This is a genomic window from Pseudoalteromonas sp. C2R02, from assembly GCF_018860845.1.
GTDB lineage: Bacteria > Pseudomonadota > Gammaproteobacteria > Enterobacterales > Alteromonadaceae > Pseudoalteromonas.
The window spans coordinates 1-57,671 of sequence record NZ_JAHKQC010000034.1; the positions used below are offsets into that span (position 1 = coordinate 1).

Genomic DNA, 57,671 nt, shown 5'->3' on the forward strand with positions numbered 1-57,671 from the left:
TTAGCTGCGAATTTTTTAACATATCTAAATTCAAATCAGCTTTTTCTAATAATAGTTCGCAATTTAAATCTTTGTTTTTTGCAGCTTTAATTAAAGTAGTAACAAAATGAATTGAAATTGAATGATGTACTAAACTCACAGTAATGCCTATTTATTCTTCGAATATGTCCGTGGATCACATTTTTAAAGCTAAATTCACGGTGATTATTATCAAATTTTAAATAACTTGTCCGAAAATATCAATTAATGCGCTTGTTTTGTTATTGTTTGTCGCTTGGATGCAAGGTTAAATAACCTTAATAAAGCGACGTGTGCTTAAAAAATTAAAGGGAAACTTCATGAGTGAGTATAACCATCCATATAAAGATGTAGATTTTGTAATAAAAGAGATTGTTGAATTTGACGCTTTTTGCGAAAACGCAGGACTTGAAGATATTAATAGCGAATTTGCATCTGTCATATTAAATGAAGCAGCTAAACTTGGTTCAGAAGTGATAGCACCATTAAATACAACAGGCGATAGTCAAGGTGCCACTTTAACAGACAATAAAGTACTACAAGCAGATGGCTTTAATGAAGCGTATCAGCAATATATGGAAAATGGTTGGTCATCGCTTACCGCTGAAGAAGAATATGGTGGTCAGAATTTACCTAATTTATTTGGTACAGCCATAAACGAAGTATGGCAAAGTGCTAATTTAGCCTTTTCTCTTTGCCCGATGCTAACGCAAGGCGCAATTTCAGCCATAAAACATCATGGTAGTAATAGTTTAAAACAAACTTGGTTGCCTAATATGATAAGCGGCCAATGGACTGGCACCATGAACTTAACAGAGCCAGATGCGGGCACTGACTTAGCCGCTATTAAAACAAAAGCCGTTCCAAATGATGATCATTACCTTATTTCAGGCCAAAAGATATTTATTACTTGGGGCGATCATCAAATGACCGAAAATGTTGTGCATTTAGTCTTAGCACGACTACCTGATGCTCCCGCTGGCGTAAAAGGTATTTCTCTATTTGTCGTGCCTAAGTTTTTATTAGATGACCAGGGTAATACGACTAGTCAGCTTAATGATGTTCATTGTACTGCACTTGAACATAAATTGGGTATACATGCGAGCCCTACGTGTTCTATGAGTTTTGGTGATAATGATGGCGCGGTAGGTTATATAGTAGGTGAACCACATAAAGGTTTATCATATATGTTTACTATGATGAACCATGCAAGACAAGATGTTGGCCTACAAGGGTTAGCTGTTTCTGAGCGTTCATATCAACAAGCATTAGAGTACGCTAAAGAGCGTTTACAAGGTACCAATAAAGATGGAAGTCGTTTTTCTATCATTAAATTTCCTGATGTGCGCCGCATGTTAATGCAAATGAAAGCGAGCATAGAAGCGATGCGCGCACTTGCTTATGTTGCTAGTAATGAAACTGATAAATCACGATATGCAAAAACGACTGAAGAAAAAGTAAAACATTTTTCACGTGTAGAACTTTATACACCAATTGTAAAAGGCTGGTTGACCGAATTAGCGCAAGAAGTGACTTATCTTGGTACTCAAATTCATGGTGGTATGGGTTTTATCGAAGAAACAGGTTCTGCGCAACATTATAGAGATGCCAGAATATTAACCATTTATGAAGGCACAACAGGCATTCAAGCGCTAGATTTAGTGGGCCGTAAAACCTTATTTGATCAAGGTGAGCAATTAGCACAATTACTATCTGATATAAAACAAACAAGCAAAGATTTACAACACTATCCAGAGTTGGATAAGTTAGCTTTATCGCTAGACAATGCTGTAAAAACTGGGCAGCAAGCTAAAAACTGGTTATTAGATAATGCGCAAACAGATAAGTCTGCTGCTGGCTCTATCAGTGTGAACTTTATGATGATGTTTGGTTATATTTCTGGTGCGTGGATGATGGCAAAGGCGGCAATAAAATCACAAAAAAAATTAAATTCAGCCCAAGGTGATCAGCAATTCTTTAAAGCGAAATTAGTGACAGTTCAATTTTACTTTGATCACTTACTACCGCGTATTCATACAAACATGGCATGTATTCAAGCAGGCAGCAACAGCATCATGTCATTACCTGAAGACCAATTTTAAAATTTAAGAATAAGAGAATAAAATGAAAATATTAGTCACAGTAAAACGCGTTATAGACTATAACGTTAAGGCACGTGTTAAAGCGGATAACAGCGATGTTGATTTAGCAAATACAAAAATGGCACTAAACCCATTCTGTGAAATTGCAGTAGAAGAGGCGATTCGATTAAAAGAATCAGGTGCAGCTACAGAAGTTATTGTCGTGTCGATAGGTCCTAAAGCATGTCAGGAGCAAATTCGTACGTCACTTGCATTAGGTGCCGATCGCGGTATTCAAATTGAAACTGATTCAATGCCAGAATCATTAAATGTAGCAAAGTTGCTTGCAAAAGTGGTTGAAGCTGAACAACCAGGCTTGATCATTATGGGTAAACAAGCCATTGATAGTGATAATAATCAAACGGGTCAAATGCTAGGTGCATTATTAGATATGCCGCAAGGCACATTTGCATCTAAAGTTGCGCTTGTTGGCGATAAAGTACATGTAACCCGTGAAGTTGATGGCGGCTTACAAACTGTTGCGCTCAATATGCCTGCAATAGTGACAACCGATTTACGTTTAAACGAACCGCGTTATGCTTCTTTACCTAATATTATGAAAGCGAAACGTAAACCACTTGCCGTGCAAACCCCCGCTGATTTAGGTATTGAACTAAAAAACCATACAAAGCTCTTAAAAGTTGAAGCACCAACTGAGCGCCAAGCAGGTATTAAAGTAAACAGCATAGAAGAATTAATTGAAAAACTACAAAATGAAGCGAAGGTGATCTAATGGCTATTTTAATTATTGCAGAACATGATAACGCGGTATTAAAAGCGGCAACTTTAAATACGATCACAGCAGCATCTCAAATGGGTGAGGAATGTCATTTACTTGTTGCTGGTAAAAGCTGTCGTGTTGTTGCAGAGCAGGGCGCTTTGGTTAATGGTGTTTCAAAAGTATTGCTTACTGATAATGAAGCATATGAATATCAACTTGCTGAGAATATGTCTAAGTTAGTAACAGAATTAGCCCCTAATTATAGCCATGTTGTATCTGCTGCAACAACAACGGGTAAAAACTTTATGCCACGCGTTGCTGCTTTGTTAGATGTGGCACAAATCTCAGATATTATAAAAGTTGAATCAAGCAATATATTTCAGCGTCCAATCTATGCAGGCAATGCGATTGCAACAGTAGAATCTCTAGATGCAATTAAAGTGATCACAGTACGAGGCACAGCATTTGATGCGGCATCTGCATCTGATGTAAGTGCGCCGATTGAAAGCTTAGATATTGTTAATGATGCACAAATATCTGAGTTTGTCAGTGAAGAAGTCGCAGTATCAGAACGACCAGAGCTCACAGCCGCAAAAGTTATCATCTCAGGTGGTCGTGGTATGGGCAATGGCGAAAACTTTACTTTATTAGAAAGCGTAGCTGACAAACTAGGTGCTGCAGTTGGCGCATCACGTGCCGCTGTTGATGCGGGATTTGTCCCAAATGATATGCAAGTGGGTCAAACAGGTAAAATTGTGGCACCAGATCTCTATATTGCAGTGGGTATTTCTGGCGCAATTCAACATTTAGCAGGTATGAAAGACTCTAAGATCATCGTCGCTATTAATAAAGATGAAGATGCGCCTATTTTCCAAGTAGCTGATTATGGTTTAGTTGCAGATTTATTTGACGTACTGCCAGAGCTAACCGACAAGTTATAAGTGAGATTTGAATATGCGTGAATCAATGGAGTTTGATGTTGTAATTGTAGGAGCTGGACCATCAGGTTTAGCAGCTGCATGTAAATTGATGCAACAAGCAAATGAAGCAGAGCGTGAATTAACTGTATGTGTAGTAGAAAAAGGTTCTGAAGTTGGCGCGCATATTCTATCTGGCGCAATTGTTGAACCTAAAGCGCTGAATGAATTATTCCCTAATTGGCAAAAAATGGGTGCCCCGCTTAATACGCCTGTGTCAGAAGATCAGCTGTTCATGTTTCAAAATGAAGAAAAGTCGATAAAATTTCCAAATATGTTTGTGCCAAAAACAATGCACAATAGGGGCAACTACATTGCAAGTTTAGGTAATGTTTGCCGTTGGTTAGCTGATCAAGCGGAGCAACTAGGTGTAGAAATATTTCCTGGTTTTGCAGCATCTGAAATTCTTTATCATGAAAGTGGTTCCGTAAAAGGTATTGCCACTGGAGATATGGGAATAAGTGAAGCAGGTGAGCAAAAAGACAGTTATATGCAAGGCATGGAGTTACATGCAAAATATACGCTTTTTGCAGAAGGTTGCCGTGGTCACTTAGGAAAATCATTATATGAAAAATTTAATTTAGATAGCAAAAGTGACGAACAGCATTATGGATTAGGTATAAAAGAGCTTTGGGATATTCCTGCAGATAAACACCAACCAGGCTTAGTGATCCATGGTTCTGGCTGGCCGTTAGATAAAGGTACTTCAGGTGGCTTTTTTTTATATCATACTGAAAACAATCAAGTGGTAGCAGGTTTAATTGTTGATCTAAGCTATGAAAACCCATACTTAAGCCCATTTGATGAATTCCAAAGGCTCAAACATCACCCTGTATTAAAGCAATACTTAGATGGTGGAAAGCGCGTTTCATATGGTGCACGTGCAATTACAAAAGGTGGCTTTAACGCTTTACCTAAAATGACATTTCCGGGTGGATTACTCATTGGTTGTAATGCAGGGACTTTAAATTTCGCGAAAATTAAAGGCACTCATACTGCAATGAAGTCAGGTATGCTAGCTGCAGAAGAAGTATTTGAGGCAATAAACAATGGCTGCGATGGCGCTAAAGAGCTAACGAGTTTTGATGACAGATTTAAAAATTCTTGGGTTTATGAGGAGCTAAAACAGAGCCGAAACTTTGGTCCTGCAATGCATAAGTTTGGTGCAATATTAGGTGGAACATTTAATTTTGTTGACCAAAATATATTTAGTGGAAAATTGCCTTTTACTTTACACGACAATAAAGCTGATTTTGCACAATTAAAAACGCTGGCAGCTTACAGTGTTATTGAATACCCTAAGCCTGATGGGAAAATAAGTTTTGATAAGTTATCTTCTGTATTTTTATCAAATACTAACCATGAAGAAGACCAACCTTGTCATTTGAAGTTAGCTGATCGTCAAATTCCGATATCATACAATTTACCTGAATTTTTAGAACCAGCTCAAAGATATTGCCCAGCAGGTGTGTATGAAGTTATTGAAGAAGAATCGGGACCTAAATTTCAAATAAATTCTCAAAATTGCGTGCACTGCAAAACCTGTGACATAAAAGATCCGTCACAAAATATAACTTGGGTAACTCCAGAAGGTGGCGGCGGCCCTAACTACCCAAATATGTAAAATACATTTAATTCCCCTATAACCTGAAGCGACACTTCAGGTTTTTTTATATGGTTGTTATTTTGCGAAGATATAATTTGATGTCTATACTTTTTATAGGTGTAAACTAAATTAGCAGAAAATCAATACGATGAAAGAAGACAAACGCCAAAATATTGAACGTAAAATTCAAGAATTATTAAACGAGTTAACATTAGCTCAAAAGTTATCGCTTAATGATGTTGGCCAATTTGGTTATCATTTGGCATTTATTAGAGATATGCCTGAAGGTAAAACAGCGATTGTCACTTTAGATGAATCAATTATATCCATCGCTGAAGATGGTGAAGTTGATCATGATCCGGATATAAAATTAAGAGATTAAGCCCTTTGAATTAATATAATTTATTAAATATTACAAGTTCAATTCTATAAATAAAAATAGGATCCTAATCGCTTGTTTATCGTTTTTTAAATCAAACTAAATATATTGCCCTAAGTTACAAATATTTCACTTCCTATTACTTATTAAAAAAACTTATAGTTTTCAATTTATGTGCGTAAACTTATTTATACATTTAAGTTATTGTTACAAAATAACAAAGTATAAAAAACAAACAATAGCTTACAAATTCGACAAGTGCCTTTTTTAGGTATTTGTTGCACAATTGTTAATCTGAGATTATATCTTAGGTGTCATTTGTGACTTTAAGATTAATAAAAATAATGAGAGAATTATGAATATAAAAAAAAATAATACAAACAGGGTGAGTAAAAACTTATCAGTAATGCTAAAGACTTCAGCAGTTATGGCAGGCTTACTAGTTGGGCCATCATTTGGGGCTATTGATGATGTAACACCACAAATTGTAGGTGGTTCAGAATCGACTCCGTATTCTAGACCATATCAAGTTGCTTTATTGATGAATGGCCGTCAAGGTTGTGGTGGTACCTTGATCAGCAGCGGTTGGGTATTAACAGCCGCCCATTGTTTAGATAATGCTTCTACCAGTTCTTTAACTGTAAAAGTGGGTGCTCATAGTATGCGCTCTGGCGATGGACAAACAATTCGTGTTAGCCAAATCATTAATCACGAAAATTGGCGTGGTGCAAATGGAATTCGATCTGGTAATGATATTGGTTTACTCAAACTTGCAACGCCCGCCAACGCACAATATAGGCCAGCAAAATTACCAACACAGTTAATTGAAGACCAATATGCTGGTGTTGGCAGCTATGTCACTGTGTCTGGTTGGGGATTAACAAGTAATCGTGGTTCACAAAGTGATGTATTAAGAGAAGTAAAATTACCGGTAATTTCTAATGCATCTTGTAGTAGTCAATTACAGTTTAACCTTCCCGGCTCTGTGATCTGTGGTGGTGGTACTGGTGGTGTGTCCGCATGTAACGGTGACAGCGGTGGTCCGTATGCAATATCAGCTAACGGTGATTTTTATAGTATCGGAACAGTCAGCTGGGGCAGTGAATGTAAAGGAGCAACTGCTTTTACCCGTACTACAAGTTATGTTGATTGGATCAAAGCCAAAACAGGTATTGGTCAAGTGGATGATATGCCTCCTACAGCACGTTTTAGCGCTCAAGTAAGCGATATGTCGGTTAATTTCACAAGTAGCTCTACAGATGATAACGGTGTTGTATCACATAGCTGGAATTTTGGTGATAATAATACTTCAACTCAAATAAACCCAAGTCATGATTATGCTGCCGAAGGTGATTACACTGTTTCATTAACGGTAACTGATTCTAAAGGTCAAGAAGATACAACTTCACAAGTTATAAAAATTGATGGTGGTGTTGTTTTACCAGGTTGTGATGGTATAAATGCTTGGAGTGCAAGTACTAGTTATCAGTTAGATGATATTGTTAGCTACCAAAACTATAAATACCAAGCGACTTGGTGGTCTACAGGCGCACAACCTAATGTTTATAGTAATGTATGGAAAAACTTGGGGGAGTGTAGTTCAGTTGACGAAAATCAAGCGCCAGTGGCAAGCTTTACTGTGACTACTTCAGAGTTAACGGCAAGTTTCACTGATAGTTCAACAGATGATCAAGCAGTGGTTTCTCGTGTATGGGATTTTGGTGATAATGCCTCATCAAATTCAGTAAACCCTACACATGTTTATGATGCAAAAGGCACTTATTATGTGACTTTAACAGTTATGGATGCTAAAGGTTTAACGAGTGTATCAACACAGCAAGTAACCGTTAATGAATCAACAAATACAGGTTGTTCAGATATTGAGCCATGGACTGCAACAGCTGTTTATCTAACAGGAGATGAAGTAGCACTTAATGGTGTTAAATACCAAGCGAACTGGTGGACTCAAGGACAAAACCCTGCAGAATCTGGTGCTTGGGGGCCATGGACTGCAACAGGAACATGTAATTAGGATCGCTTAAATAAAAAATAAAATTATTGTTGTAACAAAGGAGCCCCCTGGCTCCTTTTTTAATGCGCTTGCGCAATAGATAAATATAATGTGGGTTAATTTCCTTATAATTATGATTTAATATAGAATCCTAGATAGGCTAAAATAATTATTAAAATATATGTCCCTTAAAACAAAACCACTTACAAATGAAGATTTTATTGCACTAAATAGAACGGGTGAAAACTTTAAAAGTGTTTTAAATGGTCTATTCTCACAATTTCCGCAATCAGCGCATTCCATATCTGGTATGTCAAACTGGCTTGATTACAATAAGTCTAACTGCCAGCGTATTTTAAATGCTTTACAAAAGAGTCGAAACGGTAAAGAAGTATTAACTCTATTACCAGGCATTTCTGGTTTAGACGACTTTATTGCTAAATTAAAGCAAGCGTCATTACAAAAGCAGCATATTCTAGAACTTGAAAATGTTGTTCAAGCTTTTAATCATCAAATTAAGCTCTATGCAAAAAGTCATGCGCATTTAAAAAGGTTATTGGACGGCAATGAACCAAACAAAGTTACCGAAACAGTCAGTTTGTCGGCACAGCAAAAAAGAAACCAACACTTTTTGTGTTCAAAACAATTGCTATCTTCTTCTATCAAAACATTATTTTCATGTTATGTATTAACTGAAAACCAAAATGATAAGCAGTTTTTACAAGAAGTCGCCATGATCACTAAAATTGGCATAGAACGAAGTAAATCATCACCTCCATTTGTTCAGTTTTATACACACCCAAATCCAGAAGGGTTTATTGCACCTGACAATGTGACTTCAAACTCAAGAATTGATACAAGTAAATTCCAAATAGGCATAGTCGATGAATTTTCAGATCAAAACTTGGCTGATTCATATTCAAGTTTTTCAGCGAGTAACTCAGGCATTGTGTTTAATGACTTAGATGACAATGCGCCTTTTGATGCCAGCTTTTTGTTTAGTAACCCAGATGAGTTAGCTAATCCTTTAGTGCATCAAAGTAAATGTAGTTCAACAAGTATTAGCATAAAATCACCAACTGAAAAGTTGGTTATGATGGTTTTCTTAGATAAAAAATTAGATATGAGAAGCTCAGTTAATGTGGGCTGTTACTCTAATAATCAAAGAGTAGAAGAGGGTAAACTTAGAGCATCAGATATGTGGACAGAACGCTTGCCTGAATTCCCAGAGCTGAATGTTTTACATTCAAGTTCAGAGCGTGCAAAAATCATTGGCGAGCTTAAAGTAGGCGAAATGAGTGACTATCTATTTAACTATGCGAACTTAAATAAAGATGACTTTGTGTGTTATATGATGGAAGTTGAATATCCAATTTGGTCATCTACATATCGTATTTATTTTGAACATTGCTAAAATTATATCACTTCTTAAATAAGCATAAAAAACGCCACATAAGTGGCGTTTTTTATATAGTTAAACTACTAAAAATCAAACTGCATACCAGCATAATATTTACGACCTATACCATCATATAATAAGCCGCCAGCATTTAAATCAGGCAATGCTGCAGGTTTTTTATCTGCTACATTATCTATACCTAAATACAAAGATATCGCATCGTCATATGAGTAACTTAAGTTTAGATTATGATATGCATATGCTTTTACTTTATTATTGAAAGTATCTGGATATAACTCAGGTGTCGCTTCTTTATTAAACGTAGATTCACCAATGTAGTTAACTGTCCAGCTAACAAGCATATCATCCGTTTTTAAAGCCGAAGTGATCAAAGCTCTAAAATGAGGCGAGCCAACTTCACCAGCTTGACTATCTATATCAGTTGGGTCTGCTGAGTTTTGTTGGAAGGTTTTTTCATCTAAATAAGTGCCTTTGAAAGTAAAGTTTAGCTGGCCGAAAGATAAACTATGGCTATAGTTAATATCTAAGTCAGTGCCACTTGCAGCAAAATTTGCTGCATTAATACTTTGTGTAGAAACTAATAAAATTTGGCCTCCTGAATCTCTTTTAACAGCATCACAAAAAACGCTATTTAAACTTTGACCATCAACACAGTTATTCAAAATATCAGTAGGTTCAAAGGTAGTGATAGCGTCTTCAATGTTTATATCCCAATAATCTACTGCAATACTGAGCTCATTAAATGGCGTATAAACTAAACCAACAGTTAATGTATCAGCAATTTCAGGGTTTAGTTCTATATTGCCTTTGCTTTCAACAGAGCGCGTACCAAAAGAAGCATTAGATATAAAATCTGGTGCTAAACCTAAACTTGCACAATTAGCTACACGATTACTACCATCAGGACCTAATAATTGATTATCAGAATGACATGGATCTGTCATGCTTGCCCCGCCAATTGATTCAGCTGCAAATAGCTCTTGTATATTAGGCGCTCGAACTGCATGCGAGTATGTATAACGTGTCCTAAAGTCACTATTAATAGCCCAATTCAGTGCTAATTTATAAGTTGAGTCACCACCTGTTACGCTATGATCAGAATAACGTGCCGCTAATTCTAAATCTAGATTCTCTATTGCAGTTTGCCCTTCAATTAAAGGTACTAGTAACTCACCATAAATCTCTTTTACTGTATAGCTACCGGTAACTGGGCTTAAATATGAGTTTTCAGGGCGAGTAGGACCAGTACGAGAACCCACTAAACCTGAACCAACACCATCAGCATCAACAGCTTGTGATAATAAATCAGGATTACTGTTTGAAGTTTCTTTACGGTATTCTACACCTACTGCAAAATCTACAGTTCCTGCAGGTGCTTCAAATAATTCACCACTTAATGAAAAAGCTGCGACGGTCTGCTCAATTGAATCTCTTTGTTGTAATATTACACCAACATAATCTTTTGCTTCATCAGATGCTAAACCATCAATTGGATTATATGCGACACAATCTGGGTTTTGCGCAGCATCACGACAAACCGCATTACCATTTGCATCAGTGACTGCATCTAAAGCGCGATAGTAATTTTCATTTGATATATCATCAGAATTTAATTCACTATCAACTTTTCCGTGTTGAATATAAAAATTATAATCATAATCTGAAAATGAACCTTCACCACCCAATGTGAATTGACTTGTTTCCCTAATATTCTCATTTCTTGCTGTTAAACCAATAACAGCTAAAGCAACAACATCAAGTTCTCTTTGCTGCATAATATCTACAAGTTGCTGTGGTCTAAATGGATTATCTTTTGTGATAGAAATAAGCGGTCCAAAGTTATCATCGTGAAAAACCGATGCTTGTGTTGATACTGCCGATTCTACTTTGCCATATTTTGCTTCTGCAAATAATCTAAGATCATTATTTACATCATAGTGACCATTAATATTAAAAATTAAACGTTCACTTGGTGAGTTTAGGGTGCCCGTTTCTTGAGTTCTAAAACCATCTCCGCCATCACATGGTACAACCTGACAATTTATACCAGCAACAAAATCTCTAAACTGGCCTGTTTCTCTATCAATTGCATAGGTATCGTAACCTAAACCAAAAGGATCATCTGCAAAAGTAGGAGGGAGTGGATTATTAATAATATCAAAGTCTGTACCCTTTAAAATCCAATTTTCATTTGGCACATAAAATAATCCTTCTTTACTTAAAGCTTGATATCGTACATCGTTGAAGAAAATAGTATCTGCTATCCCGTCATCTGGGCCAGTATTGAGTGGATTAGCTCTAAAAACATAACGATTTAATGCGTAATCTCTTGATGTAAAAGGGATTTCTTCTTCATTTGAATAAGATAAATGACCTGTGACATTACCTTTATTACTATCGAAATTAGTACCATAAGTAAAAGAAACATCTTGTGTTTCGCCATCACTTTCAGCGGTGATCCCTGCTGAAATATCAACTTTTAAACCTTCTATGTCATCTTTTAATATAAAGTTAACAACTCCTGTCACAGCATCTGCGCCATATATTGCTGAAGCACCACCTGTTATAATTTCAATATGATCAACGAGAGCTGAAGGTATCATGCTCATATCTACTGCAGACGTGCCGGCTGCACCTGGTACGTGACGACGACCATTTACTAAAACTAATGTTCTGTTTGTACCTAACCCCCTTAAATTAGCGAGCTCTAATCCTGCATTATTTAATGAAAATCCCGCACCACTGTTAGTATTATTACCTGCACCACCAATACCATCCAATAAGGCAGGGTATTTGTTAAGTAAATCACCTATATTTTTAGCACCAGACATCTCAATCGCTTCAGAGTCTATTACTGTCGTAGGTGTTGTCATTTGTGCGCTAGAACGCTGAATTCGAGACCCTGTAACGGAAATACGTTCCACCTGCTCCTGGGCGAGTTCTTCTTCGGCATAACTAGGTGTAACTGTATAAATAGAACTTAAAGCTGTGAACATTAAAACTTTTTTTATTGCTCCAGCCAACTGCGTTTTGTTAAAAGAATGGTATTTAATCATTTCATTGCACCCCTATTAATATCTTTGAAGATATATAAATCCTGTTAATTTTTATATTTATTAATTTTGAAGAATGACGCATCTTAGATTCACTCTGAGATATAAAATAACAAGTGAGATACATGTGTGCAATAATTAGTTATATCTATTTACAATTTAAGTTATTAAAAGGTGTAAGGGGTAAAGTCTTATAACTTGAGGTTATCAATATTTGCGCACTTTTCTTTTGAACCTATAGTGTGTTTAATGTGTTTAACCACTTTTTTCGCTGTACTTCTAAAAGTGGTTAACTTGCCACCATATAAACTGATGATGTAAGGATTTTGAGGGGATTGCCAAATAATGCTTTCTCTAGGGCGCGAAAAAGCAGCATTTTTTTGCTTAGGTAATACACGTACTCCTGCAAATGAGCGGATGATTTTTGGTAATTCTCCTTTATAATAACTTTGGTAGACTGATAATAAATAATCGATTTCCTCTGCATGGGGGCTGATATATTCTGGAAGTTCTTCTAAAACAACTTCAGTAGTGCCTATTAGTGTTTTACCATACCAAGGCATAACAAATATCACACGTTGATCAGCTTTAGACTCTAAGTAGAATATTTTTTTGGGCGCCGTTTTATCTAAAATAATATGCGTACCTTGCACCCAATCAATATTGCAGCCCTTAACTTGTGGGTAAATTTTATCTAAAGTTTCATTCACCCAAGGCCCAGTTGCGTTAATTATCATTAGTGTATTAACTTCACTTATCCCTTTATTTATATTAAATGATACTTTATATCCGCTACTGAGCTTTTCGGCTTTAATAAATTCGGCATGGGAATGAGCACTGGCTCCTAAGTTAAGCGCACTTTTCATCACACTGTTAGTTAATAATTGATCGTTTGTTTGTGCATCCCAATATTGAAATACTGCAATTAACCCCTCTGTTTTTATATCTTTTAATAGTGACCAATCTTTTTTAGGTATTTCTTTATAACGGCTTAGCTTATTAAATCCAGACAGTAGAGCATATAATGATAAACCTAATCTTAATGTCCAAACACTTCTTGAGGTATCACTATATACAGGAATGTAAAAAGGGATAGGGTGTACTAATTCGGGGGCTAACTTTAATAATGAGGCACGTTCATGCAATGCGTTGTATACCAAGTTAAGTTGCATTGTTTCTAAATAACGTAACCCCCCATGTATTAACTTACTTGAACTACATGAAGTTTGACTTGCGTAATCACCTTTTTCCAAAAGTAATACGCTGTAACCAGCAGCGGCAGCACATTGGGCAACGCCTGCACCTGCTATACCTCCTCCAATAATAGTGACATCAAACTGCGTCATAAACTTATAATCTCATTAAGATCTTATTAAGTTAAGTGTGGAAAATATATAAGAATAATCAAGTATAAAAGTGAAAATTTTTGAAGGCGTTACCCAACTCCCCCCGAGAGCCAGTTAATTAACGTTAATGGTAAGATATAAAGGCTGATTGTATGAGTAAGCTATTCGTGTGGGGGATTTTTTAATATTGAAATGAGTTTTGTCATTGTATTGATGGATATCTCTCCCATCAAATCAGGATTAGATAACGCATAAATTTCACCTTCTATCTCACTAGAATTAATATCTTCACGAATTTCAATAAAGTTAGCCCAAAACTCTAAGTCATCACTTGTAATCAAATTTTGCAAATACATATTTAAATTATTGATGAGCATTAAAGGAGTGATATTAACAAGTGTCGTATCACTCTCCCTTGGATATGTTGCTAATTGAGAAAAAGCATTATCTTTGTTTTCATCAAATTGAATTATTGCTAATAAAGCTTCTTCTCTTGTCATTATAGTCGGTTATCTAAGATTAATTGGCTCACCAGTTGTTGACCTAAGTCAACATTAGTAGAAGAGCCATCGAGTGCTTGGCGAGTATCTTCAATCAGTTGTTGCATACTCTCTTTAATTGTTTCAGAGCTACTTAATTGTTGTTGTACTTGATCAATTGTTGATTCGACTAAGCTCGCACTTGAAGAAGACATTGATACTAATTCTTGTAAACTTTCCATAGTCGTATTTGCGATATCAACACTGCCATCAATAATGGTTGTAACTTCTTTTTGTTTATCAATAATCGAAGAAGAAATTCCCATAATTTTTTTCATTTCATTTTGGATCTGATCTGCAGATTGATTTGCGGTGTTTGCTAATGAGCGTACTTCATCAGCTACAACCGCAAAACCACGACCATGTTCACCTGCACGAGCAGCTTCAATTGCGGCATTTAATGCAAGTAAATTAGTTTGGTCGGCAATGCCTTTAATTGATTCAACTAATTGACCAATATTACGATTATTTTCATCTAGGCTGGCAAGAAGTTCTGTAAATTCGCTGATGTATTGCGCCGAAGTGGTGATATTGTCAGTTAAGCTTTCGAGTTGTTGAATACCATTAGCAGACGTTTGAGAAGTTGCTTTTGCAGATTCAAATGACTCGCTAGACGTATGCTCAACACTTTCAGATTGCTCAATAAATGATTGGATCAAGCCATAATTACTTTCTATTTCACTTAATCTATTTGAAGATGCTACATTTACATTTTGTGCATTTTCAGTAATTTGTTGTGCCATTTCTAAAGCACCACCAGAGATTAATTGATCTAAAACCTGTGCTTTAGCATTTAGATCCGCTAATTCTTCTTGTTTAATTAAAACATGTCCTTCTGGAGTTTTATCGCCACCAAAAAAATTAAACATTGGGAAATCCTCTTTATTAGTTATTCAGTGGCATCAGAATTCAACATCGAATCTACACTGGCATAGGTTGATACACAATATGGCACACAATAGGTTAATAATATTTTAATCAAATGGCTGATTGTAATTTGGCCATTGAATATGACATCGGCATGGTTTATGAAAACTAAAATAGTTCCTACAACCATAGCAACTTTTAATGAACGCAAAATTACGGAACTGCTTGTCGCTAAATTAAACCATTGCATATTAAATACTCACCGAGTAATCAATTGTTTATAGCGTAAACATACACGACAAATAAGCTAACTACCATAATAAATAAGCAATTTATAAAAATTAAATTATTTTTAAATATAGCTCTATTTTCAAAAATAGTTCTATATTTAGATGTAATTAATAATTCTGATAAAAAGGAAGCCACGATGTCGAATCATCATACGTATAAAAAAGTCGAAATGGTTGGGTCATCACCTACTAGCATAGAAGAAGCAATTCATAATGCGATTGAGGAATGCAATAAAACAATTAAAAATTTAGATTGGTTTGAAGTTGTTGAAACACGTGGTCATATTGTTGATGGCAAAGTCGGTCATTTTCAAGTCACTATTAAAGTGGGTTTTAGAATTGAAAAGAGCTGATTGTATCGAATTATACATATAAACGCAGTCTTATAGCCTTAAACCTAAGTTTAAGGTTGTCAACTTATCTTCATTAAACTGTCACTCAAAAGTCATATCAGCACCTCATTATCATTATTAAATCTCTTGTTATTTTAAATAATAGTGACTCGTAATAGATTAGGAGGTAATTATGAAACTACAACATCTAGATACTGTAATGTTTATGTGGTGTGTCTCTGGCCACAAAAGTGACAAGTTAAAACCTTTTGCTAGTTTAATTTCAAAAACAGGTGACGGTTATCTACAAGTTGCATTGCCAATTCTTTTATTGTCTTCAGATAAAGGCATGCAACTAATTATTGCTACTTTAATCGCATTTATGATTGAACGGCCCTTATACTGGCTTTTAAAAAATACTTTAAAGCGAAACCGTCCACCTCAGGCCATTCCTTTTTTTAAAGCCAGTATCGTAGCCTCCGATGAATTTAGTTTCCCTTCAGGGCATACATCCGGCGCTTTTTTATTAGCTTTTTTAATAGCGCAATATTTTCCTTCACTTAGCTTATTGATTTACATATGGGCTAGTTGTGTTGGTATATCTCGCGTTTTACTGGGTGTTCACTTTCCAACGGATATTTTAGCAGGCGCAGGCCTAGGTACGGCGCTTGGATCTTTAACAATTATAATTATAGGTCAGTAAATGAAGATACTTTACGGAGTACAAGGGACAGGAAATGGCCACTTAACACGTTCTCGTGTAATGGCTGAACATTTAAAAAACACCGAACTAGATGTCACTTACTTAATCTCAGGAAGGACAAAATCTAAATTATTTGCCATGGAACCATTTGGTAATTTTGAACATAGGGAAGGGTTAACATTCGTTACAGAAAATGGAAAAATAAAAAAAAGACAAACTCTGCAAAAAAATAATATAAAGCAGTTTTTGAGTGATGTTAAAACGCTAGATTTAACGGAATATGACTTAGTTATAAGCGATTTTGAACCTGTTAGCGCATGGGCAGCAAAACAACAGGGGATTGATTCAATAGGAATAGGGCATCAATATGCTTTTACACATGATATTCCTAAGGATGGAGGAACTTGGCTGACTAATACATTAATACAAAAATTTGCGCCTGTTCGGTTTCCAATTGGTTTACATTGGCATCATTTTGATAGTCCAATTTTACCGCCTATAGTAGATGTTAAATTAAGCAGCTCCAATATAATTGAAAATAAAGTACTCGTATATTTGCCTTTTGAAGCACAAAATGAGGTGATCAATTTATTACAAAAATTTAAAAATTTTGATTTTTATATTTATTCGCCTGATTTAGTTAATGAGGATAATGGTAATATTCATACCAGATCCCCTTGCTTAACAGGTTTTAAGAATGATTTAATTCAAAGCAAAAAAGTAATTTGTGGTGCAGGGTTTGAGCTTGTTAGTGAATGTATTCATATAGGCATTGATGTTTTAGTTAAGCCATTAGCAGGGCAAATGGAGCAAATATCAAATGCAAAAGCACTACAAGCACTTGGTTTAGGTAAAGTAATGAATAAGCTAGATTCAAAAATATGTGAAATATTTTTAACATCAGATATCAAATTACATCAAGCTAATTACCCTGATGTTGCCAAGCACTTGGTGACTTGGTTAAAACAAGGAAGATGGCATGAACAGCAAGAACTAGCTGATTTATTATGGAAAAGGTGAAAATAGTTTGCTGGCTAAGTTATAAAAAAAACTCAGCATTTATTTTTATTACTGTCATATCAAATAAACAACAAAGCCAAGCAATACCAGCTTGGCTTTTCAATATTTATTATTAAAGCTTATAAGATACTGTCGCTTTTATATTTCTACCTGGCTCATAATCTGTTAAGAATAAATCACCAAACCTCGGATGCTTCGAAAGACCCGTTCTTGATGACTGTGAAGCGTAATATTCATCAAATAAATTATCAACTCCAAGACTAATTGCTAAGCCATTAACAGCAGATGGCGCCCAGCGAAGTGAAATATTTTGAACTGTGTAGCTGTCTTTTGCAGTATCTACAGTTGCGCCATCTAATGAAGGCGCATGATCTAGACTTGCAACGGTTAAAATATCCCAATGAGCTGTTAATTCTAGAGCTTCAAAGTAATAATCTACGTTAGCACTTATTGTATCACCTTGCTCTCGATCTAAACGAAACCCATCTAAAGATTGATAATCAGCAAAAGCATTTAAATCACTTTCAGCAGAAGAGTAACTCAGTTGAACTTGTAAGTGACCTAAATTATAGCCTGCATAAGCTTCAAAACCTGTTACTTCTAAATCACCTACATTATCTTTATGATAATCACGCGGACCACCACCTGGGATTTGAGCATAGTCATAGATATAATTATCTACATCTGTTTGGAATAAAGTGATACCTGCTGTAAAGCTATCTGCACCTAAAACTGCTGCGCGGTATGCAATAGCAAATTCTGAGTTTAAACCTGTTTCAGCTTCAATACCCTGATTTTCAGTATCATCAATGCCTGCTCCCGTAAATACTTCACTTAGCTCAGGGCCTTTAAATAACTGTGTTGCACTGAGTTTAAATATTAATTCACTACTTACATCATATTGTGCAGCTAACGCGCCCGTTACTTTTGAAAACGAATTATCAACTACAGTTGAATCAATATCAAAGTTGTCATAACGAACACCAGGTATTAGAGTGAAACCATTATCAAATGCAATTTTATCTTCTATGAAAATGGCTGAATTAGTTGCCTCTTCATCTGCTGTACGAATAGCGCCTGATAAAGCATTTGCAGTATATAGTGTTTCATATTTCACAATATCAACACCATAACTTAAACTGTTGCTTATATTGCCATCTAAAAAGGAATTTCCAATTAAGTTAATGCCTGTATTGTCAGCTTCACCTGTTACTTTACTTGCCCACATTGCAAAGGCTGGATTTTCTGCCCAGCCACTTTCATCACGGTATAACTCACTTTGATTGTTAAATATAGCAAGTTTTAATACTGAATCTTCATTGAAATTTAATTCATAATTTAAAGTAATAGTATCGCGGCTAAACTCAGTAGGCCAATTTAATGGCACACCTAAAGCACCTGTGATTGCGATATCAGTAGCAGACCCCATATCCGGGCGATAGCTATAATCACCTTTATCTGAATAGGTTTCATAACCAAACTCTAAGCGTTGATTTTCTGATAAATCCCAACCCAACTTTAATAATGCATCATCTAGTTCACCTTCAAGGCCTTTCACTTCACCATCAGTACCTTGAATTTTATCACCATTGACATCTGTTAAAGTACCGCCGCCCACTTCAAAGTTTTGGCGGTCAACAAAGTTATAATATGCCAATACATCAACAGCATCTGAAAGTTGACCATATCCTGTTAATGAATATGAGTTTGCAGAGTTATCAGCGAACGTAGTTTGTAATCTCGCACCAAACTGCTGATCTTTCTCTAATAATTCACTGGCTTCTTTTGTTTCAAAGCGTACAGCACCACCTAAACCGCCATTAATCACTGAGTTTGTGCCTACCTCAATGTCTACTGATTTTAGAATGTCCGCGTGGATCTGTAAGTTACCCATATGGTGATACATATAAGTATTTTGATTTGCACCATCAATAGTTACTTTTAAATCTTTATCTTCTAATGAACGAATTGTAATTCTTTGGTTCATTGAGTGAGAGCCACCTACATCAATACCAGGAATAGTTCTTAATAAATCACTTAGGTGATCCGCTTGTTTTGAAGCAAGTGTTTCTTCATTAAAATATAAAGAAGACGCTTTAACTTCAGTATTCCATATCTCAATCTGCTCTAATTTATTGTTTTTATCTACCGTAGTCTCTTCTGCATAAACGAAGTTAGTTGTACAAACACTTGAAATTAATAAACATAGAGCGCTTTTTTTAAAGCTATGAGTTGGCATGACTTTCCCTTAATAAAATTCTAAATACGAATGATTATCGGTATGATACAATCAAGGTGAGAAAAAGTTTCATTAGTCTGTTATGCAATATCGTCAGATTACATTTATATATCGTCAAAGGAGTAAAGGAAGTTAAAATGGCATCAAAAATTACACATGAAACGATTGTAAACCAACAGCAACTAAGAGAAATGATTACATCTGTACATCATAGTGAATATCATTTAAACCTAGCAAATGAGCAGCCGATTATGTCTGGGTTATTTTCTTTTTCTGATCTTGCATCGGGGATCTCAGTGCATTGCAATGATGTAATTGAAATGCAAAATATGAGCTCATCAATAGAGTTACCGCCCTGTTTAAGTTTTAATATTGTTTTTAAGGGCAAGATACATTTTAACTTAGGAAAACAGGCATATTTTATTGGTGGTAAAGATGCCCCTGAAGTTGAATGTTCAGCCATTATTTTAAATAAACCAGATATTATGACACGCCATATGAAGCAAGATGAGCATGTTAAAAAAGTAAATGTATTTATAAAGCAAGAATGGCTGAAGAAAAGATGTAAAAACACACAAGACTTCGAAATATTAAATAAAATCTTTATGAAGGATTTAGCTGTTTATAAATGGCAAGCTTCAGATAATATAATCAAATTATCTAAATTGATCTTACAAGAAAAAGTCAAAACAGGGTTTGCAACAGAATTATTAATAGAACAAGTTGCTTTACAGATTTTAGCTGAGTGTTTTGATATTTTAAGTAATCAAGTTACGGTGAAACAGGATGAAAAAAATACCAACAATAAAGTAATAAAATCAGATCTAACGTTAAAAAAACAAATTGATTTATTAATCACTAACCCCATTTCATTAGAAGGTATCGCAAAATCTATGGGTTTAAGTATTAGTACATTACAAAGACGTTTTAAAAAAGACTATGGTACAACAGTCGTTGATTATATCCTTAAAAAAAGACTTGAAAATGCTCGAGTAGCAATTGCAATTAATGGGTTAAGCATAGGCGAAGCTGCATATCTAGCAGGTTATAATCACTCATCTAATTTTATAACGGCTTTTAAAAAACGATTTAATATTACACCTGCAAGTTTATTAAAATCCCATATATTGTCAGAATAAATTTAACTAAGATCAAACTTTATTAACTTTGTGGTATGACCAGTTTATTTGTCTGCTATACTAATTTAATTGTTATTAATTAAATAAAAACAATAATAAGGAAAGCAATTATGCAAAGTTATAAAGCTCCTTTAATGGATATTAAATTTCTATTTGATGATGTATTTGATTATTACGGTCATTACCAAAAATATACCGAATTTGAAGAAGCGACACCTGATTTAGTTGATGCTATTTTTCAAGAATGTGCCAAATTTTGTGAAAATGAATTATTACCTTTAAACCAAAGTGGTGATAAAGAAGGCTGTAAATTTGAAAATGGTGTAGTGACAACGCCAAAAGGATTTAAAGAAGCATATAACTTATATGTTGAAGGTGGATGGCAAAGTTTATCACATCCTTTAGAGCACGGCGGCCAAGGTATGCCTGCTTCATTAGGAATGGCAAAAGCTGAAATGATGGGCACAGCAAACTGGTCTTGGGCTATGTACCCGGGTTTAAGTCATGGTGCTATGAATACAGTGCAAACACATGGTACTGATGATCAAAAAGCGCTTTATTTAACACGGCTCACTGAAGGAACATGGACAGGTACTATGTGCTTAACTGAGCCACAATGTGGCACAGATTTAGGACAAGTAAAAACGAAAGCTGAACCCAATGGTGATGGTACATATAACATTTCAGGTACAAAAATATTTATTTCAGCAGGCGATCACGACTTAACAGAAAATATAATTCATATCGTACTTGCAAGATTACCAAATGCACCAGCTGGCACACGCGGTATTTCTCTTTTTATAGTGCCTAAAGTCCAGGTTGATCAAAAAGGTAATTTAGGTGAAAGTAATCATGTTACCTGTGGTTCAATCGAAGATAAAATGGGCATTAAAGCCTCATCAACAGCAGTCCTAAACTTTGACAATGCAAAAGGCGTACTGATTGGTCCTGAAAATAAAGGGCTAGAATGCATGTTTACTTTTATGAATACCGCACGTGTAGGTACCGCATTGCAAGGTGTATGCGCATCGGAGCTGGCATATCAAAACTCATTAGCCTATGCAAAAGAACGATTGTCAATGCGCTCATTAACAGGCAAAAAACACCCAGATAAGATTGCAGATCCTATTATCGTTCACCCTGATGTAAGAAAGATGCTTATGACACAAAAAGCAATTAGTGAGGGAGGACGTGCCATGATTTATTATGCTGCAAAAATAGTAGATGATATAGAAATGGCAAAGACCAAGGCTGATAGGAAAACTGCTGATGATAGACTTGGTTTTATTACCCCAATCTTAAAAGCATTTTTAACTGAGGTAGGTACTGAAAGCGCAAATCATGGTTTACAAATATTTGGTGGTCATGGTTATATTAAAGAATGGGGTATGGAGCAAATTGTACGTGATGTGCGTATTTCAACATTATATGAAGGTACTACAGGCATCCAAGCCCTTGATTTACTTGGCCGAAAAATACTACTAACACATGGCCGCTCTTTAAAAGACTTTACTAAAGAAGTTTTATTATTTTGTAAAGATCAAAGCATGTTGTCTAAAAACCCACATAAACGCCAAATGAACAAGTTTATTTGGCCATTAAGTAAAGGCATTGCAAATTGGCAGCAATACTCGATTCGTTTGGCACTTAAAGCTAAGAAAAACCGGGACATAGTTGGATCTGCATCAGTTGATTATTTAATGTATTCAGGTTATTTAGTTATGGCGTATTTTTGGGCTCAAATGGCGCAAAGTGCTTATGAGAAATTAGCAGGGGAGGTTGAAAATAGAGATTTTTATCGTGCTAAAATTAAAACTGCTGAATTTTATTTTGATCGCATTTTACCAAGAACAAAATCATTGGCAGCGACGATGATGGCAGACCCAAAAACTTTAATGCAATTAGATGAAGATTTATTAAGCTTTTTATAATACAAAAAACGTATTATGGCTAAATAAGAAGTTAAATTGGGTGTCACACACAAGTCTTTTATTTCATTTTACTGTAACAGTAATGAAATAAAAGATTAATTTATTTTGTGTAATTTATCTTTAGTGCTAACAACTTAAGTAAATTAGATGAAAAATAAATTTTTATTAATGGCTCGTGGTCAATCACATGTCAAATATTTTAAAAAATTATCTGAATATTTCAAATCAAATAAACAAATTAATATAACTGTCTATCGACCATCCAAATCAATATTTAATTTAAAAGCCTTAAAATATATAAATAAAATAAAACCCGCAATTTTAAAAGAAAACTTATCATTACATTTTTCAAAAAAGAAAAAGGCACACCCAATATTATCAAAATCCCTATTTTGGCCAATCTATTGTTTTATTAGATCATTACTTGAATATTATTATATTGCTAAGCATTGTGCTGTGATTACAAAAATAGACCCTAATGTTGTAGGTGTTTGGAATGGTCAAAAATTTCCAAGCAGTAGTATTGTAATTGCTGCGAAGATATTAAAAAAACAAATAATTTATTTCGAAAATGGTTTACTACCCAATACAACTGTCTGCGATTGGAGAGGTGTAAATTGTGAAAATAGCGTACCTAGAGACCCATCATTCTTCAGAAGTTATAGATTAAAAACATTATTGAATTCAAACGAGGTTAAAAGGGATATAAAATTAACAGCAAGAACGCCTATAGTACCGAAAAGTATTGATTCTAATGAAATATTAATACCAAAAGAATATATATTTGTACCTTTTCAAGTTGAAACTGACAGTCAAATAATTAGAAATTCTCCATGGCTTAAATCGATGGACGAATTATTTGATGAATGTATAAAACAACTCAATAAAAACTCAAAACTGTTTTTTGTTTTTAAAGAACATCCTAGTGAAAAAAGAAGCTATAAGCACTTATATGGAAAACATAAAAGGGCTATTTTTTGTAATTCAGCTTGCACACAAATATTAATAACAAACGCAAAGAGCGTTTTAACAATAAACTCTACGGTTGGAATCGAAACTATTTTACTTGGAAAAATGCCAATTGTTCTAGGTAATGCATGTTATAAAATTGAAGGTCTGTCCCATATTCCTAAAAACTCAAATGAACTAATTGATGTATTAAGAAGCACAAAGTTAGGAAATGAAAATAAGCCTTTACATAAAACATTTATCAAATTTTTAAATAATGATTATTGCATCCCAAGTAATTGGCATAATGTTAATGAAAATCATCTTATAAAATTGGAATCTAGGCTATTAAAAAAAGATACTATGGCTACAATAACTAATGCAGAAACAAGTCCATCAGAGGTTAGGCAACACTTTAAAAAATATGCACAATCTGGTTCTTTGATTACAATGTAACTTTATTCTAGCCATGTTCATATAGGTATTAAACTTAATATAAAATGATTAAGTTCTTGAAGACATTGGATGTTCAGGGCTTAATTGTAGTAAATCCCATAAATTACCATATAAATCTTCAAATACAGCTACGGTGCCATAATCTTGCTCTTGTGGCTCTCTTACAAAATTGATGCCATCTGATAGCATTCGATTATAGTCTCGCCAAAAATCATCTGTACTTAAAAATAGAAAAACACGTCCACCAGTTTGATTACCTGTAAATTTTGTTTGATTCTCATTAGAGGCACGTGCTAATAATATTGTGGTACCCTGCGACCCTGGCGGAGAAACAACTACCCAACGTTTATCTTGGTTTGGTTGGTATGTATCTTCAATAAGATCAAACTTAAGTTTATTTACATAGAAATCAATTGCTTCATCATAATCTTTTACGACTAAGGCAATATGTATTATTGACTGCTTCATTCATATTCCTTTAAATTTGAATTAAATCCATTCTTGTTGATCAGATGAAACGGTTCTTTCACTTAAGTTTTCTCCAGTATGGGCGGTTGATGTAGGTTCAATCATCATAAAGTGGGTATCAGGGTGTGCTTTTGGACAATGCTCAACTCCTTTAGGCACCACATACATTTCACCTGGGTTAAGGATTATATTTTTAGCTCTTAACTGTAAGGTCAATTGTCCTTTAAATACGATAAATAGTTCATCTTCATTATCATGTGTATGCCAAACTAATTCGCCGCTTCCTTTTGCTATTTTGACTAATTGCCCATTCGATTGAGATATTACTTTAGGTGTCCATTGTTGATCGAACAAACCAAATTTTTCAGCAATATTAATTTTATTCATATGTTCTGCCCGACAAAATTTATGCTTTTAATTTAACAGCTGTGCCAAAAACCATGATTTCTGAAGAACCATCCATAATAGCACTGGTAGTAAAACGAATACCAACAACGGCATCAGCTCCTTTTTCAGTGGCATTTTGAACTAAGCGTTGCACTGCGATATCTCTCGCTTCGGTTAACATTTCTGTATAACCACGTATTTCACCACCCACTATATTTTTTAAACCTGCCATTATATCACGGCCAATATGCTTAGCTTGAACAACATTTCCTGTAACAACCCCCAATATTTGATCTATCTCTTTTCCTGGAACTGTTTCTGTTGTGGTGTAAATCATAAGTTTCCCTAAAGACTGTGGCTAAAATGTAAAAATGCTTGATAATAGTGCGAGTTCTTATGAGCTTAGCACTAATATATCGAGGGGACAAATTACACCATAACACAATTAATTGTTAAATTAGATGTTACAAAATAGTGCGTTTACAACATATTCAGTGTCTAGATTTACTGTTAAAATCATGGGTTTTTAAGGCGTATCAACTTAGTTAACACTATGATTATGAATGAAGCATTGAAACAAAAAATAATCACCGTTTGTAATAAAAAAATAGAAAGAAAAGGCGATAACGTAGGTTTATCTTTCTATGCATTTTTTGCAAATAAAAATGATGATCCTGAATTATTAATGGAAGTCGCAACTTGGTGGATAATGACACATAAATTAGATCACTTTGAAAAGGCGATTAAAATTAAAACTATGGTAGAGCAAATATAACATTTCAATTAAAGGAATATGATGTACACACTTTATTATTATCCACTTAACGCCAGTATGGCACCGCATTTTGTATTAGAGGAAATGGGCATAGATTATCAATTACAATTAGTTGATAGACAATCTAATGCGCATAAATCTAACGAATATTTAGGATTAAACCCTACAGGGCGAATACCTACTTTAGTTGATGATGGCGAAGCAATATTCGAAAGTGTCGCAATTTGTTTACATTTATGTGATAACAACCCCTCACAATCCTTGATGCCAGAGGTAGGCAATAAAAATAGACCAAAATTTTACCAATGGTTAATGTATTTAAATAATACCGTTCAAGCTGAATTGATGTTGTATTTTTACCCTCAAAGACATAGCGGCAAAGAAGCAGATATAAATACGATAGTAACGATACAAGAGCAACGTGTCACAGATATGTTTGCACTGCTTGATAGTGAACTTAAGGGGAAAGACTATTTGGTGGGTGATAGCATAACAGTGTGTGACTATTTTTTATTTATGTTAGCTGTTTGGGCTGATGAATTTAAAAAACCACCATTATCATTTAATAACTTATCGCGATACCTTAAAAAACTTGCAACTAGAGATTCCGTCGTACGTGTCTGTGAAAAAGAAAATTTCAGTTTGGTTGATTATCTTTAACAAATAGATGGGCTTTATTAATATTCACTTAAATATAGTAGAGTCTTTTTAATTTTTAAGACATAATTGTACCAGATTTAGGCGATACACGAGTAATCATAATGGCAGCCAAAACTTGAGAGTCTATGTATTTAAAGGACTTAAGTCTTAGTCAATGGCCGTCGCCATGTCCTATTATTTACTTAAGTATTTTGACAAGTTCACCGAAGTACTATTAAAAAGGTCTGTGGTAATAATTATCTATAGGTTTGCTTTAATTGAGAAACATGCATGTGACCTCATTTATTTTGATCACATGCTGTTCAGAATTTATAGATTTACTTTGAAGCTGTATCTGATGAAGATTCTGTATCTGACTCTGAGTCAGTATTTTCTTCTGGCTTGCTTAGTTTTATTAAATTAGCTTTTAATCCAGCAAATTGACCTTTTTCTTTAGCCATTTGAGTAAGAGCTTGTAGCGTAGGCGCAGTCTCTTTAGCAAAACGTTTTTGTTTATACGCAGCAGTTAACCATTTACTCAAAAATTTATGTTCTGAAGTTGGACCAAATCCACACTTGCCAGTTTGTTGTTCAATCGCTAAAGCCATCAATGCACATTGTGCCATGTCTGTGAGCAATTGCTCGTGAAGTTCTTCTTGTTGCAAAATTTCGTTTACCTGTATATTTAGTTGCGCATATTCTATCACTATTTATACAATCATAAAATATCTAGAGTATGTATAGGGCCAATAAAATACAAAAAATAGTAAAAAAGATTAAAAAAAATATAAAATTCGCAGATAAAGTTTAATTTTTTGTTTAAAACACGCTTACAAAGTCTCTATTTTGCGAAATTAATAAAAGTTTTTCACATTCATAGCGACTATCTTTATCGATAAAGACAACTTTGTAATCACTAGCATAATGCATTCGTTAAATAATCCACCCTTAGGGACAAGATATATTGAATGGATTTTATCTGAGCTATTTATCAGGTTGAATTTATATGGTTTGGTAGCTTGCTAAGGGAAGAAGTTAATAAAATGCTTATGTGAATTTTATATATTTTCTGATCTTATGGATGTATCTAATGGTCGTTTAATTAAATCTGTATATTAGGTGATGACTTTACAGAATATGTCTGAATTACAAATAATTCTATCAAAAATTACAGTGTTTCACTTAATATCGGAAATTATGTTCAATTTTTCGAAACGTTAAATAATCTGACATTTGATTATTACGAATTAAAACAAGACTTAGTAAAAATAGCACAATATTTTAAATCTTGATGATCAATAAAGTTGTGGCAGCCTCAAATACTTTGAAAACGCACGGGTTTACACAAAGAGTTAACGTTTATGAAGATTTAGATTACATAAAGATAAAAAATATCAATAACAATGATAAAGAATTGTTATTATTGGACGATGTAAATAATAGTTTATAACTGATTTAGGAAAACTCATGTCAGCAGTAAAAAGAATGGAATATAAAACCCTGACTCAGTTAGTCACCGAATCTGTCAGAGAAAAAATACTCAGTGGTGAGATAGCCGTTGGAACACATATACGTCAAGCAGCTCTGGCAAAAGAGCTAAATGTAAGTCAAATACCTGTGCGCGAGTCACTTTTATTATTAGAAAGTGAAGGGCTAATTACTTTTAAAGCAAACAAAGGCGCCAGTGTTACTGAGTTTAATTTAGAGCAAGTAGATGAGCTATTTCTGTTAAGAGCGACATTAGAAACTCAGCTATTAGAAAGTTCAATCCCTAATTTATCCCATGATAAAATAAAACAAGCTGGTTTTATTTTAGATACGTTAGATAATGCACTTAAGTTAAATAATGCGCCTAAAGTGTGGTGTGATTTAAATACCGATTATCATACATGTTTATACTCATCAGCTGACTTACCTCAAACTCAAGAATTAGTGAATATATTAAATACTAAGGCTGAGCGATATGTGCGTGTACATATTAATAGTTTAGGTGGAGTTGTAAAAGTGGGTACTGATCATAAAGACATTTTAAATGCCTGTATCGAAAGAGATGTTAAAAAAGCAGTTAAATTACTTAAACAGCATATTTTAAGTTCAAGAGATGAAATAAAAGAAGTCCTACAAGGTGCTCTATAGTTTTATTGCAATAATAATTCACTTTGATGAATTTTAAATGAAACAGTAATTTGATGTTTTTATTGAGCTAAAGTTTAACTATAAAGTTATGGTTAACAAGTAAACTCCATGTTTGAATTATTACTAGCAAATAAACATAAGTTAAATGACCTATTTAAAGCTGCGTTAGAAAAGGGTGATTCTAATAAAGCTTTAAAAATAGGGCGTAAATTAATAAAAAAAGATAATAATGATTATAACAACCTGAACAATGTTGCTATGGTGCATTTTAGGTTAGGTTTTTATGAGCATGCTATAAACTATTTATTAAAAGCCAATATTGTCCAAGAAACTGCATGTCATTGGGAAAATATCGCCCAAGTACAACAAGCGCAAAAAAATTATCAACGCGCAATTAAATCATATAATAAAGCCCTAGAAATCGAACCAAGAAAAATGTCTGCTTGGTATTTACTCGCCCAATGTTATAAATCAAATAAAGATTTAAAGTCAGCTTGCTCTGTACTCACTAAACTTATTTTAGTGTATCCAGATAATATAGAAGCAAGAATAGATTTGGGACTTTACTTATTATTACAAGGAAAAGTTGACAAAGGTAAGAAACATTTTGAGTGGGTTTTAAGTTCCCAAGATAAAAAAAATGCAAGGGAATTTATGTTGAGCAAGTTAAATGAATATCGGTATAAACCTTATATCAAAGAATTAATCTTTTATTATAAGGAATTGACATGTATTGAAAAAAGCTTAACCTGAGCTAATTAAGTTAAGCTTTTAGTGATTTGAGACTATTTAAGGTTATCTTTAAACTAATCTTGTGAAATCGCATTCATCATTTTTTGCCCTAAATCTACATGATGTTGCATAGTGGAAAATTGTTTTGTAACACCTTCTGGACCAAAAGCATAAACAGGTACAGGCGCGGCTGTATGCGTACCCGTTCCCCATACTGTGTTTTGATCTGCACCTAAAGTACGGCCAATTAAGTTAGCATGAAGTTCATCACCATATACATAAAATTCCTTGAAATCATTTATTTTAGGAAATTCTGCGGCAGATAAGTACTTGTGTTCAGCTACATAATACTCATTTTCTTCTCTCTCAGCGATATGCGCCGATTGCTCCGGCGTGACCTTAAAATCACTGTAATTATTGATTGCATTAGCCCATTGCTCACCAGTTGTATTACTGAAATCCCAATCAGAATCAACTTGGCTCATCATGTCGTAAAAAGTACCTGATTGCGCATGTAATCTGTCAAGTTTGTTTAAAGCGCCGAAGTTAAAGTTAGGTTTATAATCCTTTCCTTGCATACCATCTCCAGACAATGTCTGTGCTTGAGGTAACTCTTTACGAGAGTAACTAAAACCAAAGCTACCGGTTTCATGATCTGCCGTAACAACAACTAAGGTGTCTTCTCTGTCTTTAACCCATTCATAAACTGCATCTACAGCTTCATCAAATTTCAATAATTCATGTAGCATCCAACCTGTATCATTTACATGGCCAGCCCAATCTATTTGTCCACCTTCAATCATTAAGAAAAAGCCATCATCGTCTTTAGATAATATGTTTAATGCTTTTAATGTCATTTCACGTAAAGAAGGCTGAGTACAGATATTATCTTTTTTACAAGCTGAATAGGCGATACCATCAGCCATACCTGAGTTTGAAAATAAGCCGAGTAATTTATCACCTTCAACTGCATCAAGTTGCTCTGCATCAAAAGCTAAGTTATATCCGTGATCATCTTTCGCTTCTAAAATTATATTTCGATCATCACTACGTTTTGATTTTTTATAGGTACTTAAAGGTAAACCTAACTCAGCCATAGCAGCACGCTCAATTTCATCTGTTTTGATATCTGACGGTAAAAATACACGAGCACCACCTGAAAGAAGTACATCAACATTACCTGAACTGACCAATTCAACCGCGATTTCAGATTCATGCGAGCGATGAGGCTGATGTGAAGCAAAAGCAGCAGGCGTTGCGTGAGTGATTCGAGTATCTGATACTAAACCAGTCGCTTTACCCATAGCTTTCGCTTTTTCTAAAATAGTTTGAACTTTATTGCCGTTGATATCTAACCCAACCATTTCTGAACCGGATGCAAGACCTGTGGCTAATTGAGTTGCTGAACAAGCTGAATCTACAACTAAGCTGCCAGTTTCACCATGGGGTGCGTTGAGTGATAAACCCATTTGACCAGCATTAGCAAATTTTGATAACGCAGTGATATTGTTTTTGGTGTTATAAATAGATTGCGGTGCTCTGCGGGCGTATTCTTCTAATAATCCAACTTGTTGAGGACCCATACCATCGCCTATCATTAAAATAACATTTTTAACTTTAGTGACTTCAGCACGAGGTACTTCTTTTATTACTTCGACCTCCTTGATCACTTCAATCGTTTTTTCATTATCGCTGCAACCCGATATTAAAATAGCTGATACAGCTAAAGCTAACATACTTTTGTTCATGTTTTAAAACCTTTTATAAAATATATATTTAAGTAATATTTTCACAAAAGGTTAAAGGAGTTATATGACAAATTAATGGCAAATATATGTCAGTTTGAGTATAAGCTCTAAAGCTAAAATAATTTAATGCCATTTTTACGAATTCTATTTACATTTTTGTTCATAAAATGGCAAGCAACATATCTAAAAAATAGTTTTTTAATCCCAAAAAGGTGACTATTAAATCCGGTGTAAAAATCATCAGGTTGTGTATAAACGCTAAATCATCAGCGATACCTTCACTTTGTATGTAAGTAGCCTCAGCATTAAAATCAATTTGTGGCGAAGCTAAACATTTTGTTGCATTACCAAAACCTGAAAATTCTTTACATTGAACCACATAGCTATTTTGTACCTGAGCTAAAAAAGTTTGATCGATAATGTAACCTTCAAGGTTTATCCAGCGTCTATCAAGGTTAACTTCTAACCGATACGCTCAGGTGCTAAATCAGATAAGTAATTTGGCTGAAGTTCATTATAAATTGTAAGACATGAAAATGGCTTGAGATACCAACCACTCTAAACAAAGCAATCAATAAAGTACCTTTAGTATTACATTCTCCATAACCATATTTTAGGAATTGGCTTGCTGATATACGGTCGTCTGCGTTATAACCCAATTTAATGTCATCACGCGCAAAATTGTAAATTGCACTTATCACATCAAATATAGGTAAATTGCGCCATTGTTTTGTGCTATCAAGATTGTAATTTTTGATGATTAAAATCTAGCATTGGTGTTGAAAGTAGGAAGTCTGTTAATAAATTCCGCATTTGGATAATCCAGTTCAATTAATATGTGTTAAGAATAATTTATTGAGTTTAAACAAAATTGAATAAACTGGTTATCTTTTAAAAAGAGTGAGGGCTTGTCTGATGGTCATGCCAAAAGTATTTTTGAACGTTCTACTTAGGTGGGCACTATCCGAAAAGCCAGCAGAATGTGCCGCATGAGTTGCTGAGGTATTATTTAAGATAGCTTGTACTGCACACATCATTCTTCGCCATAATAAATACGGTCGCCACGAAACTCCTAATTCTTGACTGAATAAATGTAAAAACCGACTTTCAGATAAACACAATTGACTTGCGACTTTAGCTGCTCGCCATGTTTTTGGTTTGATGCAATCACCTTCTAAGCATTTATCTAATTGCCTTATGATTTGTTTAATGCGTTTATCGATCACAGTTGAGTTATTTTTAAATAAAAAGGGGATTGGTAAATTTAAATATGAAAACAAAGGTGCTAACACAGTATTTAGACTATTAGGTACATCTTCAGGATCACAGCGACTTATGAAAGGAAAATTAAATGGCATGTAATCTTGTTTATTTAACATGTGAATTAATGATTCTCCTAAATCACTTTTTGGTTCTATGAGTAAAATCCAGCCCTGTGTCATTTTTAATTGGTGAGGAATCTTAGAGTTGATGATAATGGGCTGCGCAATTTCATTTCCATTAACTGTACATAATGATTCTAATGATGGCCAAACCAATTGAATTGCTTGATGTGAATGGGATGCGGCATCAAAGCTAGTACCAAAAATACTCACGATACCAGGTTTAATCCAAACAGTTGGTTTATCCATAATAATGTTTTACCACTGACGGTACTTTACGGTTATATCATGATCAAATTTTAATCCAGCTTGTACGATAACTTTATCTATAAATTTGCATATGTCTTCACGTTCACTTGTTTCTATTAAACAGTTAAAACATCGCGCGTTTAAATCGTTTAAAGACAGAACTAACTCTTGAACTTCATAGGTCGCTGAATCATTTGTTTGTGGCTCAGAGCCCATAAATGTCATAAATTCTAATAACAGTGTGATGCACTGTTCTACATCTTCTGAAGTATATTCAGGATCCTCTTCACCATCTATATAATCTAACATGCCGTATTGAATGCTTTTAAGTAATGTTTTCATTTAATTAGCCTATAATTTTTAAGTTGAGTAGGCTACGTGATTCAGTTTTTTAAAACAATTAAAATAAGTTAAATTTCGCGATATTTTGCTTACCAAAAAGTAAGTTTTTGATAAGCAAAAATACTAAACATACTTAAAACGATTTATACTTAAAGAGTCCGATATAGCCAGAGCGGAAATTACTTTGAATAACTGTGCCTGGAATATAAGCTTGATTGTTTTTGATTAAATATAACTCTCCTAGCTTACCAATCACTTCAAATTCACGATATCGCCATTGTTCGCAGTTATCTTTATTAACATCACAGTAGGTAACATATTCATAATTTTCAGGGTGCACAAAGTAGTCAAGTTTATATATGAGATTATTAAATGACCAACTAAAACGCCCAGAATAAGAATCATACCAAGTACCTGCTCGATAATTTTGTTGAATTCCAGTGTTATCAATTTCGTAAGGTATTTTTAAATTAGTATTTATATCAGGATCAAACAGTGGTAATTCTGCAGGGCTAAATTCACCTTGATGTGAAAACAAGCTAAAATTTTGTTTTGCTACTAAATAAGTTGTCTTTACTAGAACTGGTTGATTGTTTTCGAAAACTCTATATTGATAAATAGGTAACCCTTGGTAATTACTTATTTTCGCATAAATGGTTTTTATTCCGTTATCATAAGTAAGTTGGAAACCGTCATCGTGTAAAGACCAAGTTCCAGTTCGACTTTTATTATAACTATCAGAATACTCGGTAAAACTACCGTTATCATTCAGAGTAAAACTTGCAGCAATAGTATCGAAAGAGGTATATATTTCGGTATCAGTATTCCCTTGCATATAATCAACAGTTTCAAAATGATACTCACCGGGCGAAATTTCAGAGTATGAAGTTGTTATTAATCGACGACTTTGATAAAGGGTTTGGGTTGGACTGTTTTCACCACATATATCATTATTTTCATCATCTGTAGAAATCTCAATACAGCCAGTTCTTTTTTCAAATAATATCGTATGTTTATTTGTTTTAAGAATACTTTTTATTTGAATATTTTGAGCACCAAAATTAAAGCTTTTAGCAACAGCGTTATCATCATATTGATATAAAAATTCTCGATTAATGTCTTCGACGTTAATATCGAGTTTGGAGTCTGTTAATTGCCAATTTATGTTTAGCGGCGCTTTATAGTGGTTATTTGTATCTATGTATCCTTGATTTTCATTATTTAGAATTAAATGGTCAGTGGTAAATAAAGAAGAAGCTTTCCCTGAACGGTATAAAGCATGCCTCCCTTGGTTTAATTCATCAGGAGTCCACGTTAAATGAGTATTATTAAATAATGATTCATACCCTAAAATATAATCTTGATTATTATGAATTCGCCATTTTCCTAATTCTTTACTGATCTCAAAAGGTAATTGCATAAAGTCATTTATCGAATTAAAACGCTCAGGTAAATTTAACCCATTGTCAGAGGTTATAATGTTCGCTGTCGCAGCTAAATCTATTACATAATCGTAATCAAGCCTTTGCTGTATGTCTGAAAGGGTTTGTTCTGTGACTATCGGATCCTGATTAATTTGATTTAATAGCTCGTATTCAGCTGTGGTAAAATGACTTATAGACTGTACATTGACTTCACCACTTTCATTTGCGCTTGCTAATAAACTACTAACAGAGCCGTAATGCGCAAATAGCTCATAAGATTTTTGTGGATATTTAACGTTTGCAACTACCAGACTAGACAAATTTTCTAATGATATTTTAGCTTCAAAAACACCATTTGAATTAGTTAAAACTTTTATACTTTTATCAGATTCAGTAAATACCACCTCAATATCAGACTGTGTAAGATTGGCTACTTTACCAGTAAGAATGACACTATTTGATACATTAAAACTAATAAACCCTGAATCTGAACCACTATAATTATCAGAAACCGTATATCCAACGATGATTTCTCCTTCATAATTATATGGAGCAGTATAAGAAACTTTATTATCAATTATTTCTGCATAACCTTGCTCAGGTGAACTTATAGATTCAATGGTTAAATTATCACCTTCAACGTCGATATCATTTGCTAATACATCAATTTCAATAGTATGTCCAACAAGGACAGTGATGCTATCATTTAATACATTTGGTAACTGATTAGTAATATCAACTAAAATAGTCGCAGTACTGCTAGCTCCATAATTATCTAACATTACATAGTCAAAGCTGTCTTGGCCTGAGAAGCCTAGCTGTGGAATATAAACAAGTTGATTATTTTCAATAGAAACATGACCAAAATTTGGTTGTGAATTCCCTGATATTGTTAAATTATCTCCAACAGCGTCTATATCGTTGTCTAAAACCGAAATTACAATACTTTGATTTTGTAATGTTTGTACATTATCGTTTTCAGCTATAGGGACTTGATTTTCGATTATAATTGACACGGTGGCAGTGGATTCGTCTCCATGTGTATCTCTAACAACATAACCAAATGAATCCTGACCAACATAACCTAACTGTGGTACATAACTAATAACACCAAGATCATTATATATTTGACCACGCTTAGGTGGTGTCATACTAACTAAAGATAATTGATGTTGTCCTTGTGAGCTATCATTTTCTAATAAGTTTAATTCAACAGAATTGCTTTGCGTTGTTGTTACATTATCATTGATAGCGTCTGGTGCTTTATTATTAATTGTAATGGTAATATTAGCGCTGGAAGACCCTCCTTTAGAGTCACTGACTATGTAGGAAAGGTTGTCATAACCAATAAAGTTTGAATTAGGTGTATAGGTAATTATTTTGTCAGAGAATGTTGCAACGCCATTTGCTGGTTTTGATATCTCAGTGATTGATAAATTATCACCATTACTATCACTATCATTTGAGATTACTGAAATAGGAGCTGTTTCATTTACCCAAATACTCACTGAGTCATCAATTGCAACAGGCGCTTTATTTTTTTGTTTATTGTCTGTTTCATTATTAGTCCCGCCACTTCCACCACATGCTGCCATTGCAAAGCAAAATATTGATAGTACAAAAACCCGTTTGTATATTTGCATTATACTTAATACCATTTTTATTGCTGTTCTTAAAACGGGGAATGTTAACATGATGTTATTTAATTAAGCTAGCAATAATATCAATAACTTACTATGTAACCTATATCATATTAAATTAGTGCCACTCTACAATATCAATCGCTTCTCTTGCTTGTGCTAATGTGCAATCTGTTTTTTCAATTAACTGATTAAGTGTAATAAGCGGTTGTTGTTTTATTAATTCAACAAGTTCATTAACTGATAATTGTGGTTTATGTTTATGTAATTCATTGATAAACCATTGCCAACTCGGCTCTTCGTTGACTTGCACATTATTTAAAATTTCACTGATCTGTGGCCAGTCGGCTTTTAATACCCAGTTACGAGAACGCCCTTTTCGTTTAAGCAAAGCACCCGTGCCCATAATTAACGCTTTGAGTGGTTTATGGTCTTGCGTCCTGCGAACAAAACTATTGAGTGGAATTTCTATCATAGATGTATTTTTAATTATTTTAATCATACTATCCTAAACTGTATTTTATGCTTTTTAAAACACATATAACCTGAGGTTATGGTTGTTTGGTGTAAATGCATTGTTCGATGTTTAAAATGCATGTTAGTGTGTTTATTCCAGCAATCGAAGATAATAATTATGAATAAAAATCTGTTGTTAACCCTTATTGGTTTAAGTTTAGGCGTTGTTAGTGCGTGTAAGACGGTTTCAGCTATTGATGAAACAGGTAAAGTGAATATTACAGGTTCGCTTGTTGACGAACAACAAAGATCGCTTAAAAATGCTAACCTTGTGATAAATGGTCAAAGCTTTAAAACCGATACTAATGGTGATTATAGTGTTTGGGTATCAGCCGATGACATTTATGCTTTAACATTTTCAACAGAAGATTATTACACAGGTATTCAAACATTCAGTCATTATGAATTAGAGCAACAGGATATGAATATTCAACCTGTTGAGCTGGTTAAAAAAGTAAATGGGCGCACCTTATTTGCTTTTGGTGGCGATGTGATGATGGGCCGTCGTTTTGCAAAACCTAAGTTTGATAACGCTGTTATTATTGAAGCAGATAGTAAACAGCAAGATACAAAATCGATAGTTGAGCATATGCGCCCTTATATGAGCTTGGCTGATATGGCCGCGGTTAATTTAGAGACTCAAATTGCACATACAAAACCTAACGAACGCGCACCTAAATCTGTCACTTTTTATTCTCCACCAGAAACACTCACAGCCCTTGAATGGGCAGGTATAGACTTTGTTACTTTAGGCAATAACCATACTTATGATTATATGGACTCAGGCCTTAAATCAACTTTAAAATATCTTGAAAAAAGTACCTTAAATTATGCAGGAGCAGGCATAAATAAGGAGCAAGCGCTTAAAGCCCATAGACAAAATATCAATGGTACTGATTTCGCATTTTTAGGCTATGTCGGTTGGGAAGGTGGTTTTACACCAAACCAAACCGCTTCAGATGATAAAGGTGGTGCAGCTTTTGGTTCTATGCAAAATATTGTAGATTCGGTTAGCCGTGAATCAGCTGATAACCATGCCACAATAGTGCAATATCACGGCAGCCTAGAATATAAAACAGAGCCAACTTTAGTAACTGAACAGAGATTAAAAACATCCATTGATTCCGGTGCAGATATGGCGATTGCTCATCATCCGCATGTAACTCAAGGTTTTGAAATCTATAATGATAAGTTAATAGCTTACTCTATGGGTAATTTTATCTTCGATCAGTACTTTTATTCTACACCACATTCATTTGTTTTATATGTATGGATGGATGGAGAGAAATTACATCGCGCCGAGATAGTACCTGTTTATTTAAAAGGGTATAAACCAACGCCTGCAACAGGTATGCATAGATATACTGTATTAAAACGTTTAGATCAGTTATCTCAAAAACGCGGTATAAAATTAGGCATATCTGGTGGCCATGCTGTTATTACACCGAATAAATTACCCGTTACTGCTAATAGTGATATCACTATTAAAGCCAAAGATGATCAAACGGTTTACCCACTTTACCATACACAATGGCAGCAAAGTATTGCTCACGTATCAAGTACAGATAAAAAATTAACCTATCGTTTAGGTGTTAATTTAGTGAATGGTTCTGACTTTGAAAGCTTTGATACCTTTGATAGTAACGAACGCGGTTGGAATATTGATCAGAATGCATTTGATATTACTTTAGATTCTGCATCAAGTGGTAAGAAGTCTGTAAAAGCTGAATTAAAGTCTCGTCAAATCGAAACATTTGGCATGACAAACTTTAGACGTGTTTATAACCCAAGTTCACCGATGACAATTAGTACCAATATCAAAGTAGATTCAGATACGAAAGTTAACTTTTATTGGCAAGGCCGTAAGAGCCGAGATAAATTCTCATATGCAATTAAAAGTGCTAAAAAACATTTAATTGAAACTGTGACATTAGATGGCACAGAAGGTTGGACAAACCTAGAAGTCGCTTTTAATACCCAACGTGTTGGTTATCGTAGCTTTAGAATATTACTAGACATTGAAGATTTATCTGGTAATAAAAATACGGTTTATTTAGATGATGTAAATTTAGTTGAATGGCAAAGTGCCTATAGTAAATTGAATAGTTTACCAGTTGTGAATGATGGCAATAAACAAGCTAGTTTTATTGGTTTTAATACAACCCCTAAATCAGATGTAAAAATTGATTTGAAATAGCTTTACCATTTTATTGAAAGTTTTGTAGTTATCACCCTTGAATCAAATGCCATCATATCTATGATGGCATTTTTATTTTGAATAAAATTCTAATTAGAAAAGTATTGTTGTGTACCATGTGCACTTACTGCTTTATCGAAGCGGCGCATGGCCAGTATATAAGCAGCATCTCTCATGCTTACTTTCTCGTTTATTGAAATATCCCATATTTCAGAAAATGCTTGGTTCATAATAGTGGCCAATTTATTATGTACTTCAGGTAAGGACCAATAATAACCGTTTTTGTTCTGCACCCATTCAAAATAACTTACTGTAACACCACCGGCATTCGCCAAAACATCAGGTATAACAGTGATGCCTTTTTGTGCAATAATATGATCAACTTCCCCAATAATTGGGCCATTGGCTACTTCAACAATATTTTTTGCTTTAATGTTTTTCACATTTTTAGTAGTGATCACACCATCAAGTGCCGCTGGGATTAGTATATCAACATCAAGCTCTAGTAACTGCTCATTAGTGATCACATCATGATCGACTAACTCACACACGGAATGTTTACAATAAAGCGCAGTAATACGATTTGTTTCTTGTTTACCTTTGTAAATACTGTCAACATCAAAGCCGTTATCGGAATAAATCCCACCTTGGGAGTCACTAATAGCCACTATTTTATAGCCATCATCATGTAATAACCTAGCAACGTGATACCCGCCATTACCAAAGCCTTGTACTGCAACAGTAATATTGTGTGGTTGCCACTTATTTTTAGATTCTAATTGTTTAATACATAAATATGCGCCGCGACCTGTCGCATCATCCCGACCTAAACTGCCACCTAAACTTATTGGTTTACCTGTGATCACGCCCGGTGCTTTTACGCGCTTTATTGTTTCATATTCATCCATCATCCAACCCATAATTCTGGCATTGGTATATACATCAGGTGCTGGAATATCAGTGTCTGGGCCTATAAAATCAGCCATTGCACGAACATAAGCTCTGGATAATCGTTCTATTTCCATGGCTGAAAGTTTTTTGGCATCAACTGTAATGCCACCTTTACCGCCACCATAGGGCAGGCCAACAATGGCGCATTTAATGGTCATCCATAAAGCTAACGCTTCTACTTCTTGGCGGTTTACATCTGGATGATATCTTATGCCACCTTTTGAAGGCCCTAATAAATTATTATAACGACAACGATATCCAGTAAAATATTGTGTTGAACCATCATCCATCCTCACAGGTAAACTTGCTGTAAGTGTGGCATGTGGGTGCATTAATGAGTTGATAACATCTAAACTCACATCTGCTTGAGAACCAATTCGTTTTACACGTTCTATTGCATCTTTAAAAATATGATCAGACATAAGCATCCTGTTAATTATTATCTAAAGATAAATCTTTATCTGTATAATTTAGACTAGCTTAATTTCACTTTTTATGAGTTTAAAATTTTAGTAATTAATTGTTATAACGCGTATTCATGTACTAAGAGCAAGTTATAAAATCTAAATAAAGATCATATAACTTGATCTTCTTCATTAAAAAATTTTGCTAGATATTACTAATAACTCAGATAATTGGGTTTTTAAAATAGGATGTTCAGTTTCGGCCAATTTTGCTTCAATAATTGTTTTTTGACTTGCTGATAGAGATCTATTTTCACGCCTCAAACCTTGGGCTACAGCTATAATTTCTTTAGGGTTACTACTTGTACTTGCATAATCAATAAGACGATCTTGGTATTTGATATCTTTTGCTAATATCTTTAAAGCAACGATATTTACTTCAGCATTTTTATTCCCGAGTAAATTTGAGACATGTGCATTTAGTTTATTTGAACCTGAATTATTAATGGCTAATAAGGTCATTGCAGTTTTATTCGAATTAGTAAGCTGGTCTGATAAGTAGTGTTCAACTTCAGCTGCGAGATCAGGAGAGTTCTTAGCTACAGATCCTATATTTAATAATGCTGTATTCGAGTATTGATGCTCTTTATTGTCAGCTACTGCTTTTAAACTTGTAAAAGCATAATCACTCGCATTAATTAGGCGTGCCAAAGACATGATCACTCTTTGCTGATTTTGAGCCTGTAAATCTGGGTGCTCAAGTAAATTTATTAAACTTATTTCAGATTTTTGTGTATTTGATTTTTGTAGCGCATATATTAATGCTGACGCGTTAGGGCTACCATTTAATAGAGCCAATAGTTTATCTGTATCATAATTTTCACCCAAATAGCGTCCGACCTCTGATAATAATGATTCATTTTGCATATTGTGTTTTAACTGTGCTATTGCGTTTAAAAGTTGGTTTTCATTTAATATTTCGTGTTTTTTAGGTTGCATTAGATGAATGGCACTAATACTAGAATTAGCATTTAGTTCATAACTTAATTTTTTAAATTCTGTTTTCGAATTAATTACTGTGACTTCTATTTCTTGTGTTAAATTTAATTCATTAATATCATTTTTATATAAATTTTGATTAGTAAAATCCAATTTAATTATATTATTTTCTTTGTCTAATAATATTTCCCAATTTTCATTTTCATTTATTCTTTGCAAATTTAGATCACTGTTAAAGTAATCTCTATATACAGCTGTTCGTGTGATGCTATTTCCATTTCTTTTATATCTATATTCAGTTTCATTAGTCGCGCTGGTTATTTTTAATGGTTTATCAAATTGATATGAAAGCTGTTTTAGTAAAACTTTAATTGCATTAACTGGATGATCAGCTGTTAATTTTAATAAATTAACCTGGTCAAATACAAAGTTATTGTATTTGACCTTAAATGGAATGCTTTTGGGTATATCAACTGTATTTGATTCTTCACCGACTTGACTAACAATTTTTACATCCCTTATCTGTCCAAGAAATTGGTTGTTTATTTCTTCGGGCTTTAATAAAAACTTACCTTCAAAACTTGATTGATTACTAATTTTATTATTGGTTGATAATATTGTTTTAATTTTAAAATTAAATTCATTTAGTGTGTTTTTTTTCCTATGAACATCGTTAGATACATTGGTACTGAGTTCAAATTGAGCATTAACAACAGGGGGTGTTTTGCCTACATTTAAATTATAAAGAAATAATAAAGCCACAATAAAAACGAGCGCTATTATTTTAAAAGTCGGTTTCATTTATTTATTCCTATAAAATAGCGAAGCCAATCTTCGCTATTGAATTTAATTATCTAAATTTTTTCCCAAGAAGGACTAGCATATTCAAAAAAAGTGCGTTCATAAGTGTATATAGGATCCCATTTCATTAAATTTGCGCTGAAATATAATAACCCCCAAAGTTTCTTACAATATGCTTCTAATTTTCCGTCGCCACCGGATAGTTTTCCTGTGACTTTTAATTCTAAAAAGCCTTCTTCTTGTATGCCGTCATCATGTTCTATTCGACGAATCCCTGCTTCCATATAGCCCTTGGCTTGTACCTTTACGATATTAAATTTACCTTTTACACCAGCCTCAGCAATACCGTGTCCAAAAGTTGTATATGCAGCTCCAGAAATTTGACCGCTCACATAAGGTGCCACTGACGCATATACATAATCAGGATTCCTAACACCATTAGGCGTGAATGGTTGCTCATTATTATGGCCACCAATTACACCACCAGCTGTAAATTCTGCTCCTACTTCAACACCGACTCCAAATTTAACACCTATTTGAAATAAACCTAATGGGTCTAGTGGTACAACGACTTTAGGCTTAATACCATCTGGTATGAGATCAAAATAATGACTAATAGGGTAGGTAATAGAAGCGTCAAGTAAATCATCGCAATTTGGCTTAAATACACTGACAGTATCTTCCCCAACTTCTAAATTAAACGACATTCCTTGAGTACAATCTATTTTTGCAGGGTTAAATTCAAATGAAATTGAGCCGACACCGATTTTCATAGTGCGATCATGCAGCTTTACCCAATTACCAGCACTATAAGAGCCAGTTATACCCCCAGAGTCTGTATTATCAGTATATAACCAAGCTTTTTGATTTCTATGTTGTAATACGTTATCTAATGCTGAGTTTTTAACAGCATATCTTGTATTTTGTTCTACAGTTCCTGGATTTGAATAAATAGAGGCATGGATAAAGCTAGACTGTACTAAAGCTAAGCCTAAGCATAATGTTTTAATATTCACAATAAACTCCTAATTAAATGTACCACTAACAGGCACGCAAACAAGAATATAATGAATATATGTCATTTTTATTAAACTTAATAATTTCTTAGATGTAATCTCAGATATTAAATGTGTCAGTTAAAAACAAATAGAAATGGAATTTTAAAAATTTAATTATAAAATAAAGTTAATGGAAAATAAGCGGGTAGGGTTAATAGTCTAATACATTAACTTTCATATAATACTATATTAAACGTAAATCCTTTAAGATATAGATAAGCTAACACACTAATAATTATTCTATCTGCAATTTTGAAGACTAGAATAAAGATAAACTAACCCAATTTACGATTTATACACCAGTAAAAAAGAATGTGATTAAACAAAAAAACAAAATTGCTAAAGTATAAAATAATCCTGAGAAATATTTAGATTGTGTATCTTCATTTTGAAAATTTGACATGAATAGAACTCCAGATAATGTACTTTAATATGACGCGAATTTTACGTGAATCTTTTGCCCCTGTAAATGGGAATTCATCTCATTTAAGTTAAAGAAATGTTATCATTTTCTTAATATTTTGAATGCATTCGTATGTATTAATATTTCAGTCTTTATTTACAATTAATTTTATGAATTAGGGCTATAACTAACTGAGAAAAATATAATTGTTAATATTTATGTAGGTCCCAGATGAAATTTGAAACAATCAAAAATTCTGCCATTTATTCATCCCATTGAATTATGGTTGCATCCGTATTTGCGGTGACAATTCTGTAGCAAATCGGGCTAAGGGACAATATGCTATTCATAGTGCGATAGAGGCACATTAATCATACGGATATTTATGGCTCGGGACAAAGTGAGTTATTATTTGGTGAATACTAAAAGCATCGCCTAACTTACGAGATGACATGTTTATCACATCTAAAGCGGGGATCAGGCCTAAATAAAGTGATGTCGATTAGGCATCGAGCAATTAGATATGTTTTTTATTATATAGAGCTGATTATTTACAGAATTCGCAAGGAGTTGCAGAGGCTTTTGATATATTACAAACGGTAAAGTTAAACATTTTGATGTGAGTAACTTTAAGCCTTCTCAAGTTAACTTGTTACGTTCGATGATCTCTATGCCATTGGCAGTTAATCAAGTTGAAATTAATATTCATAACATTACCACATTATTAGATGACACATTAGATCAATGTCAACAACATGAAATAACTCCAATCGCCTCGTGCTTATTAGGTGACATTGCATATCCTAATGGGAAAATACATTTACCACTGATGATCAATAAAGAATTGAAACTGAGTTAGCTCAGTAAGCTAAAAAATACCAATATGAACTGTGGATTGTCATATTAGCGTGGTTATTAAAACATCCAGCAGCCATTTCCCTATTATTGGTTCAACCACCACAGAACGCATATTTGCTATAAAACAAATATTATCGATAAATAATAGTCGAGAAGATTGTATAGATTACTAGAGTTTAGAAATAGCGTATCTTTGCCTTAATATTGTATGTAAGTAGACGTTAATATTTGAATTAAGGTCTACTTTTAACATTAAAGTTTAAACCTTGCCACTGAGCTAGTTAATGACTGTGCAAGTTCATTTAGCGCTTTACTACGAAGTGACATAGCTTGTGCCTCGTTGGCATTTGTATTAGCTGCATTAGAAGCTTCACTCATAGTTGACTCAATATTTTGACTAAAAGTCAGTTGCTCTTGAGCTGAATCATTAATACTTTTACTCATTTGATCTATGGTCTGAAGAGCATGTTCGATTTGCTCAATTGCTTTACTTAATTCTTGGCTTTGAGAAACACATTCAGAAGCTTGATTTTGCCCTTGAGAAATGGCGGTTTCTGCAGTTTGAGTTTCGTTTTGTAAAGCATTTATCATCGTTTGTATTTCTGTTGTAGAATCTTGTGTACGAGAGGCAAGAGATCGGACTTCATCAGCTACAACAGCAAAGCCTCTGCCATGTTCACCGGCTCTCGCAGCTTCAATTGCTGCATTTAATGCTAAAAGATTAGTTTGGTCGGCAATACTACCAATTGTATCTAAAATACCTCCAATGCTATTACTGTGATCACTTAAGCGTGTCATAACGGCAACAGAGTCTCTTAAACTGGTTGAAAGTAATTCTATCCGATGCTTATTTGAATCGGCTATATCTCTGATCTCATGACTATATTTAGAGGCTTCGGATACATGCTCAGCAGTCAAAGATGCTTCATCAGACACTAAAGATGAACTAGAGTACATTTGTTCAGCTAATTGTTTTGCACTATCAACTCGATTAATCTGCTCATTGGTTGTAGATGTTATATTTTGGCTTTGAATATTGGTAGACTCAGCTGATTTATCTAATAAGTGTGCATCTTTGCTTATGCCCTGGAGTAAACCGGTCAACTCATTACTGAGCTTATTTATATTTGTGATTAAAGTACCAAATTCATCATTACTGCGCTTTTCTATTCGGTGACTAAAATCTCCTTGTGCTATACGTGATAGAGCTTTATTAACAGCAGTTAATGGTACCAGCATCGCCTTGGTTGTAATGGATGCGATAAAACTGGCAAGTACCACAAAGATTAAAGCCATGACAATAGCAATTGTTTCACCTGTCATTATTTTTTCATTTGCTGCATCTTGTAATTTTTTAAATTTCTCATCAGCTAATGCGACTAACATAGAGAGATCTTTATAAGTTACATCAAAACTTTGCTCAGCCGTAGAATAAGCTTGTAGTGCTTGAAGTTTTGAAGCTAATGCTTGTTTTTGTAATTCATATAACTTTGCTGGCTGAGATAAAAGTAAATTAAGATCGTTAAAATTTGCAGTAAATTCATTTAATAAGCGATCATCATTTAATGGTTCAGCTTGTTGATTTAAATAATTAAAGTTATCTTGAATGTTGTTTAATAGGAAGCCAACATCCTCTTTATGTTGGTTGATGGTGTCTAAATCACTTACTCTGTTTAAACCTGCCATCGTTTCTTTTAAAGTAAATAATAAATCATCAATTCGGGTCCCACTGCCAATCACCACATCTAATAACGCAAGTTGATTCGGCGCATCTATGGTTTCTAGGTCAAGCATGTTATCACTTGCTTTATTTCTGGTATGTACAAATATCTCATACTGCTCAACATAGTTTTGCTTTGCTTTTGCAATATTTGTTTTAGCGCTAAAAATTAAATTGCTTTGGTTCACAAAATTAACATAGTGAACCTGAGTTTTTTTTAATGCAATTAGCATTTTAGGTTCTTCAGATAGCTTGTTTTGTAAGCTAGTAACGGCTTTTAAATATTCATGATTAAATTTTTCAAAATTTTTAAGGCTTATATTGATAGATGAAATGTCATTTTGAGTGAAGCCCAAAGCACTTATTTTCATCATATTTAATAGTTTAATTTGCAGAGCATTACTTTGCTTTTGAACAGGCACCGCAATGGTTTCAACATTGCTGTTGGCGATACTGATAGAGTTTAGTGAGTAGTAAAAAAAGCTGCTTCCTGCAATTAATAAAATTCCTATCGTACTAAACCCTAAAATTATCTTTTGTTTTATGGTTAGTTGCAGGTTATACATTGTTATCTCTAATTAGAGTAATACATCTATTTCGTATAATAATCACATTCTATTAACAAGTATAGTAATTGAATACTTAATTATAAAATAATAATGGGCTGCTTGGCTGTTATTGGGGTGCCTCTTTAGATAATGGCATGTTATTTAATGATAATGTAAAACATTTGTCATATTAGTGTCATTACTCTAAGTTTAAATGTTGTACCTAATACAGCACTTGGATAATAAAAATGAAAAAAATAATAGCGGGAACATTACTGTTAGCTTGTTCAATTAATTCGCATGCTTTTAGTCAAGAAACACATAAGAGAATTGTGATAGATGCCGTTGAATACATGAAAAGAAACGCACAAACAACTCAATATAACAAACTAAAATTATGGGCTGATAATTTAAATACAACACCTTCAGCATTAGCGAATTTAATGGGGCAAGCTGCATATGATGTCGATGATTTTGAAGATACTTTCTTATGTGGCGCGATAACTGGTTCATGTGTACAGGCCCCAATTTGGGGAGCCGCCGAAAGTATTGTTAAGTACACAAGTTATTGGCATTTTCAAAACCATAGTCAAGGTCATGACGAGCATGGCAATGATTTTGGTGGATATAATTATGATAAATTAACTGTGTGGGGTGCAATAGATACTATGGCTGCCACTTGGTTAAAAGGCGATTATTTAGATGATGGTCAAGGAGGGGAAACAGGCTGGTTTAATGTAGATAAAACAAAATTTAATAGTTATAACGTGACTGAGGCCAACTATAGAATTGAAAGTCAATCACATTATGAGATGTATGATGATTTCGAAAAAGCACCTTTCCAACCAATTGATAATTTGGGCCAATATTGGTATCAATCTTTTATCGAATCAAAGAACCCACAAATATTAGGCTTTGTATTTCACACTACAGATTTATTACAACCACATCATACTTGGACTACTTCAGATCTAAACCACAGTGGTTGGGAAACCTGGGTGAAAGATTATTATGACAAAGAAGAATTAAACAACTTTGATATGGTAAAAAATGCATTAGACAACTTTACCCCTTTAAATGTAAATCAACACGATGTAAGAGCGCTTTTGACACAAGGAGGTGCATTTTCTTATGCACAAGGTGGCATAGTGCTCAACTCAACAAATCATTATGATCGTCTTAACACTGCGCAACAAGTTATTCCATCAGCTATTGCTATGGTTGTACACATTTTAAACCATGCTATGGAACAGCTATAAATGAAATTATTTATTGTAATGGTAAGCATCTTTTGCTTACCACTTAGCGCTTCAATTAAATTTTCTGATGCAGAAATTAATTTAATGCATCAAAAATATCGTATCGATACTGCTAATGTCACTAAAAATCAAGTTGTCAAAAAGTTACTTGAAGGGCAATACCTTTTAGAAAAAGCGAAAGAAAAGCAGCCTAAATTGTTGCACACACAATCTAATGTGGGCTTTGATACCAATTATCACAAACGAAGATATTTATATACGCTATTGCAGCCTTTTGTCGATGATAAGCTAGCACTACAAACGCTGACTGAATTACCAATATCGAAGGAGAGTTTGAAAGCCTTGCTAGGTAATTATCCATTTAATGGCGAAATAGATGACATCACAAAAAGAAACCTAAAATCTGAATATTTAGTTGATAATGAAATTTTAAAATTAACTTATTTTGAGTTATATAGCTCTTTATCGATGCAAAATAGATATCGATTACATCAAGGAGATAAACAAATATTATTACAAGAGGTAAACAAAAGATTGAATTTTATTCAGGTGAGTAATTATGTAAAGCCAAAATTAAAATTACAGAGCCTAAGTTATACCACTTTAGAAAGCATTGCTTTAGCAGAAGTTCTTAGACTGCCTATGAAAAACTACTTTGGAGTCAATCAAATGATGCACTCTGACTCTTTAATGCTCAATTATTATGAAAAGTCAGTGACAGACGAACAAATAAACAACTATTATGCTAAAAATATAGAAAGATTCAATTATCTATCTCATGTTAAATCTAAAGGGGTTTATTTTAGTACACAAACACAAGCATTTGAATTCTATAACGCCGTCATTAAAAAGGGTTGGAGCAAAACAATCAACCACTTTAATGTAGAAGATATATTTCGACAATATCATAATCGCCTAGGAAGAAACTTGAATTCAAATGACTGGGCTATTCAAACGGCATTTAACTTTCCTGAAAATAGAACGTCACCACCTATTCGAACACCTGATGGTCAATGGCTTGTATTAAACAATGGTGACAAGGACTACGATGTTTACGAATTGAATACACCCACAGTGCAATATCAAGCTAAAAAACAGCTGGCTAAATCTCTTGCCATCAAAAATTATCATCAAGGTTTTCAACAATGGTTACAAAATCAAAGTTCAAACGGTTAAACATCATTATGAGTGTTTTATTTATCATAATGTTAATACTTGTTATTTCATACTATGAATATAACGAGGTGAATAAATTAGTAATATCATCTAACTCATCATTAATTAACAAAGCGTATGTATCAAGTAACAATAAAAAAAATGAGAACTATGGGCTAGAAAAGCAAGTTTACATTTTGCCCAAACAAGATAACACTAGCCCACTCAATCAAAAATATATGGTTAATATTTATATACCAACAATAGAAAACTCAGTAACGCCTGAAGTATATCAAGGGAATTTAAACGACTTTGAACAGTATGAAGTATTCGAAATAAAAAAAGATATTCAGCTTAAACAAAATTTTATAATTGCAAGTAATGATAAAATTACATTTTTAACAGAGTATCTACAAAAGGCGGAAATAAAAGGCATCTCTGAAGAGCAATTAGAGTTCGCACAAAAAAAGATTAATTCTTTAAAATTACTCAATGAACATTTGCAAAACGAACTTACAATAAAACAATCACTTGTTATGTAAGCTAGGTAAAAAGTAAATTTATCTACAAATAGTCAGGGTAAAGCGTATTGTTAGCGCTATAGTTAATGAGTAAACAACTTCAAAATACTTATTAACTATAAGGGTTATATGATGATCGAATCTAAATTTTATATAGGGCAAATCATCAATCATATACGTTTTAATTATCGTGGTGTCATTGTTGAAGTTGATCCTGTGTTTAATAACTCAGAACTCTGGTATGAACAAATGGCTGTAACAAAACCGCCAAAAGATAAGCCTTGGTATAGTGTGTTGGTGGATCAATCCGCTGATATCACTTACGTAGCTCAAAGAAATTTAGTAACAAGCGATAATATGGCACAAATAGAACACCCATTATTAGGTAGTTATTTCAATAAATATGATGGCAAACGGTATTACTTTAAAAATAAAATGATGTGAAAAAATGAAGCTTGGAGGGGAACCAGCCTCATTTAGGAAATGTTAACTTACTATTCTAAAACTAACTCTTTTTCAGACTTTGGGGCTTTATGACTCATTGCTTGTAAAAGTGCCATATTAAGATCTTCAATTAAATCATCTGCATTTTCTAAACCGACAGAGATACGAATTAAACCATCACTAATTCCCGCTTCTGCACGCTCTTCTGGCGTATATGGGCTGTGAGTCATTGAAGCAGGATGTTGTATTAATGATTCTGCATCACCTAAACTGACAGCAATACTAAATAGCTTTGTAGAATCTATAAATCTTTGCCCATCTTCAATATTACCTTTTATTTCAAAGGCGATAACACCACCGGCAGCTGTCATTTGTTTGCCGATATACTTATTACCTTGATGGCTTTTTAACCCTGGATAATAAACATTGCTGATCATTTGATGTTGCTCTAAAAATTCTGCAACTTTTTTTGCATTTTCACAGTGGGCTTTCATTCTGATATGTAGTGTTTTTAAACCACGTAAAATTAACCAAGCATCATGTGGACTTATTGTGCCACCAATATCTTTTAATGCTGTTAATTTAATATGCTCAATCATTTCATTAGAGCCACAAATGATCCCTGCAACAACATCACCATGTCCATTTAAATATTTAGTCGCACTATGAATTACAATGTCGAAACCAAACTCAACTGGACGCTGTAATATTGGTGTTAAAAAAGTATTATCGCAGATAGAAATTAAATCATGTTTTTTAGCAAAATCGCCGACCATTTGTAAATCAATTACAACTAAGTTTGGATTAATAGGTGTTTCTATAAATATGATTTTTGTATTGTCTTGTAATGCATCTTCTAATTCTTCTGGTTTCGTCATATCGACAAAAGTTACTTCAACTGCAAACTTAGTGAGCATATGGCTAAATAAAGCAAAACTACATCCATATAGCGCTTTGGAAGCAATAATATGATCACCAGCTTGTACATTTGCCATAACAGATGCCGATACTGCAGCCATACCTGTGGCCGTTGCAGCAGCATCTTCCATACCTTCCAGCACAGCAAGTTTTTGTTCAAATTGACGGGTAGTTGGGTTGCCTAACCGCGTATAAATATAGCCTTCTTCTTCACCTGCAAAGCGCGCTCTGCCTTGTTCTGCATTTTTAAAAACAAAAGTTGATGTTTGATAAAGCGGTGTTGCTAATGAGCCAAATTGTTCATCATTAATTCTACCCGCATGAACTGCTTTAGTTTCTATTTTGTAAGTCATTACTTGGCCTTTTCTATTAAATTTTTTATTAGGATAATTATGCTCAGTGACTGATCTTATAAATCGATTTTTTAATATTTTTATCGGTGATTTAAACAGTCACTTCAGTTTTAATTAATTGCTAGATTCAATATCGGATAACAGCATTTATCACGCCAAAATATAAAAATCATATTTATCAACAGCTTATAATCTTTATTTATTTTTAAAATCTATAAACGTTACACAAATGTAACGCTGGCGAGGTAAAACATGTAAAAATGATAGGAATATTACGCTTTTAGTGGGTTTAGCAGTGTGTTACCTTTATGTAACGCGTTACAGAAATGAATCGGATATAAATGAAGCTAAGAATTTTATGTGAAGACAGATTGGGGATGACTCAAGAAATACTAAACACAATTGTTAACAAAGGCTGGAATTTGACCGCTATGGAAATGGTTAGTCAAAAGATTTTTGTTCATTTTGAAGAGCGTGGAGGGAGTTTTGAAACAATTAGTGCTTCTATTAAATCGATCAAAGGTGTTACTGATGTCAATGAAGTAGATTTATTACCAAGCGAATTAAAACGTAAACATTTAGATGCTTTATTATCAAAATTACCCGACCCACTTGTTGATATTGATTTTAAAGGAGAGGTATTGGTTGCCAACACAGCTGCTGAAATCGCATTTGGTTTAGAGAAAAGTATACTGATCGGTAGTAAAATTTATGAACTAATTGGTGTTCCATTAAACAAGGTATTACCAAATGACGAGACTTCCTTTGAAGTATCATGTGCAAATAAACAATATTTAATGGATATCACACCTGTTTATACACAAAACAAAACGACAGGTGCAGTGATAGTATTACGCAGTGCGCAAAGAATAGGTCAACAAATATCGGCTATATCGCCAAATAAAGGTGAAAATATAGAGTCTATGGTGGGAACTAGCCACCAAATGAAGCTAATTCAACAGCAAACAGTCAGGTTTGCTAAGTTAGACTTACCAGTTTTAATAATGGGAGAAACAGGAACCGGCAAAGAGCTACTGGCACGCGCCTTACATGAATCTGGTCCACGCGCAAAAGCACCATTTTTAGCAATTAATTGCGCTACACTCGCTGAAAACTTGTTAGAGAGTGAGTTGTTTGGTTATGCACCTGGTGCATTCACTGGTTCTAAACAAGGCGGCAAACCTGGTTTATTCGAACTAGCAGAAAATGGCACTGTATTTTTAGACGAAATAGCTGAGCTATCCATTTATTTACAAGCTAAATTATTACGATTTTTACAAGAATTTACTTTTAGAAGAATAGGTGGCACACAAGAAATAAACGTAAATGTACGTATTGTGTGTGCAACACATAAAAATTTAGATGAGATGATCGTAACAGGTGAATTTAGGGATGATCTGTTTTATCGTTTAAATGTATTAAGCCTAAACTTGCCGCCTTTGAGAGAACGTGCTGAAGATATTCCCGCATTATTAAATCGATTTGCGACTAATGCAGCTGAGCAGGTTAATATTCCAAAGCCGGACTTTACCAATCAAGCAATACAATTATTACAAAGTGTTCCTTGGCCCGGTAATATTAGAGAATTACAAAATGTAATTTTTAAAACTTTAGCCTTAGTTGATAAACCTGTGATTGATCATACTGATATTTGTTTTACTTCTAAAAATCAGGGGCTAACAAAAGATAAAAAGCATAACAATGAAATAATATCGTTAGAAGCTGCAGTTGATAGCTATGAAAAGCAATTGTTACAGGAGTTCTATTTAAATTTTTCATCCACACGAAAATTAGCACAAAGATTAAATGTCTCAAATGCGACCATTTCAAGAAAATTAAATAAGTACGGTATTAAATAAACTTATTATTTTGTGAGATTAAACAGCTGTCGATGACTTAAATACTTTCATTAAATGCTTAACAAAGGCTTGGTTATCTTCTTCCATGCTTGAAAGGGCTAGGCCAAAGGGGGCAGATTCTATAACGCGGGAAAACTCTTCAATCGAAATATCAATTTTATCTAAGGTCATACGGCTTTGAGCAAGTTCTTTTGAAATTCTTAAGCTGATTATCTCACGTACTTTTATCTCATTTTCACTGATAATGTCATTACAATGGCTTTGGCCTGCATGCAGTAAATCAGTTCTTATTAATGAACTTGATACCTCTTCAAATAACCCATCACATCGTTTTAATATAAATGATTCAGTTTCAGCCCAAAAGTCACCAGTTGATTGGCTGTAATCTTGTAAAAGAACATTGTTATCCGCAATATACTTTTCGACTACAGCTCGAAAAAGGGCTTCTTTGGTTCTAAACTGTTTATGTATTGTGACACGTGAAATTTCAGAATATCTAGCAATCATAGATATATTCGCGGCGATATAACCGTGCTGAAAAAAACATTCAGTAGCACAGGTTAAAATTCTGTCTCTCGAGCTTGGCAAAATTAATTTCTCATTTGATTTGGCTTTATTGAACAATTTTAGCTTAGAATTGGTGGTCATTCAACAGGTTTACACTTATTGTAAATGTGTAAACCTCTTGCTATAGTAGCACAAAATCAAACAGGCCAGGAAATAAATTCCTAGCTAGTAAACGTGTTTTTGGAGATATTGTGAATCGAATATTAATAGGTGCTTTACTTTTATGCTTACAAGCGTGTTCTGAACCAGTTAAGCAAGAAAAAACTCAAGAACCCCTTGTTGTTCAATTATTTGAAACTAAAAAGGTAGATATATCCAGTGAATATGAGTTTCCTGCAATCGTATCTGCAGTTAAAAGTGTTGATCTTAAATTTGAAGTGTCTGGTAGGTTAATTTTTGAAAATCTTGTGGAAGGTAGCCCTGTTGCAAAAGGGGACGTTTTAGCGCGTATTGATTCCGCGCCATTTGAACGTCGCGTCTCAGAAGCCAACATTAGATTTCAAGATGCTGTTCGTAATTTAGCGAGAATTGAAGAAGTGTTTAAAAAAAATGTCGCTTCTCAAAGTACATTCGATGATGCTAAATCTCAATTTTCAATTACAGAATTAGCCTTAGCGAATGCAAAACAAGACTTAAGCTATACCACTATAAAAGCGCCATTTGATGCTGTTATAGGTGCAAGGTTGATTGAAAATAATAGCTATATCAGTGCAGGCGATACCATAGCGAATTTACAAGACAGATCTAAACTGTATTTTACATTTGATGTACCAGAGCGCGTTATGACTGCTAATGCAGGTAATCGAAATATTAAAGCGACTGCATTTATCATAGGGCAAGAAGGCACCGTATTTGATATATCTTATGTTGAACATGAAACATCGCCTAATCCAATTACCCAAACTTATGGTGTTACTTTTGCAATAGATGGCAAAGTCAGTAATTTATTTTATCCAGGTTCAAGAGCAAGTGTAAAAATTGAAAATATTAGTGAAAAAAACAGTGCGATATTAATTCCAATTAAGTCACTTATGGGTGATAAAAATAAAGGATTTAAAGTTTGGAAATTCAGACCTGAAAATAATGACATTCAATCGATCCCAGTCAATATAGCAAGTTTACAAGGTGAGTATGCAGTTGTCTCAAGCGGTGTAACCGTAGGTGATAAAATTGTATCCGCTGCGGTTAATCAAATGAGTCAAGGGCTGAAAGTTAAAGAATATAAGGCAGAGTATTAAATGGATATTGCACGTTATTCTTTATCAAAGCCAATAAATATATGGCTTGTCGCGCTATGCTTTATTATAGGTGGTGTGATAGCAATGGGTAAAATTGGACGCTTAGAAGATCCTGCTTTTACCATAAAACAAGCTGTTATTTTTACATATTATCCAGGTGCAAGTGCCGAAAAAGTTGAAAGGGAAGTCACTGAACAAGTTGAGATAGCACTTCAACAAATGTGGCAACTTGATAAGTTAGAATCTGTTAGTAAGCCTGGTTTTTCTCGTGTCACTATGGAAGTAAAACCTACTATAGATGGACCTTTGTTACCACAAATTTGGGATGAATTAAGAAAACGATTACGAGATATCCAAGGTTCATTACCATTAGGAGCAAGTGCACCTGTTGTAATGGATGATTTTGGTGATGTATATGGTATCTATTACTCATTAACTGCACCTGATTTTACTGCTTATCAAATGAGAGAGTTTTCGAGAACTATTAGAAGAGAACTGCTTGCGGTAGATGGCGTGGCGAAAGTACAAGTTGAAGGCATAATTGAAGAGCAAATTGTTGCTGAAATTGACAGTTATCAAATTGCAGGATTGGGCCTGTCATTCCCTGAAATAAAACAGGTTTTGGCTAGTAATTTAAAACCTTTTGTTGGTGGTAGGCTATATGTTGATGATAAACAGATCCGAATTCCGGTTGAAAGTTCTACCAATCGCGTAGAAGAAATAGAAAATTTATCAATTGTGCTACCTGGGAAAAATGCTTCTATAAAAATTAAAGACATTGCCAAGCTTTCGGTGCAACCCGTTGATATTCCAAGTGGATTAAAAAGATACAATGGTCATCCAGCGATTACTTTAGGTATATCAGCTCAAAATGATATCAATATAGTAGAAGTGGGTGAAAAAATAGAAGCTAAACTTGCGCAAGTTCTAAAGCAGTTACCAGCAGGGATAAATGTTGCTTCAATTTATAATCAAGCTAAAGTTGTTGAAAAATCAGTTGATGGCTTTATTTTAAATCTAGAATTATCTGTAGCAGTAGTAACAATTGCTTTATGTATATTCATGGGATGGCGATCAGGTATTGTAGTTGGCGGTACATTGTTAATTACAGTACTAGGTACAGTTTTAATTATGTGGTTATACGACCTACAACTACAACGTATATCGCTTGGGGCTATGGTAATTGCCATGGGCATGTTAGTTGATAATGCCATTGTAGTCGCTGAAGGCATGATGCTACGAATGGAAAAAGGAAAGTCGGCTTTTGAATCTGCAAGCTTTATTGTAAAAAGAACTCAATGGCCTTTACTTGGTGCAACTATTATCGGCATCGCGGCATTTTCTGGTATCGGTTTATCTGATGATGCAACAGGTGAGTTTTTATTCTCTCTTTATGCGGTTGTACTAATATCACTGATGTTAAGTTGGGTATTAGCTGTTTCTTTGACACCTTTATTAGGACGTTACTTTTATAAAGTTGGCCAAACTAGCCAAGAACAAGAAACACACTCTTTTTTACACAGAGGATATTTAGTTGTATTAAAAGCAGCGCTTCATTGGCGCGGTTTAACGCTTATTACTTTAATTGGTATAACAATCACAGCTTATGCAAGTTTTGGTTTAATAAAACAAGGCTTTTTTCCACCTTCAAATACACCTGTATTTTTTGTTCATTATTGGGGCGCACAAGACTCAGACATTAGAGCAACAGAAAAGTATATGAAAGCGGGTGAAAACTTAATTCTTGAAACAGAAGGTATTGAGTCTTTATCTACTTTCATCGGTGAAAGCTCTGCACGGTTCACTTTAGTTTTTTCACCTGAAATGCCTAATGAAAGTTATGGCTTATACCTTATTAGAGCAAAAGATGCAGCTGATGTACCTAGGCTAGCGCAAGAGATTTCAGATAAACTCAGAAAAAATAATGCAAATGTTGAGTACTTTGCTGAAGTGATGCAATTTGGGCCAGGCGCTGGAGCTAAAATTCAAGCACGTATTTCTGGCCATGATCCTGAAATTTTACGTAGTTTATCTGAGCAAACAAAAGCGATATTCCGTCAAGATGGCTTAATTAGGGATATTCGAGATGATTGGCGTGAAAAAGGTATTGTTCTTATTCCTGAGTTTGACGATATTGCTGCAGGTGTCGCTGGTGTTAGCAGAAGTGACTTTAGTGATGCAGTAAAGTTTTATACTGATGGACTTACGATAGGTCAACTGCAAGATGGTGACTACTTATATCCTATAGTGGCAAAAAATCAAAATCAGACACAAGGTCAATTGTCTGGACTTGAAAACAGCTTAGTCTGGAGTAGTAGCCAACGCACTTATATTCCTTTTAAACAAGTAAGTGGCAATATTACCTATCAAAGTGAAGAGTTACTGATCAACCGCCGCGATCGTGTTAGAACAATATCAGTAAAAGCAGAAGCTGGTTATCAAGAAACAACTGGTGAGGCTTTTGCTCGTATAAAACCATTAGTAGAAGCCATAGAATTACCAGATGGTTATCAGCTTGAATGGGGTGGCGAATATGAATCTTCACGTGACGCTCAAGCAGCGTTAGGTCAAGGTCTACCGCTTGGATTCTTAGTGATGTTTATTGTCAGTGTTTTATTATTTGGTCGTGCTAGACAGCCTTTGATCATATGGTTAATTGTTCCTATGGCTGTTGTAGGAGTAGTAGCTGGGTTATTAATAGCTGATATGCCATTTGGTTTTATGTCATTACTTGGTTTTTTAAGCTTATTTGGTATGTTGATTAAAAATGCGATCGTGCTACTTGAAGAAATTGACCTTCAAATAGAGGAGGGCAAAGAAAAAGCTGTCGCCATAGTTGAGGCA

49 protein-coding genes (1 of these 49 running past the window's edge) are annotated in these 57,671 nt (G+C 34.2%); 26 read left to right on the forward strand and 23 right to left on the reverse strand.

The window, feature by feature from the left end; genetic code table 11:
• Positions 1–338 precede the first annotated feature (338 nt).
• From KO527_RS13335 to KO527_RS13365, 7 genes are all read left to right on the forward strand, one after another.
• Positions 339–2,120 carry an acyl-CoA dehydrogenase gene (locus tag KO527_RS13335; RefSeq protein WP_216040783.1) on the forward strand — a complete coding sequence of 594 codons (1,782 nt, stop codon included), beginning with the start codon at positions 339–341 and terminating at the stop codon, positions 2,118–2,120.
• A gap of 22 nt (positions 2,121–2,142) precedes the next feature.
• Complete coding sequence (locus KO527_RS13340) at positions 2,143–2,892, forward strand: electron transfer flavoprotein subunit beta/FixA family protein (protein WP_216040784.1); 750 nt, start codon at positions 2,143–2,145, stop codon at positions 2,890–2,892.
• Positions 2,892–3,821, forward strand: a complete 930-nt coding sequence (locus tag KO527_RS13345) for an FAD-binding protein (RefSeq protein WP_216040785.1) — start codon at positions 2,892–2,894, stop codon at positions 3,819–3,821. Before KO527_RS13340 ends, KO527_RS13345 begins: the two co-directional genes overlap by 1 nt.
• Positions 3,822–3,834: 13 nt before the next feature.
• Positions 3,835–5,481: an electron transfer flavoprotein-ubiquinone oxidoreductase gene (locus tag KO527_RS13350; RefSeq protein ID WP_216040786.1), complete on the forward strand. Its 1,647-nt coding sequence runs from the start codon at positions 3,835–3,837 to the stop codon at positions 5,479–5,481.
• Between the two features lie 130 nt (positions 5,482–5,611).
• Positions 5,612–5,845 (forward strand): hypothetical protein, encoded by a 234-nt coding sequence (locus KO527_RS13355; RefSeq protein ID WP_216040787.1) that lies wholly within the window; start codon positions 5,612–5,614, stop codon positions 5,843–5,845.
• 352 nt (positions 5,846–6,197) lie between these two features.
• The gene (locus KO527_RS13360; protein WP_252733718.1) at positions 6,198–7,874 is read left to right on the forward strand and encodes a trypsin-like serine protease; all 1,677 of its coding nucleotides are present in this window, start codon (positions 6,198–6,200) and stop codon (positions 7,872–7,874) included.
• 160 nt (positions 7,875–8,034) lie between these two features.
• Positions 8,035–9,267, forward strand: coding sequence for a hypothetical protein (locus KO527_RS13365; RefSeq protein ID WP_216040788.1), 1,233 nt, complete (start codon positions 8,035–8,037; stop codon positions 9,265–9,267).
• Positions 9,268–9,335: 68 nt separating this feature from the next.
• Here KO527_RS13365 and KO527_RS13370 read toward each other — a convergent pair whose 3' ends face one another.
• From KO527_RS13370 to nrtS, 5 genes are all read right to left on the reverse strand, one after another.
• Positions 9,336–12,329, reverse strand: a complete 2,994-nt coding sequence (locus tag KO527_RS13370; protein WP_216040789.1) for a TonB-dependent receptor — start codon at positions 12,327–12,329, stop codon at positions 9,336–9,338.
• A gap of 188 nt (positions 12,330–12,517) precedes the next feature.
• A complete protein-coding gene (locus KO527_RS13375; RefSeq protein ID WP_216040790.1) occupies positions 12,518–13,672 on the reverse strand; it encodes an FAD-dependent oxidoreductase in 1,155 nt (384 codons plus the stop codon).
• Positions 13,673–13,833: 161 nt separating this feature from the next.
• Complete coding sequence (locus KO527_RS13380; RefSeq protein WP_216040791.1) at positions 13,834–14,172, reverse strand: hypothetical protein; 339 nt, start codon at positions 14,170–14,172, stop codon at positions 13,834–13,836.
• Positions 14,172–15,080: a methyl-accepting chemotaxis protein gene (locus tag KO527_RS13385; RefSeq protein ID WP_042145323.1), complete on the reverse strand. Its 909-nt coding sequence runs from the start codon at positions 15,078–15,080 to the stop codon at positions 14,172–14,174. Before KO527_RS13385 ends, KO527_RS13380 begins: the two co-directional genes overlap by 1 nt.
• 20 nt (positions 15,081–15,100) lie before the next feature.
• Complete coding sequence (nrtS, locus tag KO527_RS13390; protein WP_042145322.1) at positions 15,101–15,328, reverse strand: nitrate/nitrite transporter NrtS; 228 nt, start codon at positions 15,326–15,328, stop codon at positions 15,101–15,103.
• Between the two features lie 177 nt (positions 15,329–15,505).
• Between nrtS and KO527_RS13395 the strand changes: the two genes are divergently transcribed.
• From KO527_RS13395 to KO527_RS13405, 3 genes are all read left to right on the forward strand, one after another.
• On the forward strand, positions 15,506–15,721 hold the full coding sequence (locus KO527_RS13395; protein WP_216040792.1) for a dodecin: 216 nt from the start codon (positions 15,506–15,508) through the stop codon (positions 15,719–15,721).
• Positions 15,722–15,893: 172 nt separating this feature from the next.
• Complete coding sequence (locus KO527_RS13400) at positions 15,894–16,403, forward strand: phosphatase PAP2 family protein (RefSeq protein WP_252733719.1); 510 nt, start codon at positions 15,894–15,896, stop codon at positions 16,401–16,403.
• Entirely contained in the window at positions 16,404–17,423 is a 1,020-nt protein-coding gene (locus KO527_RS13405; RefSeq protein ID WP_216040793.1) for an MJ1255/VC2487 family glycosyltransferase, read from the forward strand.
• Between the two features lie 112 nt (positions 17,424–17,535).
• Here the strand turns inward: KO527_RS13405 and KO527_RS13410 are convergent, their stop codons facing one another.
• Positions 17,536–19,662, reverse strand: coding sequence for a TonB-dependent receptor (locus KO527_RS13410; protein WP_216040794.1), 2,127 nt, complete (start codon positions 19,660–19,662; stop codon positions 17,536–17,538).
• 137 nt (positions 19,663–19,799) lie between these two features.
• Between KO527_RS13410 and KO527_RS13415 the strand changes: the two genes are divergently transcribed.
• The 3 genes from KO527_RS13415 to KO527_RS13425 all read left to right on the forward strand — a co-directional run bounded on the left by KO527_RS13415 (position 19,800) and on the right by KO527_RS13425 (position 24,136).
• The gene (locus tag KO527_RS13415; RefSeq protein ID WP_216040795.1) at positions 19,800–20,801 is read left to right on the forward strand and encodes a response regulator transcription factor; all 1,002 of its coding nucleotides are present in this window, start codon (positions 19,800–19,802) and stop codon (positions 20,799–20,801) included.
• Positions 20,802–20,911: 110 nt separating this feature from the next.
• The gene (locus tag KO527_RS13420; RefSeq protein ID WP_216040796.1) at positions 20,912–22,732 is read left to right on the forward strand and encodes an acyl-CoA dehydrogenase C-terminal domain-containing protein; all 1,821 of its coding nucleotides are present in this window, start codon (positions 20,912–20,914) and stop codon (positions 22,730–22,732) included.
• A 147-nt stretch (positions 22,733–22,879) separates the two neighbouring features.
• On the forward strand, positions 22,880–24,136 hold the full coding sequence (locus KO527_RS13425; protein ID WP_216040797.1) for a hypothetical protein: 1,257 nt from the start codon (positions 22,880–22,882) through the stop codon (positions 24,134–24,136).
• 48 nt (positions 24,137–24,184) lie between these two features.
• On the opposite strand, the gene KO527_RS13430 is transcribed toward KO527_RS13425, so the two are convergent.
• From KO527_RS13430 to KO527_RS13440, 3 genes are read right to left on the reverse strand one after another with little or no spacing between them, the layout of a single operon-like run.
• The gene (locus tag KO527_RS13430; protein WP_216040798.1) at positions 24,185–24,604 is read right to left on the reverse strand and encodes a VOC family protein; all 420 of its coding nucleotides are present in this window, start codon (positions 24,602–24,604) and stop codon (positions 24,185–24,187) included.
• 21 nt (positions 24,605–24,625) lie between these two features.
• Positions 24,626–24,991 carry a cupin domain-containing protein gene (locus KO527_RS13435; protein ID WP_216040799.1) on the reverse strand — a complete coding sequence of 122 codons (366 nt, stop codon included), beginning with the start codon at positions 24,989–24,991 and terminating at the stop codon, positions 24,626–24,628.
• A 19-nt stretch (positions 24,992–25,010) separates the two neighbouring features.
• Positions 25,011–25,328, reverse strand: a complete 318-nt coding sequence (locus tag KO527_RS13440) for a heavy metal-binding domain-containing protein (protein ID WP_216040800.1) — start codon at positions 25,326–25,328, stop codon at positions 25,011–25,013.
• A 222-nt stretch (positions 25,329–25,550) separates the two neighbouring features.
• Here KO527_RS13440 and KO527_RS13445 point away from each other — a divergent pair, with 222 nt between their 5' ends.
• Positions 25,551–25,766, forward strand: a complete 216-nt coding sequence (locus KO527_RS13445) for a DUF6500 family protein (protein ID WP_216041171.1) — start codon at positions 25,551–25,553, stop codon at positions 25,764–25,766.
• Between the two features lie 21 nt (positions 25,767–25,787).
• Entirely contained in the window at positions 25,788–26,426 is a 639-nt protein-coding gene (locus KO527_RS13450; RefSeq protein WP_216040801.1) for a glutathione S-transferase family protein, read from the forward strand.
• A 317-nt stretch (positions 26,427–26,743) separates the two neighbouring features.
• Here KO527_RS13450 and KO527_RS13455 read toward each other — a convergent pair whose 3' ends face one another.
• Positions 26,744–27,070: a DUF2913 family protein gene (locus tag KO527_RS13455; protein ID WP_216040802.1), complete on the reverse strand. Its 327-nt coding sequence runs from the start codon at positions 27,068–27,070 to the stop codon at positions 26,744–26,746.
• Between the two features lie 802 nt (positions 27,071–27,872).
• Here KO527_RS13455 and KO527_RS13460 point away from each other — a divergent pair.
• Both KO527_RS13460 and KO527_RS13465 read left to right on the forward strand, forming a co-directional pair.
• Entirely contained in the window at positions 27,873–28,541 is a 669-nt protein-coding gene (locus KO527_RS13460) for a GntR family transcriptional regulator (RefSeq protein WP_252733720.1), read from the forward strand.
• 108 nt (positions 28,542–28,649) lie between these two features.
• Positions 28,650–29,294: a tetratricopeptide repeat protein gene (locus KO527_RS13465; RefSeq protein ID WP_216040803.1), complete on the forward strand. Its 645-nt coding sequence runs from the start codon at positions 28,650–28,652 to the stop codon at positions 29,292–29,294.
• Between the two features lie 53 nt (positions 29,295–29,347).
• On the opposite strand, the gene KO527_RS13470 is transcribed toward KO527_RS13465, so the two are convergent.
• The 7 genes from KO527_RS13470 to KO527_RS13495 form a co-directional block, all read right to left on the reverse strand.
• Positions 29,348–31,021: an alkaline phosphatase gene (locus KO527_RS13470; RefSeq protein WP_216040804.1), complete on the reverse strand. Its 1,674-nt coding sequence runs from the start codon at positions 31,019–31,021 to the stop codon at positions 29,348–29,350.
• Between the two features lie 160 nt (positions 31,022–31,181).
• Positions 31,182–31,400 (reverse strand): hypothetical protein, encoded by a 219-nt coding sequence (locus tag KO527_RS25945; RefSeq protein ID WP_252733721.1) that lies wholly within the window; start codon positions 31,398–31,400, stop codon positions 31,182–31,184.
• Between the two features lie 103 nt (positions 31,401–31,503).
• The gene (locus KO527_RS25950) at positions 31,504–31,722 is read right to left on the reverse strand and encodes a transglutaminase domain-containing protein (protein WP_354668621.1); all 219 of its coding nucleotides are present in this window, start codon (positions 31,720–31,722) and stop codon (positions 31,504–31,506) included.
• A gap of 183 nt (positions 31,723–31,905) precedes the next feature.
• Complete coding sequence (locus KO527_RS13480; protein ID WP_216040805.1) at positions 31,906–32,652, reverse strand: AraC family transcriptional regulator; 747 nt, start codon at positions 32,650–32,652, stop codon at positions 31,906–31,908.
• A gap of 9 nt (positions 32,653–32,661) precedes the next feature.
• Positions 32,662–32,994, reverse strand: a complete 333-nt coding sequence (locus KO527_RS13485; RefSeq protein WP_216040806.1) for a hypothetical protein — start codon at positions 32,992–32,994, stop codon at positions 32,662–32,664.
• A gap of 133 nt (positions 32,995–33,127) precedes the next feature.
• Positions 33,128–36,061 carry a cadherin-like domain-containing protein gene (locus KO527_RS13490; protein WP_216040807.1) on the reverse strand — a complete coding sequence of 978 codons (2,934 nt, stop codon included), beginning with the start codon at positions 36,059–36,061 and terminating at the stop codon, positions 33,128–33,130.
• 115 nt (positions 36,062–36,176) lie between these two features.
• A complete protein-coding gene (locus KO527_RS13495) occupies positions 36,177–36,560 on the reverse strand; it encodes a ribosome recycling factor family protein (protein ID WP_216040808.1) in 384 nt (127 codons plus the stop codon).
• Positions 36,561–36,692: 132 nt separating this feature from the next.
• Here KO527_RS13495 and KO527_RS13500 point away from each other — a divergent pair, with 132 nt between their 5' ends.
• The gene (locus KO527_RS13500; RefSeq protein WP_216040809.1) at positions 36,693–38,771 is read left to right on the forward strand and encodes a CapA family protein; all 2,079 of its coding nucleotides are present in this window, start codon (positions 36,693–36,695) and stop codon (positions 38,769–38,771) included.
• Positions 38,772–38,860: 89 nt separating this feature from the next.
• Here the strand turns inward: KO527_RS13500 and KO527_RS13505 are convergent, their stop codons facing one another.
• The 3 genes from KO527_RS13505 to KO527_RS13515 all read right to left on the reverse strand — a co-directional run bounded on the left by KO527_RS13505 (position 38,861) and on the right by KO527_RS13515 (position 42,942).
• A complete protein-coding gene (locus KO527_RS13505) occupies positions 38,861–40,144 on the reverse strand; it encodes a Glu/Leu/Phe/Val dehydrogenase (RefSeq protein ID WP_216040810.1) in 1,284 nt (427 codons plus the stop codon).
• A gap of 174 nt (positions 40,145–40,318) precedes the next feature.
• The gene (locus KO527_RS13510) at positions 40,319–41,926 is read right to left on the reverse strand and encodes a hypothetical protein (RefSeq protein WP_216040811.1); all 1,608 of its coding nucleotides are present in this window, start codon (positions 41,924–41,926) and stop codon (positions 40,319–40,321) included.
• 53 nt (positions 41,927–41,979) lie between these two features.
• Positions 41,980–42,942, reverse strand: coding sequence for a hypothetical protein (locus KO527_RS13515; protein ID WP_216040812.1), 963 nt, complete (start codon positions 42,940–42,942; stop codon positions 41,980–41,982).
• 1,064 nt (positions 42,943–44,006) lie between these two features.
• Between KO527_RS13515 and KO527_RS13520 the strand changes: the two genes are divergently transcribed.
• On the forward strand, positions 44,007–44,246 hold the full coding sequence (locus KO527_RS13520; protein ID WP_216040813.1) for a hypothetical protein: 240 nt from the start codon (positions 44,007–44,009) through the stop codon (positions 44,244–44,246).
• Positions 44,247–44,497: 251 nt separating this feature from the next.
• Here KO527_RS13520 and KO527_RS13525 read toward each other — a convergent pair whose 3' ends face one another.
• The gene (locus KO527_RS13525) at positions 44,498–46,531 is read right to left on the reverse strand and encodes a methyl-accepting chemotaxis protein (protein WP_216040814.1); all 2,034 of its coding nucleotides are present in this window, start codon (positions 46,529–46,531) and stop codon (positions 44,498–44,500) included.
• Between the two features lie 230 nt (positions 46,532–46,761).
• Here KO527_RS13525 and KO527_RS13530 point away from each other — a divergent pair, with 230 nt between their 5' ends.
• The 4 genes from KO527_RS13530 (at position 46,762) to hspQ (ending at position 49,892) form a co-directional block, all read left to right on the forward strand.
• Positions 46,762–47,772: a phospholipase gene (locus tag KO527_RS13530; RefSeq protein WP_216040815.1), complete on the forward strand. Its 1,011-nt coding sequence runs from the start codon at positions 46,762–46,764 to the stop codon at positions 47,770–47,772.
• Positions 47,773–48,948 (forward strand): peptidylprolyl isomerase, encoded by a 1,176-nt coding sequence (locus tag KO527_RS13535; RefSeq protein WP_216040816.1) that lies wholly within the window; start codon positions 47,773–47,775, stop codon positions 48,946–48,948.
• A gap of 68 nt (positions 48,949–49,016) precedes the next feature.
• A complete protein-coding gene (locus KO527_RS13540; RefSeq protein ID WP_216040817.1) occupies positions 49,017–49,469 on the forward strand; it encodes a hypothetical protein in 453 nt (150 codons plus the stop codon).
• 111 nt (positions 49,470–49,580) lie between these two features.
• Positions 49,581–49,892, forward strand: a complete 312-nt coding sequence (gene hspQ, locus KO527_RS13545; protein WP_216040818.1) for a heat shock protein HspQ — start codon at positions 49,581–49,583, stop codon at positions 49,890–49,892.
• A gap of 50 nt (positions 49,893–49,942) precedes the next feature.
• On the opposite strand, the gene megL is transcribed toward hspQ, so the two are convergent.
• On the reverse strand, positions 49,943–51,163 hold the full coding sequence (gene megL, locus KO527_RS13550; protein WP_216040819.1) for a methionine gamma-lyase: 1,221 nt from the start codon (positions 51,161–51,163) through the stop codon (positions 49,943–49,945).
• Positions 51,164–51,504: 341 nt separating this feature from the next.
• Between megL and KO527_RS13555 the strand changes: the two genes are divergently transcribed.
• Complete coding sequence (locus KO527_RS13555; protein ID WP_216040820.1) at positions 51,505–53,022, forward strand: sigma 54-interacting transcriptional regulator; 1,518 nt, start codon at positions 51,505–51,507, stop codon at positions 53,020–53,022.
• An 18-nt stretch (positions 53,023–53,040) separates the two neighbouring features.
• On the opposite strand, the gene KO527_RS13560 is transcribed toward KO527_RS13555, so the two are convergent.
• Positions 53,041–53,610: a TetR/AcrR family transcriptional regulator gene (locus tag KO527_RS13560; RefSeq protein WP_216040821.1), complete on the reverse strand. Its 570-nt coding sequence runs from the start codon at positions 53,608–53,610 to the stop codon at positions 53,041–53,043.
• Positions 53,611–53,780: 170 nt separating this feature from the next.
• Here KO527_RS13560 and KO527_RS13565 point away from each other — a divergent pair, with 170 nt between their 5' ends.
• The gene (locus tag KO527_RS13565) at positions 53,781–54,827 is read left to right on the forward strand and encodes an efflux RND transporter periplasmic adaptor subunit (protein ID WP_216040822.1); all 1,047 of its coding nucleotides are present in this window, start codon (positions 53,781–53,783) and stop codon (positions 54,825–54,827) included.
• On the forward strand, positions 54,828–57,671 hold the 5' portion of the coding sequence (locus KO527_RS13570) for an efflux RND transporter permease subunit (RefSeq protein WP_216040823.1). Its footprint extends 198 nt past the window's final position; only the first 2,844 of its 3,042 coding nucleotides appear in the window; its start codon is at positions 54,828–54,830; the stop codon falls past the right edge of the window.

What these genes read in the sequence shown, in the direction of transcription:
- KO527_RS13335 (WP_216040783.1), top strand. Translation starts at nt 339, where the DNA reads ATGAGTGAGTATAACCATCCATATAAAGATGTAGATTTTGTAATAAAA.
- KO527_RS13340 (WP_216040784.1), top strand. Translation starts at nt 2,143, where the DNA reads ATGAAAATATTAGTCACAGTAAAACGCGTTATAGACTATAACGTTAAG.
- KO527_RS13345 (WP_216040785.1), top strand. Translation starts at nt 2,892, where the DNA reads ATGGCTATTTTAATTATTGCAGAACATGATAACGCGGTATTAAAAGCG.
- KO527_RS13350 (WP_216040786.1), top strand. Translation starts at nt 3,835, where the DNA reads ATGCGTGAATCAATGGAGTTTGATGTTGTAATTGTAGGAGCTGGACCA.
- KO527_RS13355 (WP_216040787.1), top strand. Translation starts at nt 5,612, where the DNA reads ATGAAAGAAGACAAACGCCAAAATATTGAACGTAAAATTCAAGAATTA.
- KO527_RS13360 (WP_252733718.1), top strand. Translation starts at nt 6,198, where the DNA reads ATGAATATAAAAAAAAATAATACAAACAGGGTGAGTAAAAACTTATCA.
- KO527_RS13365 (WP_216040788.1), top strand. Translation starts at nt 8,035, where the DNA reads ATGTCCCTTAAAACAAAACCACTTACAAATGAAGATTTTATTGCACTA.
- KO527_RS13370 (WP_216040789.1), bottom strand. Translation starts at nt 12,329, where the DNA reads ATGATTAAATACCATTCTTTTAACAAAACGCAGTTGGCTGGAGCAATA.
- KO527_RS13375 (WP_216040790.1), bottom strand. Translation starts at nt 13,672, where the DNA reads ATGACGCAGTTTGATGTCACTATTATTGGAGGAGGTATAGCAGGTGCA.
- KO527_RS13380 (WP_216040791.1), bottom strand. Translation starts at nt 14,172, where the DNA reads ATGACAAGAGAAGAAGCTTTATTAGCAATAATTCAATTTGATGAAAAC.
- KO527_RS13385 (WP_042145323.1), bottom strand. Translation starts at nt 15,080, where the DNA reads ATGTTTAATTTTTTTGGTGGCGATAAAACTCCAGAAGGACATGTTTTA.
- nrtS (WP_042145322.1), bottom strand. Translation starts at nt 15,328, where the DNA reads ATGCAATGGTTTAATTTAGCGACAAGCAGTTCCGTAATTTTGCGTTCA.
- KO527_RS13395 (WP_216040792.1), top strand. Translation starts at nt 15,506, where the DNA reads ATGTCGAATCATCATACGTATAAAAAAGTCGAAATGGTTGGGTCATCA.
- KO527_RS13400 (WP_252733719.1), top strand. Translation starts at nt 15,894, where the DNA reads ATGAAACTACAACATCTAGATACTGTAATGTTTATGTGGTGTGTCTCT.
- KO527_RS13405 (WP_216040793.1), top strand. Translation starts at nt 16,404, where the DNA reads ATGAAGATACTTTACGGAGTACAAGGGACAGGAAATGGCCACTTAACA.
- KO527_RS13410 (WP_216040794.1), bottom strand. Translation starts at nt 19,662, where the DNA reads ATGCCAACTCATAGCTTTAAAAAAAGCGCTCTATGTTTATTAATTTCA.
- KO527_RS13415 (WP_216040795.1), top strand. Translation starts at nt 19,800, where the DNA reads ATGGCATCAAAAATTACACATGAAACGATTGTAAACCAACAGCAACTA.
- KO527_RS13420 (WP_216040796.1), top strand. Translation starts at nt 20,912, where the DNA reads ATGCAAAGTTATAAAGCTCCTTTAATGGATATTAAATTTCTATTTGAT.
- KO527_RS13425 (WP_216040797.1), top strand. Translation starts at nt 22,880, where the DNA reads ATGAAAAATAAATTTTTATTAATGGCTCGTGGTCAATCACATGTCAAA.
- KO527_RS13430 (WP_216040798.1), bottom strand. Translation starts at nt 24,604, where the DNA reads ATGAAGCAGTCAATAATACATATTGCCTTAGTCGTAAAAGATTATGAT.
- KO527_RS13435 (WP_216040799.1), bottom strand. Translation starts at nt 24,991, where the DNA reads ATGAATAAAATTAATATTGCTGAAAAATTTGGTTTGTTCGATCAACAA.
- KO527_RS13440 (WP_216040800.1), bottom strand. Translation starts at nt 25,328, where the DNA reads ATGATTTACACCACAACAGAAACAGTTCCAGGAAAAGAGATAGATCAA.
- KO527_RS13445 (WP_216041171.1), top strand. Translation starts at nt 25,551, where the DNA reads ATGAATGAAGCATTGAAACAAAAAATAATCACCGTTTGTAATAAAAAA.
- KO527_RS13450 (WP_216040801.1), top strand. Translation starts at nt 25,788, where the DNA reads ATGTACACACTTTATTATTATCCACTTAACGCCAGTATGGCACCGCAT.
- KO527_RS13460 (WP_252733720.1), top strand. Translation starts at nt 27,873, where the DNA reads ATGTCAGCAGTAAAAAGAATGGAATATAAAACCCTGACTCAGTTAGTC.
- KO527_RS13465 (WP_216040803.1), top strand. Translation starts at nt 28,650, where the DNA reads ATGTTTGAATTATTACTAGCAAATAAACATAAGTTAAATGACCTATTT.
- KO527_RS13470 (WP_216040804.1), bottom strand. Translation starts at nt 31,021, where the DNA reads ATGAACAAAAGTATGTTAGCTTTAGCTGTATCAGCTATTTTAATATCG.
- KO527_RS13480 (WP_216040805.1), bottom strand. Translation starts at nt 32,652, where the DNA reads ATGGATAAACCAACTGTTTGGATTAAACCTGGTATCGTGAGTATTTTT.
- KO527_RS13485 (WP_216040806.1), bottom strand. Translation starts at nt 32,994, where the DNA reads ATGAAAACATTACTTAAAAGCATTCAATACGGCATGTTAGATTATATA.
- KO527_RS13490 (WP_216040807.1), bottom strand. Translation starts at nt 36,061, where the DNA reads ATGCAAATATACAAACGGGTTTTTGTACTATCAATATTTTGCTTTGCA.
- KO527_RS13495 (WP_216040808.1), bottom strand. Translation starts at nt 36,560, where the DNA reads ATGATTAAAATAATTAAAAATACATCTATGATAGAAATTCCACTCAAT.
- KO527_RS13500 (WP_216040809.1), top strand. Translation starts at nt 36,693, where the DNA reads ATGAATAAAAATCTGTTGTTAACCCTTATTGGTTTAAGTTTAGGCGTT.
- KO527_RS13505 (WP_216040810.1), bottom strand. Translation starts at nt 40,144, where the DNA reads ATGTCTGATCATATTTTTAAAGATGCAATAGAACGTGTAAAACGAATT.
- KO527_RS13510 (WP_216040811.1), bottom strand. Translation starts at nt 41,926, where the DNA reads ATGAAACCGACTTTTAAAATAATAGCGCTCGTTTTTATTGTGGCTTTA.
- KO527_RS13525 (WP_216040814.1), bottom strand. Translation starts at nt 46,531, where the DNA reads ATGTATAACCTGCAACTAACCATAAAACAAAAGATAATTTTAGGGTTT.
- KO527_RS13530 (WP_216040815.1), top strand. Translation starts at nt 46,762, where the DNA reads ATGAAAAAAATAATAGCGGGAACATTACTGTTAGCTTGTTCAATTAAT.
- KO527_RS13535 (WP_216040816.1), top strand. Translation starts at nt 47,773, where the DNA reads ATGAAATTATTTATTGTAATGGTAAGCATCTTTTGCTTACCACTTAGC.
- hspQ (WP_216040818.1), top strand. Translation starts at nt 49,581, where the DNA reads ATGATCGAATCTAAATTTTATATAGGGCAAATCATCAATCATATACGT.
- megL (WP_216040819.1), bottom strand. Translation starts at nt 51,163, where the DNA reads ATGACTTACAAAATAGAAACTAAAGCAGTTCATGCGGGTAGAATTAAT.
- KO527_RS13555 (WP_216040820.1), top strand. Translation starts at nt 51,505, where the DNA reads ATGAAGCTAAGAATTTTATGTGAAGACAGATTGGGGATGACTCAAGAA.